Source organism: Streptomyces sp. NPDC013317 (genome assembly GCF_055563155.1).
In genome coordinates this window covers 275,774-332,243 of sequence record NZ_JBVHDX010000008.1, presented here as the reverse complement: position 1 = coordinate 332,243, position 56,470 = coordinate 275,774, and the positions used below count along the sequence as shown (strand labels likewise).

Genomic DNA, 56,470 nt, shown 5'->3' with positions numbered 1-56,470 from the left:
CACCACCCCCTGATCCGATCCTGGCCTAGGGGCCTAGGGGCCTAGGGGCCTAGGGGCCTAGGGGCCTAGGGGCCTAGAGGCCCCGAGGCCGACCCGGAGAGCGGCTGACGCCGGAAGCCGGGCCCGTCAGCCCGCGAAGGCGTCGCGTACCGCCTCGTACTCACGTGTCCACCACACCGCCAGGGCCGACGCCGCGGGAAACTGCGGGTCGGCCCTTCGGTCGTGGAGCTGGTAGCGCCAGCGCAGTATCCAGAAGTCGTTGAGCCGCTCCCACCACACCCGGTGCACCGCCGACGCCAGCTCGGCCCCGTCCGCGCCGGCCGCGCGCCGGTAGGCGCGCGCGTACGCACGCACCTTCTCGAGGGCCAGCTCGCCCGCCGGCTGTACGAAGAAGATGGCGGCGGCCCTGACGGCCTCCTCCGCACGGGGCTGGACCCCGAGGCGGTCCCAGTCGACGATCGCGGCGGGCTCGGCCCCCTGGTAGAGCAGGTTCAGCGGATGGAAGTCGCCGTGCACCCAGCCCGCCGCGGTGGCGGGCGGCGGTCGGCGATGGGCGTGCTCGGCGAGCAGCCCGCGGCGTTCGAGCAGCCGGTGCTCGGCGAGCGCGTCGAAGCCGGTGCGTGGTCGGTGGGCGCGGGCCAGACGGAGCAGCTCGTCGATGACCCGGAGGGTGTCCTCGGTGCGGGCGCTCTCGTGGCCCTCACCCGGGGGCGGGGACTCCATGACCTGCTCGAGACAGGTGTGGACGTGCCCGAGGAGCGCGCCGAGGCGCCTGGAGCCGCCGGCGGAGAGCTGGGCGCCGTCGCGGTGGCGGCCGTCGACCCAGGGGTGCAGGGCGTAGCAGCGGCCGCCGATGACGGCGACCGTACGGCCGTCGGAGTCGGCGAGCGGCGGGGCGACGGGCAGGCCGAGGGCGTGCAGGCGCTGTGTGGCGCGGTGCTGACGGCTGATGGTGTCCCGGTCGGCGGTCGGGGCGTCGAGGTGCTGCTTGAGGAAGTAGGCGCCGCGGGTGGTGCGGAGGCGGTAGCCGCGGTTGAGGAGCCCCTGGGTGACGGGTTCGCAGGAGAGCGGCTCGCCGGCCTCGCGGTAGCGGCGCAGCAGGACGCCGACGGGCGGAGCAAGCGTTTCAGATGAGCGCGGCACTCCCCAGATGTTAGATCACGCTACGTGCTGGAGATGTCGCGCGGTGGTGTAGTCGAGCTGGTGCACGGTCACGAACTGGGGCTCGATCCGCATGAAGACCGGATCGAAGGGCTCCCCGTCCACGACCTGCGGGGTGGGGCCGAAGGCGGCCAGCTGCTCCTCGGTGGGTTCGACGACCTCCGCGGTGCCGGTGAACTGCACGGACCAGAGGTTCTCGGCGCCGGAGTTGAAGTTGTCCGCGCCGTAGGCGACGACGCTGCCCGCGCACGCGCGGTGGTAGCCGAGGCCGCGGTGCATCCGGAGCAGGACACAGCCCTCGTCCACGACGTGCCGGGCCGGGGCGACGAACGGCATGGCGCGCATGCTGGTCGCGACCCGTCCGTACGAGACGCTGCCCAGCAGTTCGATGGCGCGGATCTCCTCGGTGGACATGGCCTCCACTCTCCCGCCACCCGGCACTGTGCCGGAAGGGACGCCTGCCCCGGTGCGCCGGGACGTAGGTCCCGAATCGGGGCCTCGGCGTCGTTTCGAAGCCTCAGCGCCGTTCGGCCTGCAACCGCGCGACGTACGCCGCGGCCTGGGACCGGCGCTCCATGCCCAGTTTCGACAGCAGGCTGGAGACGTAGTTCTTGATCGTCTTCTCCGCGAGGTGGAGCCGTTCGCCGATGGCCCGGTTGGTCAGGCCCTCGCCGATCAGGTCGAGGATCTTGCGCTCCTGTTCCGTCAGATTGGCGAGCCTCTCGTCACCCTTCGGATTGTTTCCGTCGCGTAGCCGTTCCAGAACGCGGGCGGTCGCGACCGGATCGAGCAGCGACTTTCCGGCAGCAACGTCACGAACGGCGGAAAGGAGCTCGTTTCCCCGGATGGCCTTGAGGACATAACCCGAGGCCCCGGCCATGATCGCGTCGAAGAGCGCCTCGTCGTCGGCGTACGAGGTGAGCATCAGGCACTTGACGTCCTCGTTCTGCGAACGCACCTCGCGGCAGACCTCGACACCGCTGCCGTCCGGCAGCCGCACGTCGAGCACCGCCACGTCGGGGCGCGTCGCGGGGATCCTGACCAGGGCGTCCGCCGCCGTGCCGGCCTCCCCGACCACCTCGATGTCGTCCTCCACGGAGAGCAACTCGTGGACGCCGCGCCGCACGACCTCGTGGTCGTCCAGCAGAAATACCCGGATTTTTCCATCTTCGCGCACCCGCCCAGTCTCACATATTGGCTCTTCCCGTGCCCGGGGTGCGCGGGATAACGTGCCCCGTGTTCCGGCGGCCTGCCAGGCCGTTGCCAGTGCGCTGACCAGCTACTGTTCCCACTTTTCTCGATTTACTTGGAAATCCAAGCAAAATCGCAGGTCAAATGGGGTTTCGCAGGAATGCGCGGCAGTGGGTAACGTGCCTATGACAGGGCGCTCGCCGGGGCACCTGTCACGCCTGGCCCGGCCGAGTCGCACCCACCCCGTGCGCGAGTACGGATTCAGGCGAGCCGCACTGGCCTTTCCCGGCAACCCCGGGGGCCGGACCGACGGAGGAGCACGCACGTGACCGTGGAGAGCACTGCCGCGCGCAAGACGACGCGACGCAGCAGCGGCACCAAGCGCACTGCCAGCGCGAGCGCCAAGAAGTCCCAGACTTCCGAGCCCGAGCTCGTTCAGCTGCTGACGCCCGAAGGGGAGCGCGTCCAGCACCCCGAGTACGACATCGACCTGAGCGCCGACGAGCTGCGCGGCCTCTACCGGGACATGGTCCTCACCCGCCGCTTCGACTCCGAGGCCACCGCCCTGCAGCGCCAGGGCGAGCTGGGCCTGTGGGCGTCGTTGCTCGGCCAGGAGGCCGCCCAGATCGGCTCCGGCCGCGCGCTGCGCGACGACGACTACGTCTTCCCGACCTACCGGGAGCACGGCGTCGCCTGGTGCCGCGGGGTCGACCCGACCAACCTCCTCGGCATGTTCCGCGGTGTGAACAACGGCGGGTGGGACCCCAGCACCAACAACTTCCACCTGTACACGATCGTCCTCGGCTCGCAGACCCTGCACGCCACCGGCTACGCCATGGGCATCGCCAAGGACGGCGCGGACTCCGCCGTGCTCGCGTACTTCGGCGACGGCGCCTCCAGCCAGGGCGACGTCAACGAGTCGTTCGTCTTCTCCGCGGTCTACAACGCCCCGGTCGTGTTCTTCTGCCAGAACAACCAGTGGGCGATCTCCGAGCCCATCGAGAAGCAGACCCGCGTCCCGCTCTACCAGCGCGCACAGGGCTTCGGCTTCCCCGGCGTCCGCGTCGACGGCAACGACGTCCTCGCGTGTCTCGCCGTGACCCGTTCCGCCCTGGAGCGTGCCCGCCGCGGCGAGGGTCCGACGCTCATCGAGGCGTTCACCTACCGCATGGCCGCCCACACCACCTCCGACGACCCGACGCGCTACCGTCGCGACGCCGAGCGCGAGGCGTGGGAGGCCAAGGACCCGATCCTGCGCCTCAAGGCGTACATGGAGAACGCGGGCCACGCCGACGCGGCCTTCTTCGAGGAGCTCGAGGCGGAGAGCGAGGCTCTCGGCAAGAGCGTGCGTGAGGTCGTCCGCGCCATGCCCGTCCCGGAGCACATGGCGATGTTCGACAACGTGTACGCGGACGGGCACGCGCTCGTCGACGAGGAGCGCGCGCAGTTCGCCGCCTACCAGGCGTCCTTCACGGGCGGAGAGGCCGAGTAACCATGGCTGTTCAGAAGCTTCCCCTGGCGAAGGCGCTCAACGAGTCGCTGCGCAAGGCCCTGGAGACCGACCCCAAGGTCGTCATCATGGGCCTGGACGTCGGCAAGCTCGGCGGTGTCTTCCGGATCACCGACGGTCTGCAGAAGGACTTCGGCGAGGACCGTGTCGTCGACACCCCGCTCGCCGAGTCCGGCATCGTCGGCACCGCGATCGGCCTCGCGCTGCGCGGCTACCGGCCGGTCGTGGAGATCCAGTTCGACGGCTTCGTCTTCCCGGCGTACGACCAGATCGTCACGCAGCTGGCGAAGATGCGGGCCCGTTCGCTCGGCACGGTCAAGATGCCGGTCGTCATCCGCATCCCGTACGGCGGTGGCATCGGCGCCGTCGAGCACCACTCCGAGTCCCCCGAGTCGCTCTTCGCGCACGTCGCGGGCCTCAAGGTCGTCACCCCGGCGAACTCCTCCGACGCCTACTGGATGCTCCAGCAGGCGATCCAGAGCGACGACCCGGTGATCTTCTTCGAGCCCAAGCGCCGCTACTGGGACAAGGGCGAGGTCGACACCGAGGCCATCCCCGGCGAGCTGCACAAGGCCCGGGTCGCCCGCGAGGGCACCGACCTCACGCTCGTCGCGTACGGCCCGATGGTGAAGACCTGCCTGGAGGCCGCCGCGGCCGCCGCCGAGGAGGGCAAGTCGGTCGAGGTCGTGGACCTGCGCTCGATCTCCCCGCTCGACTTCGACACCGTCCAGGCCTCGGTCGAGAAGACCCGCCGTCTGGTGGTGGTCCACGAGGCCCCGGTCTTCTTCGGCTCCGGAGCGGAGATCGCCGCCCGAATCACCGAGCGCTGCTTCTACCACCTGGAGGCCCCCGTCCTGCGGGTCGGCGGCTACCACGCGCCGTATCCGCCGGCGCGCCTGGAGGAGGAGTACCTGCCGGGCCTGGACCGCGTGCTCGACGCCGTCGACCGCTCGCTGGCGTACTGAGGAGAGCACCGTGACGATCCGCGAATTCAAGATGCCCGACGTGGGCGAGGGCCTCACCGAGGCCGAGATCCTCAAGTGGTACGTCCAGCCCGGTGACACGGTCACCGACGGTCAGGTCGTGTGCGAGGTCGAGACGGCGAAGGCGGCCGTCGAGCTGCCGATCCCGTTCGACGGCACGGTCCACGACCTGCTCTTCCCCGAGGGCACGACGGTCGACGTCGGCCAGGTGATCATCTCGGTGAACGTGGGCGGAGGGGCTCCGGCGGCCGAGACACCGGTCGCCCAGGCGCCCGTGGAGGCTCCTGCCCCCGCTCCCGCCGCCGGGACGCCGGCCGAGGAGGGCGAGCCGCAGGGCCGTCAGCCCGTCCTGGTCGGCTACGGCGTGGCCGCGAGCCCGACCAAGCGCCGCGCCCGCAAGGGTGCGGGCGTCCCCGCCCAGGGCGCCTCCGCGCAGGCCGCGCCCGCCCAGGCCGCCGCCGCGATCCAGGGCGAGCTCAACGGCCACGGCGGCGCCACCGCGACCGCCACCCGTCCGCTGGCGAAGCCTCCGGTACGGAAGCTGGCCAAGGACCTCGGCGTCGACCTGGCGACGGTCGTCCCGACCGGTCCGGACGGGATCATCACCCGCGAGGACGTCCACGCGGCCGCCGCCCCGGCGCCGGCCGTCGAGGCTCCCGCGCCCGTGGCCATGGCTCCGGCCCAGGCTCCGGCTGCGGCGCCCGCCGCGGCGCCCGCGGTGTCCACGGACGCCCGTGAGACGCGTGTCCCGATCAAGGGTGTACGGAAGGCCACGGCGGCCGCGATGGTCGGCTCGGCCTTCACCGCGCCGCACGTCACCGAGTTCGTCACCTTCGACATCACGCGCACGATGAAGCTGGTCGACGAGCTCAAGGCCGACAAGGACATGGCGGGCCTGCGGGTCAACCCGCTGCTCCTCATCGCCAAGGCCGTCCTGGTCGCCGTCCGGCGCAACCCGGAGATCAACGCGGCCTGGGACGAGGCGAACCAGGAGATCGTGCTCAAGCACTACGTCAACCTGGGCATCGCCGCGGCCACCCCGCGCGGTCTGATCGTGCCGAACATCAAGGACGCGCACGCCCAGACCCTGCCGGAGCTGTCGACGTCCCTGAGCGAGCTGGTCGCCACCGCCCGCGAGGGCAAGACGACCCCGGCCGCGATGCAGGGCGGCACGTTCACCATCACCAACGTGGGCGTCTTCGGCGTCGACACCGGTACGCCCATCCTGAACCCCGGCGAGTCCGCGATCCTCGCGGTCGGTGCGATCAAGCTCCAGCCGTGGGTCCACAAGGGCAAGGTGAAGCCGCGTCAGGTCACCACCCTGGCCCTGTCGTTCGACCACCGCCTGGTGGACGGCGAGCTGGGCTCGAAGTTCCTGGCGGACGTGGCGGCGATCCTGGAGCAGCCCAAGCGCCTGATGACCTGGTCCTGAACCAGCGGGCCCGGTCCCGGCCCGGTCCCGGCCCGGTCCCGGCCCGGTTCCGGGCCGGGACCGGGCCGGGAACCAGGCCCGGCGCTGACTCGGTGCCCGAGTTGCGCTGTTTCACGTGAAACAGACCCGGCCGGGGGCAAACGCCCCCGGCCGGGTCTGTTCTCCGGGTCCGTCCCCGAGCTCCCCTCCGAGGTCGTCCGCATCGCGGACAGGGGCACCTGATGCACCCCTGTTGTATCTAAGCTGTGCGCATGGCATCCGCACCCCCAGCAGCCGACCGCGTCTACATGCACGTGAAGCAGGCTGTCCTCGACCGCCGTTACGAGGGCGGCACGCTGCTCACCGAGGGCGAACTCGCCCTGGCCGTCGGGGTGTCCCGGACCCCCGTGCGCGAGGCCCTGCTGAAGCTGGAGATGGAAGGGCTGCTCAAGCTCTACCCGAAGAAGGGCGCCCTCGTCCTCGCCGTCTCCGCGCAGGAGATCGCCGATGTCGTCGAGACCCGGCTGCTCGTCGAGGAGTTCGCCGTCCGCCGCGCCGTCCCCGCCTCTCCCGCGCTCGTCGAGCGGCTCGAAGAGCTCCTGGAGGAGCAGAAGCGGCACGCCGAGGTCGGGGACCTCGCGGAGGTCGCCGTCACCGACCGCTGCTTCCACGCCGAGATCGTCAAGTACGCCGGCAACCAGATCCTCGCCCGCCTCTACGACCAGCTGCGCGACCGTCAGCTGCGGATGGGCGTCGCCGTCATGCAGTCCCAGCCCGACCGGATCGCCAAGAACATCACCGAGCACGCCGAGATCCTGGAGCGCATCAGGGCGGGTGACGTCGAGGGCGCGGCGAGCTGCGTCCGTCAGCACCTGAGCTGGGTCAAGGTCCTGGTCCGGGGTGAGGACAGGTGAGCCGCGACGGGTTCGGATCAGCCGTCACCCTCCCCGGTGACCCGCCCGGAGGCCGGCGCGCCGCCCTCGTCTGGGGCGTCGGCGTCGCCGTCTACTTCGTCGCCGTCATCTTCCGTACGTCCCTGGGCGTCGCCGGACTCGACGCCGCCGACCGCTTCGACGTCAACGCCTCGGCCCTCTCCACCTTCTCCATACTCCAGCTGCTGGTCTACGCCGGGATGCAGATACCGGTCGGGCTCATGGTCGACCGGCTCGGCACCAAGAAGGTGCTGACCATCGGCGTCGTGCTCTTCACGATCGGCCAGCTCGGCTTCGCCCTCGCCCCCTCGTACGGCATGGCGCTCGCCGCCCGCGCGCTGCTCGGCTGTGGCGACGCGATGACCTTCATCAGCGTGCTGCGCCTGGGCACCCGGTGGTTCCCCGCCCGGCGCGGGCCCCTCATCGGCCAGGTCGCCGCGCTCTTCGGCATGGCGGGCAACCTGGTCTCCACCATCGTCATCGCCCGAGCCCTGCACGGCATGGGCTGGACGACCACCTTCGTCGGCAGCTCACTCGCCGGCGTCCTCGTGCTCGTCCTGCTGCTGGTCTTCCTCAAGGACCACCCGAAGGGCCACGAGCCGCCGCCCGCCGCGCACGCGGGCGCCGTGTTCGTCCGCCGGCAGATCGCCGAGTCCTGGCGGGAGCCCGGCACCCGGCTCGGCATGTGGGTGCACTTCACGACCCAGTTCCCCGCGATGGTGTTCCTGCTGCTGTGGGGGCTGCCGTTCCTCGTCGAGGCCCAGGGGCTCTCCCGGGGCGTCGCGGGCGAGCTGCTGACCCTGGTCGTGCTCTCCAACATGGTGGTGGGCCTCGCGTACGGGCAGATCATCGCCCGGCACCACGCGGCCAGAGCTCCGCTCGCCCTCGGCACGGTCGGGGCGACGGCGCTCCTGTGGGCCGCCACCCTCGCGTACCCCGGCGACCGCGCCCCGATGTGGCTGCTGATCACCCTCTGCGCGGTCCTCGGGACCTGCGGCCCCGCCTCGATGATCGGCTTCGACTTCGCCCGCCCCGCCAACCCGCCGGAGCGTCAGGGAACCGCCTCGGGGATCGTCAACATGGGTGGTTTCACGGCCTCGATGACGACCCTGCTCGCCGTCGGCATCCTCCTCGACGCCACCGGCGACGACTACCGGATCGCCTTCTCGTCCGTGTTCGTCCTGGAGGCGCTGGGCGTCGTGCAGATCCTGCGCCTGAAGTCCCGTACGGCCCGCCGGGAGAAGGAACGCCTCGTCGCCAGCCGCGTCGAGACGGTCCACGTACCGGCGTGACCCGGACGCCGTCAGGGAGTGACGGCGAAGTTGTCCAGGATGGCCTGGGCCAGGTCCGTGTCGCCCTCGATCTTGATCCGGTCGGCGACCGCCGCCGGACGGACCCGGCCGCAGGCCAGCCGTACGTACGTCTCCCAGTCCAGCGCCAGCGTCACCGCCGGACCCAGCGACGGGGCCCCGTCGACCGACCCGCGGCCCTCCGCGTCGACCCGTACCGTCCGCAGGAACTCCACCGGGCCGTGCACGTCCACCACGACCGCCGAGTTCGGCGGCGCGCCCGCGTCCTTCGCGACGACCTTCGGCAGCGCGGCGAGCAGGTTGTCCCGGGTCACCAGCGCACCGGGGGAGTCCAGGTTGCCCGGCTTCCCGAGGGCGATCCGCAGGTCCTGCTCGTGCACCCAGACGTCGAAGGCCCGCATCCGGTACGCCACTTCGAGGGTCTGCTCGGCGCCCAGCGGGGCGCGGATCAGATGGTCCGGCTGCCGGTTCTCGTTGCGCAGCTGACGGGCGCGGCGGATCAGGATGTACTCCAGCTCCGAGGTCATCTCGGGGCCCGTGTGGTGCCGCCGCACGTCGACCTGCATCTCCATGTAGCGCGCGAACTCACTGCGTACGTGGTAGAGATCGCGGGGCAGGGAGTGGATGGGGCGCGGATCGCCGAGCATCTCGCACTCCAGGCCGATCACATGGGACACGATGTCGCGCACCGACCAGCCCGGGCACGGTGTCGCGCGGTTCCACTCGCCTTCCACGAGCGGCTGCACCAGCTCGGATATCGCTTCGATGGAGTGGGTCCAGGCGTCGGCGTAGGTCTGAAGGCTGGGATGGACGGTCACGGGACCCCTCGGCGGTTCTGCGGTGCACGGGCTGACGATCGAGCGGACAGGCGGGCTGGAGACAAGACTGCGTGGGAGGCTCGGACGCTAAGTTACGCTGCCCGAAGGCACCCCGGCAGTGCTTTCGTGTGACGATCGTAGGCCCGTGTTGACGGCTCGAATGCCAGGACGGTGGTAGTGTGCGCGCCTCGCTGATCCAGATCGCAGTAGACCCGGACGAACCGGTCGTTTCCCGCCGTGCGCGGGTGGCGGAGCTGGTGCGCGCGGAGCGCGGCGCCGCGGATCTCGTCGTCCTGCCGGAGCTGTGGCCGATGGGAGCGTTCGCGTACGAGTCCTTCGCGGCGGAGTCCGAACCGCTGCGCGGCCCCACGTACGAGGCGATGGCGGCGGCCGCCCGGGACGCGGGCGTCTGGCTGCACGCCGGATCGATCGTCGAGGCGGCCGAGGGGGCGCTCTTCAACACCTCGCTCGTCCTCTCCCCCTCGGGGGACCTCGTCGCCGGCTACCGGAAGATCCACCGCTTCGGCTTCGACAAGGGCGAGGCCGTGATGATGGCGGCCGGGGACGAACTGGTGACGGTCGACCTGCCGGAGCTGACGATCGGCGTCGGCACCTGCTACGACCTGCGCTTCCCCGAACTGTTCCGGGGCCTGGTCGACGCGGGCGCCCAGGCCTTCGTCGTACCGGCCGGCTGGCCGGCCCGCCGCCGCGCCCACTGGACGCTGCTCGCACGGGCGCGGGCGGTGGAGAACCAGGCGTACGTGCTGGCCTGCGGCACCGCCGGCACCCACGCGGGCGTGGAGCAGGCCGGTCACTCGATCGTCGTGGACCCGTGGGGCGAGGTCCTCGCCGAGGCGGGCCCGGGCGAGGAGATCCTGCGGGTGGAGCTGGACGCGGAACGGGTGACCACGACGAGGGAGCAGTTCCCGGCGCTGAAGGACCGGGTGCTGTAGGACAGGGTGCTGTGGGACCGGGCTCTGTTGGGACCGAGCTCTGGGGGACCGGGTCCTGTGGGACCGGGTTGTGCGGGACCGGGGCCTACGGGAGGCCCGGGGCCTACGGGAGGAGGCGTACGGGCGTGGTGCACCCCACCAGGAGCGCGCCCTAGTCCTCCCGTTCCGCCATCCGGATCACGCACACGGCGACCGCGATGAGCAGCGGGGCGTCGGCGTCCTCGCGGACGACGTTCACGGCGTAGGTGTCCCGGACGTGGAACCACTGCCGGGAGATGTGGGCGAGGAGTTCACCGTCGTACTCGACCGTGAACTCCCGGTCCAGGATCCGCCCGCTGACGTCCAGTTCGGTGCCCTCGACGAGCGTGACCCGGTAGTGGTTGCGGAGCAGGGAGAGCCGCTTCCTGCGGATGGTGGCGAGCGGCCGGTCGTCCCGCTCGATCGTCATCGCGTCCCGCAGGCTGAACATCTTCTGTCGCAGCGTGACCAGGACATGCCCGGTGGGATCCTTCAGCTCCAGCGTGTCGCGCAGCCGCAGGGCCTTGCCGTCGACCAGGAAGGCGTGGCGGCCGTGCTCGTCCTCGATCCAGTAGTCGTCACCGATGGCGAAGATTTTGTCCCGTACGAGATATTTCATACCGAGACGCGTTCCCCGCCGGATCCCGGTTCACTCCGCGATCCGGCGGTGTCAGCCCTTCGTCCCGACGCCGCAGCACCGTCAGCCGGCCCATCCCGCTCTCGGCGAGCAGCGAGCGGTCGGAGCCGTCGGGCAGGCGGCGGTGGTCGAAGGCCCGGAACTCGGCGGTGCGCACGGTGGCGCGGGCGACGCCCCGGCCCAGGCCGACGATGCTGACGCTGCCCTCGGGGTCGGCCTCGCCGGGCTGGTAGCCGACGGGCTCGCCCTCGTTCGCCACCAGGAGGCTGCGCCCGTCGGCGGTGAAGGTCACCATGTCGGGGCTGTGCCCCACGGTGACGGCCTTGAGCACGGTGCCGTCCGGGCGCATCAGGACGACGGTGCCGCGCTCGGCGGCGTCCGCGGACTCCACGGCGGCGGCGATCAGCCCGTGCCGGGCGTCCACGCTGGTGACCGCGCCGGTGCCGTAGGCCGACAGACGGACGGACGTGATCTTCACGGGCTTCGCCGGGTCACGGAACAGGATGGTCGGTAGAGGGCGTGAACGGGGCGTGGCCGGCGGATTGCGGCTGTGTGGTGGAGCGCAGCCCGGTGGGGGTGCGCCCGCCCGGGCGCCGCTCCCAGGGCTCACCGAGCCGACCCGGCTCCCCGGCAGGCCATGACGTACGGGTGATCCGCCGTTCACAGCCGGATGGCAAGCTTGAAGGATGAACGATGCTGCCCCGGCGCCCACCCCCGCGCCCGCGCCCCGCAAGCGTGCCCGTGTCCGTGCCCCCGAGCTGATCGGCAAGGGTGGTTGGATCAACACCGGCGGGAAGGAGCTGACGCTCGCCGACTTCCGGGGACAGATCCTGATCCTGGACTTCTGGACCTTCTGCTGCATCAACTGCCTGCACGTCCTCGACGAGCTCCGTGACCTGGAGGAGAAGCACCGCGACACGCTCGTGATCGTCGGTGTGCACTCGCCGAAGTTCGTTCACGAGGCCGAGCACCAGGCCGTCGTCGACGCCGTCGAGCGGTACGAGGTGCACCACCCCGTCCTCGACGACCCCGAGCTCGCGACCTGGAAGCAGTACGCCGTACGGGCCTGGCCGACGCTCGTCGTCATCGACCCCGAGGGGTACGTCGTCGCCCAGCACGCCGGTGAGGGGCACGCGAACGCGATCCGGACGCTCGTCGAGGAGCTGGAGGCCGAGCACGAGGCCAAGGGCACGCTGCGGCGCGGGGACGGACCGTACGTCCCGCCGGAGCCGGTCGCGACCGACCTGCGCTTCCCCGGCAAGGCCGTCCTCCTCCCCACCGGGAACTTCCTCGTCTCCGACACCACCCGTCACCAGCTCGTCGAGCTGGAGCCGGACGGCGAGACCGTGGTGCGGCGGATCGGGGACGGGGAGTTCCGTGAGCCGCAGGGGCTCACCGTGCTCCCCGACGGCAGGGTCGTCGTCGCCGACACCGTGCACCACGCGCTGCGCACGTACGACCCCGCCACCGGCGTGATCGAGCGGATCGCCGGCACCGGCACGCAGTGGTGGCAGGGATCGCCGACCTCCGGCCCGGCCCTCGACGTGGACCTCTCCTCGCCGTGGGACGTGGCCTGGTGGCAGGGCAAGGTCTGGATCGCGATGGCCGGTGTCCACCAGCTGTGGACGTACGACCCGGAGACGCGGACCGTCGCGGTCGCGGCCGGCACGACGAACGAGGGGCTCGTCGACGGGCCGGCCGCCGAGGCCTGGTTCGCGCAGCCCTCCGGGCTCGCCGCCACCGAGGACCGGCTGTGGATCGCCGACTCCGAGACGAGCGCCCTGCGCTGGATCGACACCGAGGGCGTCGTCCACACGGCCGTCGGCACAGGGCTCTTCGACTTCGGCCACCGCGACGGAGACGCCGGCCAGGCGCTGCTCCAGCACCCGCTCGGTGTGACCGCCCTGCCCGACGGCTCGGTCGCGGTCTGCGACACGTACAACCACGCCCTGCGCCGCTTCGACCCGGCGTCCGGCGAGGTGACGACCCTGGCGACCGACCTGCGCGAGCCGAGCGACGCCGTGCTCGTCGGCGACGAGATCGTGGTCGTCGAGTCGGCCCGGCACCGGCTGACCCGGCTGCGGCTGCCCGAGGAGGCGGTCCAGGTCGAGGCGGTCGCCCACCGCACGCAGCGCGAGGCCACCGAGGTCGCGCCGGGCCGGCTCCGGCTCGACGTGGTCTTCCAGGCGCCGACGGGCCAGAAGCTCGACGAGCGCTACGGCCCCTCCACCCGGCTCCTGGTCTCCTCGACTCCGCCGGAGCTGCTGCTCGGCGGCTCGGGCACCGGGACGGACCTGTTCCGGGAGCTCGACCTCGCCCCGGAGGTGACCGAGGGCGTCCTGCACGTCTCGGCGATGGCCGCGTCCTGCGACGACGATCCGGCCAACGAGTACCCGGCCTGCCATGTGCACCAGCAGGACTGGGGAGTCCCGGTGAAGGTGACGCCCGAGGGCGCCGCCCGCCTCCCGCTCATCCTGGCGGGCATGGACGCCAGCGACTAGTGCACCAGCCCCTGGTTCTGCGACGGCCGGCCGGCCGCGCCGTCCAGGCAGCCGGTGACCCAGGCGGCCGGGTCGTGCACGGCCCGGCCGCCGCCCATGCCCATGCGCTCCATCTGCGCGCACTCGCCCGACAGCAGGGCCCGGCCGCGCTCCCCGGTCGGGTCCGCCTTCCGGATCCGGACGGCCTGCAGATAGCCGCCCTCGTAGGCGATGTCGGTGCCCCAGGGCGGGCGTTCGTCGTACCGTGCGATGCCGTAGCCCGCCACGGCCGTGCCGATGAGCACGGCCGTGGTGAGGCAGGCGACGAACTTCCCCCGGGGCGGGCCCTCATGACGATCCATGAGATCCGACGGTGCCAGGGGTCGCCTTTCCCGGATGTTTCGCCGCTCCGGGCGCCCGCTCAGCGGCCGTGGTCCGCCGGGCCCTCACGACCGCCGCTCAGTAGCCCTGGTCGCGCCGTTCCTCCACGACCGTGGGGGCGGCCGGGGGGACGACGACCCGCCGGCGGCGCGCGATGCTGGTGAAGGTCGCGACGCCGATGAGACCGACCGCCATCATGATCAGTCCCACCAGGTCGAGGTTGACGCCGTCGAGCTCCCAGTCCGTGGCGAACGTGAGGATCGCGCCCACGGCTATGAGGATGATGCAGCCTCCCAGGCCCATGAATCCCGCCTCCCTAGTGGGGTAGTTCGGATCGGGTACCCGGGTATCCGCGCGCTACCCCTCCAGGAACGCGACGAGTGCGTTCGCCAGGAGGTAGGGGTCCTCCGAGCCGCACAGCTCGCGGGCGCTGTGCATCGACAGGCAGGCCACGCCGATGTCGACGGTGCTGATGCCGTGACGGGCCGCCGTGATGGGTCCGATGGTCGTGCCGCAGGGCATGTCGTTGTTGGAGACGAAGGTCTGCCACGGCACGCCCGCCTTCTCGCAGGCCGCGGCGAACACCGCGCGCCCGCTGCCGTCGGTGGCGTACCGCTGGTTGACGTTCACCTTCAGGATCGGGCCGCCGTTGGGGCGCGGGTGGTGCGTCGGGTCGTGGCGCTCCGCGTAGTTGGGGTGGACCGCGTGGCCGACGTCGGAGGAGAGGCAGATCGATCCCGCGAAGGCGCGGGCGCGGTCCTCGTAGGCGCCGCCCCGGGCGTAGACGGAGCGCTCCAGGACGTTGCCGAGGAGCGGGCCCTGGGCGCCGGTGTCGGCCTCGGAGCCGTTCTCCTCGTGGTCGAAGGCGGCGAGGACGGGGATGTACGGGAGGTCGGCGCGGCCCGCGACGGCGGCGAGCGCGGCCACGCCGGCGTGGACGGAGATCAGGTTGTCCATGCGCGGCCCGGCGAGGAGTTCGCGGTCGCGGCCGAGGTAGGAGGGGGCCTCGATCGCGTGGACCATCAGGTCCCAGCCGGCGACGTCCTCCGCGTCGACGCCCGCCTCCTGGGCCACGAAGCGGATCAGGTCGCCCTCGTGCACCTCGCCGAGGCCCCAGATCGGCTGCATGTGGCGCTGCCGTTCGAGCTTGAGGCCCTCGTTGGCCTGCCGGTCGAGGTGGATCGCGAGCTGCGGGACGCGCAGCACCGCGCGGTCCACGTCGACCAGGTGGTGGCTGCCGTCCCGCAGGGTCAGACGGCCCGCGAGGCCGAGGTCGCGGTCGAGCCAGGTGTTGAGCAGCGTCCCGCCGTAGATCTCGACGGCGACCTGGCGCCACCCCCGCGCGCCCATGTCGGGCTGCGGCTTGACGCGCAGGTTGGGGGAGTCGGTGTGCGCGCCGACGATCCGGTACGGGGTGTGGGCGGTGGCGCCCTCCGGTACGAACCAGGCGATGAGCGCGCCGCCGCGGATCACGTACTTCCCGCCGGTCGTCCCGTCCCAGGCGGCGGTCTCCTCGACCTGCCGGAAGCCTGCCTTCTCAAGCCGCTCGGCGGCGTTCGCCACGGCGTGGTACGGCGACGGGGAGGCCGCCAGGAAGGTCATGAGGTCGTCGGTGTGGCCGCGGTCGAAGCGGGCGGTGCTCGTCATGGGTTCACCTTACGCACGCCCCGGAATGCGGCGCCGGGACCCCGAAAGACGGAACGGCCCGCTCCCCTCCCCGGGAGCGAGCCGTTCCTCGATGAACGAGATGCGCTGCTAGAACGCTGCCTCGTCCAGGTCCATCAGCGAGCCGTCGACGGCCTCGGCCAGCGCGCGCTCGGCGCCGACGCCCGGCAGGACGTTGGCGGCGAAGAACTTCGCGGCCGCGATCTTGCCGGCGTAGAAGGACTGGTCCTTGGCGGAGGCGCCGGCGGCCAGCTTCTCGGCGGCGACGGCCGCACCCTTCAGCAGCAGGTAGCCGACGACGACGTCGCCGGAGGCCATGAGCAGGCGGGTGGTGTTGAGGCCGACCTTGTAGATGTTCTTGACGTCCTCGCCGGTCGCGGTGAGGTCGGTGAGCATCGTGCCGACGATGCCCTCCAGGTCCACGGCCGCCTTGGCGAGCGCGTCGCGGGCGCCGGCCAGCTCCTCGCCGCCGGTGCCGACCGCGAGGAACTTCTTGATCTCCTCGGCCAGCGCGTTCAGGGACGCGCCCTGGTCGCGGACGATCTTGCGGAAGAAGAAGTCCTGGCCCTGGATGGCCGTGGTGCCCTCGTAGAGGGTGTCGATCTTGGCGTCCCGGATGTACTGCTCGATCGGGTACTCCTGCAGGAAGCCGGAGCCGCCGAAGGTCTGGAGCGACTGCGCGAGCTGCTCGTAGCCCTTCTCGGAGCCGTAGCCCTTCACGATCGGCAGCAGCAGGTCGTTCAGGCCGATGAGCGCCTTCGCGTCCTCGCCCGCGGCCTCCTTGAGCTGGATCTCGTCCTGCACGGTGGCCGTGTAGAGGACGAGGGAGCGCATGCCCTCCGCGTACGCCTTCTGCGTCATCAGCGAGCGGCGGACGTCGGGGTGGTGCGTGATGGTGACCTTGGGCGCGGCCTTGTCCATGAAGTTCGCCAGGTCGGTGCCCTGGACGCGCTCCTTGGCGTACTCCAGCGCGTTGAGGTAGCCGGTGGAGAGGGTGGAGATCGCCTTCGTGCCGACCATCATGCGGGCGAACTCGATGATGAGGAACATCTGGCGGATGCCGTCGTGCTTGTCGCCGATCAGCCAGCCCTTGGCGGGGTGCTGGTCGCCGAAGGTCATCTCGCACGTGTTGGAGGCCTTGAGGCCCATCTTGTGCTCGACGTTCGTGGCGTAGACGCCGTTGCGCTCGCCCAGCTCGCCGGTCTCCCAGTCGAAGTGGTACTTCGGCACGAGGAAGAGGGAGAGGCCCTTGGTGCCGGGGCCGGCGCCCTCGGGGCGGGCGAGGACGTAGTGGAGGATGTTCTCCTCCATGTCGTGCTCACCGGAGGTGATGAAGCGCTTCACGCCCTCGATGTGCCAGGAGCCGTCCTCCTGCTGGACCGCCTTGGTGCGGCCGGCGCCGACGTCCGAACCGGCGTCGGGCTCGGTCAGGACCATCGTGGAGCCCCACTGGCGCTCCACGGCGATCTGCGCGACCTTCTTCTGCGCCTCGTTGCCCTCGTTGAAGAGGATGCCGGCGAAGGCCGGGCCGGAGGAGTACATCCACACGGCCGGGTTGGCGCCGAGGATCAGCTCCGCGTAGGCCCAGATCAGGGAGCGCGGGGAGGTGGTGCCGCCGATCTCCTCGGGCAGGCCCAGGCGCCAGTACTCGGAGTCCATGAAGGCCTTGTAGGACTTCTTGAAGCTGGCCGGGACCGGGGCGGTGTTCGTCTCGGGGTCGAAGACCGGCGGGTTGCGGTCGGCGTCGGCGAAGGACTCCGCGAGCTCGTTCTCGGAGAGGCGGGTCAGCTCCTCCAGGACGCTCTTGGCGGTCTCGACGTCCATCTCCTCGAACGGACCGGTGCCGTACACCTTGTCGCGACCGAGCACCTCGAAGAGGTTGAACTCGATGTCGCGGAGATTCGACTTGTAGTGCCCCATGGCGACGGCTCCGTAAGGATCGGGGAGGCAGGTTCCTCGTACACGTACCAGCGAGTAGCGCAATGCTCTCTCCGATGATGCTACCCACCGGTAATAAGAAGCAACCCCTATCCGGTCATCTGTGACGACAATCGCTCGGGGCGGACCGTGTACTCACCGGGAACCACTAGGCTCGGGACCATGTACGGCTACGAGCAGAACCCGGGTGCCCAGCAGCAGTACGCCCCGCCGCCGCAGCAGCCGATGGCGGGCGGAATGGCGGGCGGGATGCCGGGCATGCAGGGCGCCCCGTACGGTCAGCAGCCGCCGCTGTACCCCGAGCCCTCGCCGCCCTCTCTCGCCGACGCCGTGCGGGCCTTCACGACCGGGTCGCTCGCGGCCGAGGACTTCCAGCAGATCTTCGCGACCTCGAAGGTCTACTGCCCCCGGGGCGACAACCCCGGCTTCCTGGCCCTGCACAACACCCAGCAGCCGGTCATCCCGATGTTCACGTCGCTCAAGGAGCTGCGGCGGTACGCGGGCAAGGAGTCGAAGTACTTCGTGATCACCGGCGCCGAGGTGATCGACCTCCTCCCGACCGGGTACGGCTTCGTCCTCGACATGGAGGGCGACCACCGGATGGTCTTCGACGCGAAGGCCGTCGAGCAGATGGTCGACTTCGCGATGCGGCGGATGTACGGCTGACGCAGGCTGGACGCGTGGGAGAACGCCCGGGAGGAATTCCTCCCGGGCGTTCCGCGTTCCGGGTGGCAGGAAGTTCATTGTTCAACTAAACTGGTCGCACAAGGAGGTCCCGCCATGCCCGCTGTGACTGTCGAGAACCCGCTCACCCTGCCGCGCGTCGCCGCCCCGGCCGACGCCGTCTCCCGCCCCGTGCTCGCCGTGACCACGGCTCCGTCCGGATTCGAGGGCGAGGGCTTCCCGGTGCGCCGCGCGTTCGCCGGGATCAACTACCAGTACCTCGACCCGTTCATCATGATGGACCAGATGGGGGAGGTGGAGTACGCCCCCGGAGAACCCAAGGGCACCCCGTGGCACCCCCACCGCGGCTTCGAGACCGTCACGTACATCATCGACGGCACCTTCGACCACCAGGACTCCAACGGCGGTGGCGGCACCATCACCAACGGCGACACCCAGTGGATGACCGCCGGTTCCGGGCTGCTCCACATCGAGGCCCCGCCGGAGTCCCTCGTCGTCAGCGGCGGGCTCTTCCACGGCCTCCAGCTCTGGGTGAACCTGCCCGCGTCCGACAAGATGATGGCCCCGCGCTACCAGGACATCCGCGGCGGCCAGGTGCAGCTGCTCACCTCCCCCGACGGCGGCGCGCTGATCCGCGTCATCGCGGGCGAGCTCGACGGCCACGCCGGACCGGGCATCACCCACACCCCGATCTCGATGATCCACGCGACGATCCGGCCGGGCGCCGAGGCGACCCTGCCGTGGCGCGAGGACTTCAACGGGCTCGTCTACGTCCTCGCGGGCCGCGGCTCCGTCGGTACGGAGCGCAGGCCGGTCCACATGGGCCAGACGGCGGTCTTCGGCAAGGGCGACGCACTCACCGTCCGGGCCGACGAGAAGCAGGACGGGCACACGCCCGACCTGGAGGTCGTCGTCCTCGGCGGCCGGCCTATCCGTGAACCGATGGCGCACTACGGCCCGTTCGTCATGAACACCCAGGCCGAACTCCGCCAGGCCTTCGAGGACTTCCAGGCGGGCCGGCTCGGCACGATCCCGGCGGTGCACGGGATGGGCGAGTAACGGCGGTACGGGCAGGAAGCCTCGCGGGTACGGGGTCGGGCGCGACGCGCTCGGCCCCGTACGCGTGTCCGGGTGCGGGCGCGCCGCCGCTCCCGTACCCGCGGGGGAGCTCCCGTACTCGGGCCGCCGCTCCCGTACCCGCGGCGCGGCCGCGGACTCGCTCTGACGGTGCGTCACTCGTCCGGACCGCAGCGCAGGACGCCATGCCGGGCGCCGTGGTCCGGTGGACGGGTGCAGACGCCGAGCCCCCGCCCCCTCCTCCCCGACGCCGCGCGCCGGGTCGCCGCCTGGTGCGTCGTCCTGCTGCTCGTCGCGGGGGTCGCCGCCGTGGGGATCTGGCTCTGCGTCGTCTTCCAGACCGCCGTCACGCCCGTCCTGCTCGCCATCCTCGGCACCGCGCTCCTCGGCCCGCTGTACCGGCGCCTGGTGAAGATGAGGGTGCAGAAGTCCCTGGCCGCCGGTCTCACCGTCCTCGCCGTCCTCGCCTTCGTCGGCGGCGCCACCTACATCGTGGTCGTCGCGCTCATCGAGACCGGCGACCAGATCGTCGCCTCGCTGCGGCAGGCCGCCGTCGACATCGCCGACCACCTGGGTGCGGCCGGGACCTCGATCGACGATCTCGCCAGGAACGCGAAGGCGCTCCTGGAGAAGTTCGGCGGGACCGCCGCGTCCGGAGTGATCTCGGGGCTGAGCGTCGTCGGACAGGTGGCCGCGATGGCCGTCCTCGCCCTGCTGCTGATCTTCTTCTTCCTCCGGGACTCCGACAAGGCCGCCGGCGTCCTGCGCTCCCTCGCACCCCGCTCGACCGGCGACACGATGGAGGCCATGGGCCGCCGCGCCTTCGAGGCCGTCGAGGGCTTCATGCGCGGGACGACCGTCGTCGCCCTCGTCGACGCCGTCCTGATCACCATCGGACTGCTGATCCTCCGGGTGCCCGGTGCCGTCGGACTCGGCGCGCTGGTCTTCGTCACCGCCTACATCCCGTACCTCGGCGCCTTCCTCTCGGGAGCCGTCGCCGTCCTCGTCGCCCTCGCCGACCGGGGCTTCGTCATCGCGCTCTGGGTCCTGGGCGTCGTCCTGGCCGTGCAGGTCATCGAGGGCAACGTCCTCCAGCCCATGATCCAGAGCAGGACCGTGCAGATGCACCCGGCCCTCGTCATGCTCGCCATCACGGCCGGCGCGTCCGTCGCCGGAATCCTGGGCATGCTGCTCGCCGTACCGCTGACGGCGGCGGCGTTCGGCGTGATCGGCGAGCTGCGCGGGCGGTACGGGCCCGGGGACGATGCCGTCCCCGGCGCCTGAGGGAGGCAGGGCGAGGCGCCTGAGGGAGCCAGGGCGAGGCGCCTGAGGGAGCCAGGGCGAGGAGACGCCTGACGGACTCGGGCGAGGTGCCCGAGGGAGTCAGGCACCAGTACCCCGGGGGGGCTCAGGTCGCGGCCGGCATGCCGCCCGGCTCGAAGGTCGCCAGCATCTGCTCCAGAGCGGCCTGGTCCGGGCCCACGAACGGCTCCACGTCCGTGGCCATCGTGATCGTCTCCAGCATCCGGCCCGTCATCCGTACGGCGGGCGGCAGATGGGTGGACAGCACGATCTCCGGGTTCATCTCCCGCAGCGGCCGGATCGTCACCCCGTACTTCGCCGGATCCACCATGTGCACCCACGGGCTGTCCACCGAGGCCCACAGCAGCTGTGCCTGCCGGAGCTCCTCGGGCTTGAGGTCGTTGGCGTGCCCGCTCTCGGCGAGCTCGGCGGTGGGCATCGGCCCGCCGAAGCAGTCGGAGCTGAAGCAGATCCGGGTCTTCTCGTCGTAGAAGCCGACCGTGGCGGGGTTGTCCCAGAGTGGTGGCTTGAACGCGCGCAGCATGCGGTCGCCGACGTCGAGCGACTGGCCGGGGTTCAGGAAGTACACGCGGTCCATCGGCAGCGGCCGTTCGGTCGACATGATCCCCGCGCCGAGGAACGTGGTCACGACCTTCGCCCGGGGCGCGGCCACGAGCAGGTCGAAGATGCCGCCCGTGTGGTCGCGGTCGGGGTGCGTGAGCCAGATCCAGCGGACGTCGGCCGGGTCCACGACCGAGCCGAGCGCGTTGACGAAGTCCCGGTCGGATATCGAGACACCGGTGTCGACGACGACCGGTTCCGATGCGGTGACGACGTAGGCGCTGACGGGGAGGTGGCCGAGGCCCGGCACTTCGAGGCTGTCGGCGAGAACGGTGGTGTCGCTTCCGACCTTGTGGGTGTCCATGGGGTGCTCCGTGGTCCCCCCGGCGACGGCGGGCGTACGACACCAGTCTCCTCCGCGACGCTGCGGAGCGCGCGGCGCGGGTACGGCCGGGGCCTTGCCGGGGCCTTGCCGCGGGGCTGGCTACCCGGAGCCGTCGCCCCCCTTCGACGGGGGCTCGTTCAGTTCGAACCAGATGGACTTGCCCTCGCCCCGCGGGTCCACGCCCCACGCGTCCGCCAGCATCTCCATCAGGACCAGGCCGCGGCCCGACGACGCCATCTCCCCCGGATGCCGCTTGTGCGGCAGCTCGTCGCTGCCGTCGGAGACCTCCACGCGCAGTCGGCGGGCCTCCCCCGTGCAGGTCACCTCGGCGACGAGGAGCGCGTCGCCGTCCGTGTGGATGAGGACGTTGGTGACCATCTCGGAGACCATGAGGACCGCCGAGTCGAGCTGCTCCTCGTCCGTCCAGTCGTGGAGCAGCTGCCGCACGTGCCGGCGGGCGGCGGCGATCCGCTCCGGCTCCGCCTGCGCGATGGTCATCATGGTGCGGCGCGGCGCCTCGCGGACGGCCGCGCCCTGGCGGGAGACGAGCAGGACGGCGATGTCGTCCTCGCGCCGGTCGGCGAGCGGTCCCGTGGTGTGGTGCGAGCCTGGCCCGTGGACGGCCTCGACCAGTCTGTCGGCGAGGTCCTCCAGGGAGTCCTCGACGTGCCCTTCGAGGAGTGCGCGGATCCGCTCCCAGCCGCTGTCGAGGTCGTGGCCGCCGGTCTCCAGGAGCCCGTCGGTGCACATCATCAGGGTCTCGCCGGGCTCCAGGGTGAACCGGGTCGTCGGGTAGTCGGTGTCCGGGACGATGCCGAGGGGCAGGCCGCCGGCCGTGGGACGCAGCAGCACCGTTCCGTCGGTCATCCGGACCGCCGGGTCGGGGTGCCCGGCGCGGGCGATGTCCACGACACCGGTGACCGGGTCGATCTCCAGGTAGAGGCAGGTCGCGAAGCGCGGACCCACGTCCTGCGCTCGCCCGTGGGGAGAGGCCCCGTTCGGTGACCGCCCGTCCGGCCACCGCCCGTCCCCGTCCGGAGAGACCCCGTTCGGGGCGACACCCCCGTCCCGCGCGGTGCCCCGGTGCGGCGCGTCACCTCCGCCCGGCGCTGTCCCGTCGTGCGGCGCGACGCGTCCGCCCGGCGCTTTCCCGCCGTGCGGAGCGACACCCCCGTCCCGCGCGGTGCCCCGGTGCGGCGCGACACCTCCGCCCGGCGCTTTCCCGTCGTGCGGCGCGACGCGTCCGCCCGGCGCCGGCCCTCGGCCCGGCGCGCCGCCCGGTGGGCCACCGTTCGGGTGCCCTCCGAGGCTGCCCCCGCGGACGGCCGCGTCCGCCGTCGCCTCGGCGGCATCCGCATCCCCCTCGTCGGCCCCGTCGGTGATCCCGTACAGGAAGCGCGAGGCGCGGGAGAGGACGGCGTCGGGCCGGTGGCCCTCGGAGGCGTACGCGCGCAGGGCGATCCGGAGCTGGCCCATCAGCCCGGCCGCGCGCACGTCGTGGCCCTGGACGTCGCCGATGACGAGGGCGATGCGGCCGCCCGGCAGCTGGATCATGTCGTACCAGTCGCCGCCGACCTGGAGTCCGCCGCCGGTCGGTACGTACCGCGCGGCGACGTGCAGCCCCGGGATGCCGGGGCCGAGGACGGGCATCATCGTGCGCTGCAGGCCGAGCGACAGCTCGCGCTCGGACTCGGCGACCCCGGCGCGGGCGAGCGCCTGCGCGAGCATCCGGGCGACCGTGGTGAGGACGGAGCGCTCGTCGGGCGTGAAGGCCACGGGATGCTTGAAGGCGGCCATCCAGGCGCCCATCGTGCGCCCCGCGACGATCAGCGGGAGGTACGCCCAGGACTGCCGGCCGAACCGCTGCGCCAGCGGCCAGGTCACCGGGAAGCGGCGCAGGTACTCCTCCGGTGTCGGCAGGTAGATCGCCCGCCCGTTCCGTACGACCTCGGCCGCCGGGTAGTCGGTGTCCACCGACATCGAGGTGAAGGGGCCCTCGTCGCCCGCGTTGTGCCCGTGGTGGCCGATGATCGTCAGCCGTTCGCCGGCGACCCCGAAGACGGCGAGTCCGTCCGGCGAGAAGCCCGGCATGGACAGGGAGGCGGCGACCCGCAGCACCTCGGCGGTCGACCGGGCTTCGGCGAGCGCGCGCCCCGCGTCGAGCAGGAACGCCTCGCGCGAGCGGCGCCAGTCGCCGGTGACGGGTGTACGGGCGGCGGTGCCCGGCTGCGGTTCGGCGACCTCCTGAAGGGTGCCGACGAGTTCGTAGTCGTCACCGTCGACGAGCGGCTTGGACCGGCTCCGTACCGTACGGATCACCCGCCCGTCGCCGTCCATGATCCGCAGCCGGGCCTCGGCGAGCGTCCCTTCCGCGACGGCGAGGTTCACGACCCCGTCGATCTCGTTCCAGTCGATGGGATGAAACCGGGAGCGTACGGCCGCTTCCGTGAGTTCGACCGGTTCGGCGGGCAGGCCGAGGAGCCGGGCGGCCTCGGCGTCGAGGGTGACGGTCCCGGAAGCGTTGTCCCAGCGCCACAGGCCGGTCGCGATCGCGGCCAGGACGTCCTCGGTGCGCATTGCCCTACTTTATGAATATCGGGCAGCAGGTCGCCACTGAGCGTATTCGAAATGCGATCTTGGGTCGCCCGGTAGGCTGGGACGGGTCTGCCGTCACGACCCGTCACGACGGCGCACACCCCTGATTCCCGTAGATCCCGAAGACTGGATGAACGACGATGCATCGGTACAGGTCCCACACCTGCGGCGAGCTCCGCGCCTCTGACGTCGGCACCGACGTCCGGCTGAGCGGCTGGCTGCACAATCGGCGCGACCTGGGCGGCATCCTCTTCATCGATCTGCGCGACCACTACGGCATCACGCAGCTCGTCGCCCGGCCCGGCACCGCCGCCGCCGAGGTGCTCGACAAGCTGACGAAGGAGACGGTCGTCCGCGTGGACGGCAAGGTCGTCTCGCGTGGCGCGGAGAACGTCAACCCGGAGCTCGCCACCGGCGAGATCGAGATCGAGGCCGCCACGGTCGAGGTCCTGGGCGCCGCCAAGCAGATCCCGTTCACCATCAACGCCGACGACGGCGTCAACGAGGAGCGGCGCCTGGAGTACCGCTTCCTCGACCTGCGCCGCGAGCGCATGCACCGCAACATCATGCTGCGCTCCGCCGTCATCGCCTCCATCCGCTCCAAGATGGTGGCCCTCGGCTTCAACGAGATGGCGACCCCGATCCTCGCCGCGACCTCCCCCGAGGGCGCCCGTGACTTCGTGGTCCCGTCCCGGCTGAACCCCGGCAAGTTCTACGCGCTGCCGCAGGCGCCGCAGCAGTTCAAGCAGCTGCTGATGATCTCCGGCTTCGACCGCTACTTCCAGATCGCGCCGTGCTTCCGTGACGAGGACGCGCGCGCGGACCGTTCGCCGGGCGAGTTCTACCAGCTCGACGTCGAGATGAGCTTCGTCGAGCAGGAGGACGTCTTCCAGCCGATCGAGAAGCTCATGACCGAGCTCTTCGAGGAGTTCGGCGGCGGACGCCACGTCACGTCCCCGTTCCCGCGGATCCCGTTCCGCGAGTCGATGCTGAAGTACGGCAACGACAAGCCGGACCTGCGGACCGCCCTCGAACTCGTCGACATCTCGGACGTCTTCGAGGCGTCGGAGTTCAAGGCCTTCGCGGGCAAGCACGTGCGTGCCCTGGCCGTCCCGAACACCGGTGACCAGCCCCGTAAGTTCTTCGACTCCCTCGGCGACTTCGCGGTCTCCCTGGGTGCGAAGGGCCTCGCGTGGGTCCGCGTCGGCGAGGGTGGTGCCCTGACCGGCCCGATCGCCAAGTTCCTCACCGAGGAGAACGTCAAGGTCCTCACCGAGCGCCTCGGCCTGGAGCCGGGTCACGCGATCTTCTTCGGCGCGGGCGAGTTCGACGAGGTCTCCAAGATCATGGGACCGGTCCGGGTCGAGGCCGCCAAGCGCGCCGGCCAGTTCGAGGAGAACGTCTTCCGCTTCGCGTGGATCGTCGACTTCCCGATGTACGAGCGGGACGAGGAGACCGGCAAGATCGACTTCTCGCACAACCCGTTCTCCATGCCGCAGGGCGGCCTCGAGGCGCTGGAGACGCAGGACCCGCTGGACGTCCTCGGCTGGCAGTACGACATCGTCTGCAACGGCATCGAGCTGTCCTCGGGCGCGATCCGGAACCACGAGCCCGAGATCATGTTCAAGGCCTTCGAGATCGCGGGTTACTCGAAGGAGACCGTGGAGCACGAGTTCGCGGGCATGCTCCGCGCGTTCGAGTACGGCGCCCCGCCGCACGGCGGCATCGCCCCGGGCGTGGACCGCATCGTGATGCTCCTCGCCGACGAGCCGAACATCCGCGAGACGATCGCCTTCCCGCTGAACGGCAACGCCCAGGACCTCCTGATGGGCGCCCCGACGGAACTCGACGAGGCCCGCCTGAAGGAGCTGAACATCCAGCTCCGCAAGCCGGTCGAGACGAAGACGGTGACGGACCGCCCGGTCACGGACGCGGTCCACCCGGACGCGGCGCGGTAACCACCGGTACGTGGTGAAGGGCCCGGGATCTTCGGATCCCGGGCCCTTCACCGTATCCGGAGGAGATCTCCCGATCGTCTGGGCAGGAGGAAAATGCCGGTGGTAGAACCGATACACGGTGTTCGCTCGGATCTGTCGGGGGAAGCGTGGGCAACGGGAACAAACTGGGGAACGCGGCGCAGCAGGCTGCGGCTGACGAGGCGTTACGACTCTGGCTGCCCAAGGCGACATTCCATTTCATAGAGGTGCCCCAGGGCCGGTCGGGGGCCGGAGTCGTCGGGGTGGACGTCAGCGGAGACGTGGGCGACTTCGAGGCCGGCGTCTACCTCCTGCGGGTCGGACCTGACGACGACCGCCAGATCGAGCCCAACGACCGGGCGGCCCACGACTTGCTGCGAGCCGCCGACAGGGACTTCGCCCGGGACCACATCCCGCGGCTGCTGCACATCCACTCGACGGGTACGGGGACAGACCGGCTCGTGGTCACGCTGCACGAGATCGCGGGGGGCGGACTGCGGCAGTACGTCTCCCCACGCACCCGCACGACCGGGCTGCGGCGTTCGGCGCGGCGCTTGTCCCGGGACCTGCTCTCCGCGTGGTCGGACCCCAGCGACATCCTGATGACGACCCCTCACGGGCTGCTCGCCGACCTCGTGGGGAAGGACCGGGCCGCGGCCTGCCTCGACTCCGCCGAGGTGTTCTTTCCCGGCGGTGGAACGGAGGAACGGGGTGGCTACGCCTTCCTCGACCCGCGCGAGATCCTCGGCGAGGGCCGCACCGGGCTCGTGCCGGTGATGCGTGGCCACTGCCACGGAGACCTGAACACCGGCAACATCCTCGTCCCCGTCGACGAGCGGGCCGACACCGACTCCGGCTACTGGATCATCGACCTCGCCCGGGCGAGGAAGGGGGCGACCGGGTTCGACCTGGCGTACCTGGAGGTCAGCGTTCTCGTCAATCTGATGCCCAAGCTCCGGGGGCCGGTACTCGCGCGGTGTCTGGAGAGCGTCGAGGACGCGGTCGTGCGTTCGGTGCCGGACGACACCGACTGGCTCATGGCCTTTCTCGAGGAGTCCCGCCAGGGCATCCAGGAGTGGATCGAAGCCCAGCAGGGCCGGGTGGATCAGCTCAACTCCCAGTTCCTGCTGATGAGGATGATCGCCGGACTGCTCTGGGCGCGCCGCTTTCCCGCGCAGGACGAGCGGGCACACCTCTGCCTCGCCTACGCGGGCTGGTACGCGCTCCGCTACCGCAGGTCCCTCGGCGACGATCTCGGGCCGGACCGCGAGCCGTCCGAGGGCCCTGCCCTGCCCACACGTGAGGACGCCGAGCAGGAGCTGTGGCAGTCGCTGTGGGAGGCGGCGTCGGGATTCGCCCCTCACGCGGCCCGCTACATCCTGGTCGCCGGACGGATGCCCGACACCGCGTCCGTGGCGGCCCTGGGACGCGTCCCCTGGTCCGTGATCGTCGACCTGGACCCGAGATCGGACGGGGAGGGCCTGTACCACCGAGCCGGACCGGTGCTCGAATCCCAGCGCGCGGTCCATCTGTACACGCGTGATCAGCCTTTGGTGGACTACGCGCGCGGGACGGCCTGGATGCTCGCCGTCGGCTCCGTGCTGCGCAACGAACCGCCCGACGACCTCCGTGCGTGGGGGTACAAACGCCTGGGTGCGATCCGGCAGTTGGCCGCGGGCTTCCGCCAGGCGGTCGGGGACACCCCGGTGTTCGTCGTGGTCGTGGAGGGCGACGGCCGGCAGGGGGCGGGCCTGGAGCGCGACCGGCTTCTGCGGGCGGTCGAGGCCCTGGACGAGATGCTCCAGGGGCACGGGACGTTTCTGCATGTCGGCCAGTCCGCTCTCGCCACGCGGGTGGAGACGACTCTGCTTCCGCTGCCGCTCCCGGCGCTTCTTGACCGGCTGACCGAGACCCTCGGAGCCACCCCGGAGCAGGCGGATTTCACGGTCCCGGCCCTGGGCAAGGGGACGGCGGCGATCTCGCCCGAGACCATGCAGAAGTTGCGGGAACACCTCGTCGTGCTCCATGACGGGATCGAGCTGACGGTCTCTCCCGCCGGTGTCCGTCACAACGACGAGTTCTGGCGCGGTGGACTGATCAGCTGGGCCGATCTGGACCTCGGCCGGGACGTCCCCCGTACGGTCACCGAGTCCTTGGTGACCGCGTTGCGAGAGAGGCTCGATCAGCATCGCACGCGCACCGTGCTGCTGCACCACAAGCCGGGTACGGGAGGCACCACCGTCGCCCTGCGGGCGGCCTGGGACCTGCACCACGAGTACCCGGTCGCCGTGCTGCCGCACGGTGTGACCGTGGACCGTGCCAGGATCCCGGTGATCGCGGACCGGCTCAACCTGTTGCACAGCAGAACACAGGCGCCGGTGCTGCTGGTCGCCGAGTCGAGCGACCTCAGTGAGGCCGACCGCGAGGTGCTGTACCAGGAGCTGGCGAAGCGGAGCGCACGGGTCACCGTGCTCTACGTGCGGCGCGGGGTGGGCGATGCCGCGGCGGGAGCTCTCGCCGTCGACGAACGTCTCAACGCCGCGGAGAGCCGCGACTTCGAGCAGCGTTACAGCGAACTCGTCCTGGAGCCCTCCCGGATCGGCGAGCTGCGGCAGTTGTCGCGCAGGCAGCAGCACGAGCAGTACCGCACGCCCTTCTTCTACGGCCTGGTCACCTTCGAGCGGAAGTTCACCAAACTCTCCGACTACGTGAGCACCCATCTGGAGCGGGTCAAGGGCAGGGCGGCCGAGGTGCTGAAGTACCTGGCACTGGTGACGATCTTCTCCAACACGGGCCTCCAGAGGGAGCTCGTCCATCATCTGATGCGCCATTCCTCGGCCTCGCCGGAGCTCGAACTCGCCGACCTACTGGGTCCCGAGGCGGCGCGTCTGGTGACCGTCCGCTCGGGCAGGGTCCGTCTCCAGCACCAGCTGATCGCCGAGCAGGTCCTGGCGGAACTCCTCAACGACGAGCACTGGCAGTACTACCTCAAGGATCTCTCGATCAGCTTCGTCGAGGCACTCGCCCATTCCACCGACGTCTCGTCCGAGCCGGTGCGGGTGCTGCTGCGTCAGATGTTCGTGGACCGTCAGGGCGGAACGGTCGAGGGGGTGGAGGACCGGGGCTACTTCGCACCGCTCATCGAGCGGCTGGACGTGAACTCGGCGCACGAGGTGCTGCGGTCCCTGACCAAGCACATTCCGAACGAGCCGCACTTCTGGAACCACCTGGGCCGTCACCAGATGTACCGGCTGGACCGGGAGTACGACAAGGCGGAGGAGTACGTCTCCCGCGCGGTCGCCCTCGCCGAGAACGACTTCATCCACCATCACACGCTCGGCCTCACCCGCCGCGGCATCCTCAAGCAGGAGCTCAAGCGCGCCAAACCGCACGGTGTGGCGGCCGTCCTGAAGGTCGTCGAGGAACACTTCGAACAGACGGTGGAGTGTTTCGACACCTCACGCCGCCTCAACCGCGAGAACCTGCACGGCTACATCACGCATGTGCAGACGATCGTGACGGTGGCCCAGACGGTGAAGGCGGCCGCTCGCGTCAGGTCGATCGCGGAGCTCGACGCCGCCGCGGGTGACTGGGTGGCCGACAAGATCGGCGAGGCCAACGCCCTGCTCCACGAGGCGACCCAGGCGTACGGCACCCTCGACGACCAGGACAGCTACATGGTGCGCTGCCGCGCCGACATCCGGCAGCTGTACGGCGATCTGGACGCGGTGATCGAGATGTGGGAGGTCGCGGTCACCGGCCGGCGTTCCAACCCCATGGTGCAGCGCGCGCTGGCCCAGGCGTATTACACCCGCGGCGAGCGTCGCTGGCGCAATCTCAGCCACGCCGAGCTGCGACGGATCGCGGAACTGGCCCGGCACAACCTCTCCCGCTACGACTGCCGGGAGGAGGACTACCGGCTCTGGTTCGAGGCGTACAAGCAGCTGCCCGAGTTCGACATCAACGAGGCGCTCTCGCAGCTCCAGCTGTGGTCCGAGCGCTTCCCGTCGTGGCGCGCCCACTACTACCGCTACTGTCTCCACTTCCACCTGTGGTTCAGCCGCCGCACCAACAAGGTCGAGCCGTTCCGGCACGCCCAGCAGCTCAGCCGGGAGCTGGTGTTCGGCCGTTCCCAGCGGTCGTACCTCTGGCTCGCCAAGGGACCGCAGTGGTACCCGGTGATCGCGGACGGCGACCTCGGCGAGTGGGACCGCAAGAAGGTGTTCTGGAAGAACACAGAGCCCCTGCAGCGGGTCAACGGTCTCATCGACGTCATCCACAGCCCCTGGGTGGGCACCATCAAGCTCGACGGGCCGGTGACGGCGTTCTTCGTGCCCAGCCGTGACGACTTCTCGTCGAACAGCGACGAGAACACCCCGGTCAACTTCTTCCTCGGCATGAGCGCGGACGGCCTGCGGGCGTGGGAGGTACGCGAAGGCCACCTTCCCGACGCGGTGAGCGCCCGGGACGTGATCGGGCCGCTGGAAGACCCGGACGAGACTTCCGACGAGGCGACCGTCCAGGTCTCCACCGAGGTGCTGTCGGCGCGCGCCGCGCAGATCCGGGACGACCAGAAGCTGGCCTTCTGCCTTTCCCTCCTGCGGGCCTGGCAGGAGGTGGACCAGACACCCAGGCTTTCGGGGCTCACTCAGCGGGTCAAGGCGCGGTACCGGTACGACGGCGCCGACATCGAATCCCTCCTGGAGCGCTCGGACCAGGTGCACTACATCGGTGGTGGCGACGACCCGGAGATCCGCCTGGTCGATACGAACGGCAGACGGACCGCCGTGTCACGTGCCGAGCCCTCCGCGGTGAAACGCACGACCGTCGATCAGGGGCGCAAGGTCCTGGGGCGCGCGATCCAGGTGTACGAGTCCAAGCGCAGCGTCCTGGTGACGTACGCCGGCGGTCAGTTGGCGAACCTCCAGTTCGAGGACGTCGTAGAACCGCCGGAGGAGGTCCCCCGGCGCGGGCAGCTGCTCTGGATCGCGAGGGAGCTCGACCAGCGGGGCGGCTGCATCGCCCGGGAGGCGGAGCTCCTGCCGCTGACGGCCACCGTCGTCGGCGACGAACTGGTCCCGGAGAGCGGGCTGCGCGCACGGGTCGAGAGCGACCTTCGGGACGAGATGGAGAGGCTGCACGTGGGGGGCGCGCCCCGGGTCGACGAGCAGACGATCACCGAATGGCTCGAGGACCGCTTCAAAGGGTGCCTGCCACTGGCCGAGCGGCTCGGTCTGGCGGACCTGTCAGGGCTGTGGAGTGGGCTGGACTGGCTCCGTCGAGACGGGGCGGGGAAGGCGCCCACGCTGTCGCTGTCGACGACAGCGGTGTTCGGCCGGGTGAGCCTGCCTGGCCAGGCGACGGGGGCCCCGGCCAGACGGTCGGGAACGCCGCTCCCCCGGTTCGACCAGGCCCTGGCGGCGGCGGTCGACGGCCTGCGGGATCAGGACGGCACGGATCCGACGTTCGGCGCGGTCATGAAGGCCCTGCGGTCCGCGCTCGGCCAGGACTTCAGCACGGTCGTCGGGCGGTCCGGCGGGAAGTCACTGCGCATGCGGATCCTCAAAGAGCCGGGCTGGGAGCTGACGGGCAAGCCGCCGCAGCCCGACCGGGTGCGGCGCAAGGGCGGTCTCATCGGAGAGGTCGTGAGTGGGATCGAGGCCGGGGGCAAGGAACCGACGCTCGCCGTACTCGGTCTCACCCTGCGCGAGAGGCTGGGATCCGACTACGGCAGCGTCGTGGGGGCCTCGCTCAAGCGCTGGGTCCAGGCTCAGCCCGGCTGGGAGGTGGCGGCGGAGCGCCCCGGCCACGAGGTCGTGGGGCGGGTGGGGGCGGCCTCCCGCGCCTCCGCGCCTGCACCGGCTCCCCTCGCGTCCCCGCTCGCTTCCTCTCCGGACGAACCTGGGAGCGTCGGTGGTGAACCTGACATCGCCGCGGACATCGAGGAGACCGTCGAGGCGCTCGTGGCGCAGGGCAGGGAAGCGGCCCTGACCACCATCGGCAACCGGCTGAGGACGCGCTGGGGCTCCGAGGCCTACCAGCGGATCACTGCCGGACGACGGCTGCCCCAGCTCGCCGCTCAGCACGGCTGGGAGGTCGTCGAGGTCCGCCGGGACGTGCTGTGCCTGCGCCGACCGGTGCAGCCCCAGGGCGGTGATCCGGTGCCGTCCCAGGGCAGTGCCCCGGTGCCGTCCCCGGCTGATGAACCCGTGCCGCAACCGAGCGACGAAGGAGACAAGCGGTGACCGAGGTGTCGCGCACGACCACCGCCGCGCTGTTGGACTGCCTCGCCGCTCAGCAGGGCTTCGGCCCCGTGACGGGCCCGGAGCTCGGCCGGCGTGCCGGACTGGCCACCGAGGACGCCGCGGCCGTGGTGCCCGCCGTCGTCGCGCTGCTGGGTGTGTTCGGCGTGCTGCGGCACGACGCGGAGCCCGACGGCACACCCACCGTGGCGGTGATCAGCCCACAGGCGGCCTACTTCCTGAGAAGCACGGCCGCCTATCTGCGGGCCGGGCACGCGATCCTGGACAACTGGGAGCGCACGGGGGCCGAAGCGGGTCCGTACACCGAGGGTCAGGTTCTCGCCGGCCCTCAGTTCCTCTATCTCGCCGAGAGCCGTCGTCTCGCCCTGGACGCCGATGCCGTGCCGTTGAGGCAGGTGGAGGTGGTCCAGGTCGTGGTCAAGGCCCGGCACCGGGGGCGGGGAGGACGGGCGCAGTACCTCCTCCAGTACGACGAGAGGGCCCGTCAGTACCAGCTGCCCGGCGGCCACGTCCGCTCCTCGGACACCGATCGGCGTGCTGCGGCGATCCGGGAACTCGAGGAAGAACTGGCCGGCTACCAGCATCGGCCCGACCGCGACGTGCTCACCGAGCTGGGCACTGTCGAGGCGGTCCAGCCCTCCCGCACGGTCGGCGCCGTGAGCGGGTACCGTGTCACGTTCTTCCAGCTGAGGACGGACGCGGATCGGCTCCAGGTGGGCCCCGGAGCCCACTGGGCAGCCGAGGACCGGTTGCTCGACCCCGAGTTCCGTGTCGGGCGGGCGACCCTCAACGTCACTGCGCTGTCCGACCTCGACACCGCTCTCCCCGGCGGATTGACGGGCCTGCCCCTCAGCCTTCCGGAACCTCTCCGCCGCGGCTTCAGGGAGGTGGTCCGGGACCGTCCCTGGGAGGCTGCCGGCTTGGCGGTGGGAGTGATCGGCCTGGCCGTGTCCCTCATCCCGTTGTTCCTCTGAACCACGCCGAGGCGAGGAGAACGCCGAGGACGGAAGCACGAAGGACACGCGGAGGACGGAAGCACGAAGGAGGGGCCCGCGCGGGCGGGCCCCTCCTTCGTCGTCATCGGGCCTCAGTCCTTCTTCGGCTCCTCCAGGCGCGGGAAGAGCACCGCGCCCTTCGTCACCGTCGTGCCCGCCGGGAGTCGGCCCCAGTCGCCGGCCGACTGGACCGGCTGGGCGGCCAGGGCGCCCAGGGACGCCTCCGCGCCCAGGGAGTCCCAGAGCTTCTGGGAGGTCTCCGGCATGATCGCGTTCAGCAGGACCGCCACACCGCGCAGCGACTCGGCCGCCGTGTACAGGATCGTCGCCAGGCGGGCGCGGCCCGCCTCCGACTCGTCCTTGGCGACCTTCCACGGCTCCTGCTCCGTGATGTAGCCGTTGACCTGCTTCACGAAGTCGAAGATCGCCAGGATGCCGCCCTGGAAGTCCAGCTCCTCGCCGATCTTCTGGTCGGCCGTCGCGACCGCCTTCGACAGGCCCTCGTGGATCGCCTTCTCCGCGTCGCCGTCGGCCGTGGCGGCCGGCAGGGCGCCGTCGAAGTACTTGCCGACCATGGCCGCCACGCGCGAGGCGAGGTTGCCGTAGTCGTTCGCCAGCTCGCTCGTGTAGCGGGCGGTGAAGTCCTCCCAGGAGAACGAGCCGTCCTGGCCGAACGCGATCGCCCGCAGGAAGTACCAGCGGTACGCGTCCACGCCGAAGTGCGAGGTCAGGTCCTGCGGCTTGATGCCGGTCAGGTTCGACTTCGACATCTTCTCGCCGCCGACCATCAGCCAGCCGTTCGCCGCCACCCGGCCCGGGACCGGCAGGCCCTGCGCCATCAGCATCGCCGGCCAGATGATCGCGTGGAAGCGGAGGATGTCCTTGCCGATGAGGTGGACGTTCGCCGGGAAGGTCTCGTCGAACTTCTCCGGGTTCTCGTTGTAGCCGACCGCCGTCGCGTAGTTCAGGAGCGCGTCGATCCACACGTAGATCACGTGCTTGTCGTCCCACGGGACCGGGACGCCCCAGTCGAACGTCGAGCGCGAGATCGACAGGTCCTCAAGCCCCTGCTTGACGAAGTTCACGACCTCGTTGCGCGCGGACTCCGGCTGGACGAAGCCCGGGTTCGACTCGTAGAACTCGATCAGCTTCGGGCCGTACTCGCTCAGCTTGAAGAAGTAGTTCTCCTCCTTGAGGATCTCCACCGGCTTCTTGTGGACGGCGCACAGCTTCGTGCCGTCCTCCGCCTCGATGAGATCGCCGGGGAGCTTGTACTCCTCACAGCCCACGCAGTACGGGCCTTCGTACCCGCCCTTGTAGATCTCGCCCTTGTCGTACAGGTCCTGCACGAACTCCTGGACGCGGTCCGTGTGACGCTTCTCCGTCGTCCGGATGAAGTCGTCGTTCGCGATGTTCAGGTGCTCCCAGAGGGGCTTCCAGGCCTCCTCGACGAGCTTGTCGCACCAGGCCTGGGGCGTGACGTTGTTCGCCTCGGCCGTGCGCATGATCTTCTGACCGTGCTCGTCCGTGCCGGTGAGGTACCACACCTTCTCGCCGCGCTGACGGTGCCAGCGCGTGAGCACGTCGCCTGCGACGGTCGTGTAGGCGTGGCCCAGGTGAGGAGCGTCGTTGACGTAGTAGATGGGGGTCGAGACGTAGTACGCCTTCGCCCCCTGCTTCTCGGATCCAGTGGCCGCCATGGTCGAAATCCTAACGGGCAGTTCAAGATCCACTCACATCGATAACCGAGGGGTGGGACGGGGCGGGAGCGTGGAGACGTCCGCGAAACGTTGGGCGGCTTAGAAAGAGCCGTGACCGGCAGCGAGGAAGAGATCATGCGCGTACTAGTCGCCGAGGACGAGGAGGTCCTCGCGGAGCTTCTCGCCACCGGCCTGCGGCGGGCGGGCTTCGCCGTCGACACCGTCTACAGCGGTGATGCCGCCCTCGCCTACCTGGGCCTGCACGACTACGACGTCGTCGTCCTCGACCGCGACCTGCCCCGCGTCCACGGCGACGACGTGGCCCGCGCGCTCGTCGCCCGGACCGCCCGGACCCGGATCCTCATGCTGACCGCCTCGGCCACGACCGAGGACCGGGTGGAAGGGCTCGATCTGGGCGCCGACGACTACCTGGGCAAGCCCTTCGAGTTCCCCGAGCTGGTGTCACGGGTGCGTGCGCTGCGGCGCCGCAGCGCACGGCCCGTACCGCCGCTCCTCGACCGTGCGGGGGTGGTCATGGACACCGTACGGCGGACGGTGACGCGGGACGGCCGGGCGCTCGACCTGTCGCCGAAGGAGTTCGCCGTGCTGCAGATCCTGCTGGAGGTGGACGGCGCGACCGTCTCCGCCGAGGAGCTCCTGGAGCGGGCCTGGGACGTGCACACCGACCCCTTCACGGGCGCGGTACGGGTCTGCATGAGCAAGCTGCGCGCGAAGCTCGGTGAGCCGGGGCTGATCCGCACGGTTTAGGGCGTGGGGTACGCGCTGTGAGCGCCGGTCTGCTGGGCGCCGGCTCGACGATCCGGACCCGGATCGCGCTCGTGTACGGAGGCGTCTTCGTCGTCCTCGGCGGATGCCTGCTGACGATCGTCAACCTGCTCTCCCGGGCCGGTACGGAGGGCGAGGCGGACGCCATCGCGGCGCGGGTACGGGTGGTGGCGCCGTTCGAGACGGTCACCGCGTACCGGCTGAGCGACGACGTCAGCCGGGCAGCCGGCGAGCAGATGCTCATGTGGTCCTGCCTGGCCCTCGCCGTCATGGCCTTCTGCGCGGTCGCGGTGGGCTGGTGGACGGCGGGACGGGTCCTGCGGCCGGTCCACGAGATGATCGCGCGGGCGCGGGCGCTCTCGGAGCGGAACCTGCGCGTGGGGGTCGCCCCGGCCGGGGTCTGGGGGCGGATCGCCGCGAGCGGGCCCGACGACGAGCTGAAGGAGCTCGGCGACACGATCGACGCGCTGCTGGGACGGCTCGAGGCCGCGTTCGACAGCCAGCGGCGGTTCATCGCGAACGCCTCGCACGAGCTGCGGACCCCGCTGGCCACGCAGCGTGCCGCGATCCAGATCGGGCTCGACGACGGCAACGAGGTCAAACAGGTCCTGCTGGACAGCAACCGGCGCAGTGAGCGGCTCATCGAGGGGCTGCTGGTGCTCGCGAGGAGCGAGCGCGGTCTCGAGGAGCGGGAGGACGTGCCGCTGGGGGAGGTGGTCGCGGAGGAGTGCGAGGCGTTCGGGGTGGAGTGCCGTGGCGACGGGGACGGGGGTGGCCGTCCCGGCGGGGGTGGCCGTCCCGTCGGGGGTGGCCGTCCCGGCGTGGACGGGGGTCGCCGTGCCGGCGGGGACGGGGCTCGCCGTGCCGGTGAGGGGGCCGTCGTGCTGGGGAGCCGGGTGCTGCTCGGGCAGCTCGTACGGAACCTCGTCGCGAACGCCGTCGCCTACAACGTGCCCGGGGGGTCCGTGGACGTGCGTGTGGACGGTGGCGTGGTGACCGTCGAGAACACGGGGCCGGTCGTGGCGCCCGACGAGGTCGCCGGGCTCTTCGAGCCGTTCCGGCGGGGGGCGGGGCGTGACCGGATGGGGCCGGGGGCCGGGCTCGGTCTGTCGATCGTCCGGTCGATCGCGGCGGCCCACGGCGGGACCGTGGGCGCGGTGGCCCGGGGGGAGCGGGAGGGGGGCGGCCTGGTGGTGACGGTGACGTTGCCGGTCACCGTCACCACCGGCGGACGCGCCGGGAGTCCCGGGCGCGCCGGGAGTCCCGGGCGCGCCGGGAGTCCAGGTCAGGCCTCCCAGGTGGAGAGCAGCCCGCGGTAGAAGTCGGCGTGGGCGGTCTCGGCCGGGGTCGGGCCGGCGAGGTAGTGGCCGGTACGGGGCGCGGTGAGCTTCCGGACGAAGTCGAACGCCTTGTTGTCCTCCTCGCCCCACGCGACGAACTGCCAGTGGATCGGGCGCCCGGCGGCCTCGGCGAGCGCCTGGGTGGCGGCCGTCTTGGACTCGGGAGCGCCGTCCGTCTGGAAGACGACGAAGGCGGGGCGGGTGGGGTCGGTCTTCTCGTGGTGCGCGAGGACCTCTTCGACGGCGCGGTGGTAGTTGGTGCGGCCGAGACGGCCGAGACCCGCGTTGATCTCGTCGATGCGGCCCTCGATGCCGGCGGGGCGGAGTTCGGCGGTGCCGTCGATGTCCGTGGAGAAGAACACGGCGGTGACGGCGGCGTCCTCGGTGAGGTGCGCGGCGAGGGCGACGGTCTGCTCGGCGATGCGCTGGACGGAGCCGTCCTTGAAGTACCCGCGCATCGAGCCGGAGCGGTCGACGACGAGGTACACGGCGACCGGCCCCGCCCCGACGAGCCCACGCTCCGCGAGGGCGCCCGCGGCGGCGTCGTACGCCTCGACGAGCTGCGGCGCGTCGGAGGTGAGGACGGTGCGTCCGGGGGTGGCGGGCGCCTCGGCCGCGACCGGCTCGGCGGCCGGGGCGGCCTCCGGCTCGGCGACGGCTTCGGCCTCCGCCTCGGCGGCGACCGGCTCGTCCACGACGGCTTCGTCGGCCGGGGTGGCCTCGGGCTCGTCCACGAGGGCTTCGTCGGCCGGGGTGGCCTCGGGCTCGTCGGTGGTGGCGTCGGCGGCCACCGGCTCGGCGTCGGCCGGGGTGGCCGCGGGCTCGGCCTCGACCGCCTCGGCGGCGGGAGCTTCGGCCTCGGCGGCTTCCGGCCCGGACTCGGGCTCCGTGGCGGCGGGCTCCTGCGCAGCCTCGGCCTGCGGCTCCGCCGCGACCTCGGCGACGACCGGCTCCTCCGCGACGGTGTCCGGCTCCGCGGTGACGGGCGCCTGGGCGGCCTCGGCCTCCGCCGGAGCCTCCACCGTCTCGGCGGCAGTCTCGGCCCGCCGCTCCGCCGCGACCTGCTCGGGCGTCTCGGCGACATCCGTGGCAGGCGTTTCGGTGACGGGCTCGTCCTGCGCCGCCTCAGCCTTCGCCTCGGCGGCGACCGGCTCGGCGGCGACCGGTTCGTCCGCGACGGGCTCGTCCGCGACGGGCTCGTTCGCGACCGCCTCGTCCGCGACCGGTTCCTCCGCGACGGGCTCGTCCCGCGAGGTCTCGGCCTCCGCCACGACCTCCTCCGCCGGAGCGTCCACCGTCCGGGCGGCCTCGGCCTGCGGCTCGTCCGCCGTCTCGGCGGCGCCGGCCTCCGGCTCCGACACGTCCGTCGCCCCGGTCTGCGGCTCCGCCGCGACCTTCTCGGCAGCCTCCGCCGTGGCGGGCTCCTCGGGAACGGCCACGGCTTCCGAGGGCTCCTCGGCCGTCGGGACGGCCTCCGTGGTCGCCTCGGCGGCGGCCTCCGCCTCCGCGGGCTCCTCGGTGACCTCGGCGGCCTGGACCGCCTCCGCAGGCTTCTCCGCCGTCTCGACCGCCTCCGGCGTGGCCTGCTTGGGCACGTCCGCCACCGGCGGCTCTTCCTCGGCGGCCGGCTTCTCGGCCGTCCGCGCCGCCGGCACCTTCGGGTTGTCGAAGGCCGCCGCCACCAGGTCGGCCGCCGCGTGCTGGGCCTCGTCCCGGGTCGGGGACGGCGTCGGCGCGGCGTCCTCCTGGCGGGACGGCGACGCCTGGGGCGGGACGGAGGTCGCCGGGGTATCGGCCTGCCCTTCCGCACGATCGCGTCCGAACACCTTGCGCAGCAAGCTCCGAATGCCCATGGGCGAGGCCTTTCGCATGAGTTGGGTGCGGTGTATGTCCGTACTGGGAGGAATCATCCCTGGCCAGGGCGGACACGTAAGGTTAGCGGCCCCTGGTGTGTCGCCCCCGGCGCCCCAACCGGACCCGGAATCACTGCACCCGTACGCCCCGCGGAGCACGGGTTTCGCGCCCCCCGACCGTCCCAAGCGGACCGGCGACCGGGGTCCTCGGGCGGCCCCGAACGGCCCTGCGGATCCCTGCCGCCGGCCCCGCCCCGAGCGGCCCCTCCTCCCTCCCAACCGCCCCCGAACCAGCCCCCGTTTCCGCTCATTCATTCGGTGTTCACTTGCGCGCCGCCCCCGTGCAGATGTGTGCACATAACGTCACCGCCGGACGGAATCCCGACACCATGTCGGGACCAAGGGGCGGCGCAGAAACGCGCCGGAGGAGGACCAAGTGCGCAAACTGCTGCCGCTGCTGAGCACCAACCCGCACGGAGGCGGCCGTTCCGCCCTCACCTGCCGGTTCCGTTGTGGTGACGCCTGCTTCCACGAGGTGCCCAACACCAGCGACAACGAGTACGTCGGCGACGTCATAGCCGGCGCCCTCTCCCGTCGTTCCATGGTGCGCGCCGCCGCCGTCGTGACCGTCGCCGCCGCGGCCGGCAGCGCCGTGGTGGGCCCGGGTGGCTCCACCCCCGCCGTCGCCGCCGCCAACTCCGACGCCGCCACGGCCGCCGCCAAGGGCCGCCCCGTCGCCGACGGCACGCGTGGTCTCCGCTTCACGCCCGTCGCGCCCAACACCGCCGACAAGGTCACCGTGCCCGTCGGGTACGAGCAGAACGTCGTCATCCGCTGGGGTGAGCCGATCCTCCGCGGCGCCCCGGCCTTCGACGCCGACAAGCAGACCGCCGCCGCGCAGGCCGGCCAGTTCGGCTACAACAACGACTTCCTGAGCCTCCTCCCCCTCCCCGGGGAGCGGGACCGGCAGGTGCTCGTCGCGAACCACGAGTACACCGACGAGATCCTGATGTTCAAGGGCTACGACGCCGCCAACCCGACCCGCGAGCAGGTCGAGGTCGCCTGGGCCGCCCACGGCTTCTCCGTCGTCGTCGTCCAGGAGGAGAAGCGTTCCGGCAAGCTCACGCCGGTCACGCGCCACCCGCTCAACCGTCGTCTCCACACCACCAGCGAGTTCGAGCTGACCGGCCCCGCCGCCGGCTCCGCGCTCCTGAAGACCTCCGCCGACCCGACCGGCCGCAAGGTCCTCGGGACGCTGAACAACTGCGCCGGCGGCACCACTCCCTGGGGCACCACGCTGCACGGCGAGGAGAACTTCAACCAGTACTTCGCCAACGGCTCCAGCGCCACCGACAAGCGGTACGGCATCGGCTCCGCCGCCTCCGAGCGCAAGTGGGAGCGGTTCGACAAGCGCTTCGACCTCGCGCAGGAGCCCAACGAGGTCCACCGCCAGGGCTGGGTCGTCGAGCTCGACCCGTACGACCCCGAGTCCACCCCGAAGAAGCGCACCGCGCTCGGCCGCTTCAAGCACGAGGCCGCGCAGCCCCGCCTCACCGCGGACGGCCGCCCGGTCGTCTACATGGGCGACGACGAGCGCTTCGACTACTTCTACAAGTTCGTCTCGTCGAAGCGGATGATGAAGGGCGGCTCCCGCGCCGCGCACGCGCACAACCTCACGCTCCTCGACGAGGGCACGCTCTACGTCGCCAAGCTGACCGGCGACAGCCCGGCCGCCCAGATCGACGGCACCGGCAAGCTCCCGAACGACGGTGAGTTCGACGGCTCCGGCGTCTGGATCCCGCTGGCCACCGGCAACGTCTCGCACGTCGAGGGCATGACCGCCGAGGAGGTGTACGTCTTCACCCGCCTCGCCGGTGACAAGGTGGGCGCCACCAAGATGGACCGCCCCGAGGACGTCGAGCCGTCCCCGCGCTCCGGCCGCGTCTACGTCGCGCTCACCAACAACACCGACCGCGGCAAGGCCGGCAAGGCCCCCGCGGACGAGGCCAACCCGCGCAACCTCAACAAGCACGGTCAGATCCTGGAACTCGCCGAGCACTGGGACGACCCGGCCTCCGACGGCTTCGCCTGGCGCCTCTTCCTCGTCGCGGGCGACCCGAACGACCCGGCCACGTACTTCGCGGGCTTCCCCAAGGACAAGGTCTCCCCGATCTCCTGCCCGGACAACGTCGCCTTCGACCCGCACGGCAACCTGTGGATCTCCACCGACGGTGCCCAGCTCGGCTCGCACGACGGCCTGTTCGGAGTCGCCACGCAGGGCGAGCGGCGCGGTGAGATCAAGCAGTTCCTGACCGTCCCCAAGGGCGCCGAGACCTGCGGTCCGATCATCCAGGACCGTCGCGTCATCGTCGCGGTCCAGCACCCGGGCGAGCTCGACGGCGCCTCCGTCGAGAACCCGAAGTCGGAGTGGCCCGACGGACCCGGCAAGATCGTCCGCCCCTCGGTCGTCTCCGTCTGGCGCAAGGACGGCCGCGACATCGGCGTCTGAGCCCCCTGAAACGTGGTGTGAGGGGCGTGGCACCGCCCCTCACGCCACTCCCAGACCCTCCCTGAACCGCACGAACTGCTCCTCCGGTTCGCCCGTGTACGCCCACGGCACCCAGGCCGCCCGCGCTCCCAGCATTCCGAGTACCTCGCGCGCCACTTCCACCTGGCCCGCGTAGCAGGCCGCGTGGGCCAGGTAGTTGAGGTCCGGCACCTCCTCGGGCGCAACCGGGCCGCCCGGCTCGCGGCCGCCGATCCAGCGCTCGTACGTACGGCGCAGCTCGTCCACCGCGAGCTCGTGCTTCCAGTGCTGGTCGAAGCCGCGCACCGGCCCCCGGCCGAGCGCCCCGTCCGCGATGTAGCGGTACTCCTCCACCCGCGCCACCTGCACCAGGACCGGCAGCGGCGACCCGGGCCGCGCCACGCCCGCCGCGTCCCGCGCGAAGTCGTACATCGCTCCGTGCGTGCCGTGCCAGCGAGCCGACAGGTAGCGCATCACCTGGGCGTGGCCCTCGGTGTTGTACGGGTCGCGGCGCCGCAGCTCGTCGAACCACTGCCGCAGCTCGCGGCGCGGCACCCCGCCCTCGTACAGCCGGGCCACCGAGAGCAGCGAGACCCACGGCATCGGGTCCGCGGGCGCCGCCTCCGTCGCCCGCAGACAGGCGTCGACGGTGGCGTCGACCCGCCCGCGGTCCACGACCGTGCCCCGGCCGGCCGCGATCGCCGTGTCGAAGACCCGTACGACCTCGGTGGCCGCCCGCAGCACCGCCCCGTCCGGGTTGTCCGGCTCGGCCGCCCGCCACGCCTCGACCGACGAACTGCCCGCGGCGGCGTGCGCGAGGAGCCGTACCCGGTGCGTCCGGCGCGCCCAGTCCTCACCGGTGTCCCGCAGCAGGTCCCGTACGCCCTGCCAGCGGCCGATGACGATGTCGTGCCGCGCCTCGGTGAGCGCGCGGTCGCCGAAGTCCGGGTCGAAGACCGGGGTGAAGCGCGCCGCACGGGCCGAGCGCGCCGATCGGCGGAGAGCGGCCATCCAGATCCTCCCTCGGAAGCCAGTAGCCCTGGAACCAGAAGCTGTCGAGCCAGTTGCCGTCGAGCGGCCTGTCGCGGCCCGGCGTCAGAAGTCCGTCGCCAGCGACTCGTCCGTCCTGCGCGCCCGCGCCGTGCTCGGCGCGAACGGGCCCGCGGCCGCCAGCGCGCGCGCCGCGTCGAGCCGTGCCGGGCGGTAGTAGGCGCTGCCCGCGCGCCAGTACACGAGCATAGGGACCACGCCCACGAGCAGCCCGCCCAGGCCGATCACCCGTGATGTCGTGGACAGTTCGCCGAGCGACTCGACGAACGCCCACAGCATGAACGCCGACCCGAACAGCGGCCAGACGCCCCCGACGAGGAAGTTCCGTACGGAGCTCAGCAGCATCCCCCGGTAGGCCACCACGGCGGCGATCCCGGCGAGGCCGTAGTAGAACGCGATCAGCAGACCGATCGCGGACACCGCGTCGCTGAGGATCCGCCCCATCGAACCGGCGGCCGCCGCCGCGGCGAACATCAGCAGCGCGGCGCCGCCGACGGTGGCGATCGCCACCCACGGGGTGTTCCAGCGCCGGTGCACGGTTCCGAGGGCGGCCGGCATCGTGCGGTCGCGGCCCATCGCGAAGAGCGAGCGGGTCACCTGGATGAGCGTGGTCTCCAGGGTGGCGACCGTGGACAGCAGCACCGCCACGACCAGCAGCTTTCCGCCGACGCCCGGCCAGATCTCCTGGCCGAGGACAGCCAGGACGTTCGCGCCCGCCGACTCGATCTGCCCCGACGTCAGCAGCACGTTGACCGCGACGGTGAACGCCTCGAAGACCAGGAAGACGACGCCCACGCCGACCAGCGCGGCGAGCCCGGCCGTGCGGCGGCTGTCGCGGGTCTCCTCGCTGAGGTTGCTGGTGACGTCCCAGCCCCAGTAGTAGAACGCGGCGATCAGCGCGCCCGAGGCGAAGCCGGCCGGGCCGTCGAAGTGCCCGAAGCCGAACCAGGACCAGTCGAACGCGGTCGCGTGTCCGCGGTGCAGCAGCGCGGCCAGGACGAAGGCGACGAGAACGAGCATCTCGACGCCCGACATGATCAGTTGGGCCCGGACGGTGAGCCTGGCGCCGCCCAGGACCACGAGCAGCATCATCAGGAACCAGCCGGCGCCGACGGCCGCCGCGAGCGGGGTGTTGTCGGCGAGGCCGGGGTCGACGAGGGAGAGCGTGAGCGCGCCGGCGGGGAGTGATCCGGCGACCATGAAGACCGTCGCGGAGACGACGAGGGCCCAGCCGGAGAGGAAGCCGAGGAAGGGGTGGAGGGTGCGGCCCACCCAGGAGTAGCCGGCGCCCGCGTTGACGTCGATCCGGCCGAGGCGCGCATAGGCGAGGACGATGCCGAGCATGGGTATCGCGCAGTAGAGCAGCGCCGCGGGACCCGCCAGGCCGACCGCGCCGAAGAGCACGGCCGTGGTCGCGGCCAGCGAGTAGGCGGGCGCGCTGCCCGCGACGGCCATGACGATGGTGTCGAACGTCCCGAGAACGTTGGGCTGCAGCCCTCTGCCGGTGGTCGTGCGCATGGCGGATGTCCTTGGGGGGCACGGGAGCGGTGCAGGACGAAGTGACCGTGCCGCCGAGTCAGTTGTTCGCCGGACCGCGCACGGATCAAGGTGAATCGAGCGCATCGTAGTCGCCCTGACGGATTCCGGTAACGGCGGATGGAACGTTCCGTTCTGTGACCGCCGGTAAGGGCATCCGTACGCCCCCGGTGGGGTGTTTAGCCCGATGCCGCGCGGGGAGTGGCGATCGCACGGGCCGCCGTCACCTCGGCGCGGAGCGCGGCGAGGACGCCCTCCTCGTCGCCGTCCAGCTCCGCCCGGACCTCCACGAGCACGTCGGTTCCGCGCAGTCCGTCGGCGAGTTCCCGCAACTGCTGTTCCAGTTGCGCGGCTTCTTCCGGATCGGGGGGCGGGGCGCCGTGGTCCACGCGGACCCGGGCGGCCGTCGTCGCGTCGACGATCCGCTCCACGGCGACGACCAGCGGCCACCAGGCGGAGGCGACGGCGCCGGTCGGCGGCGGTTCGGTGAGGGCGCGCTGGAACTCGGAGCGTACGGCGGAGAGATCGCGGTACAGCTTCCGCCGGGCCCGCAGCCGGGCCCCCGGGTCCTCGTCCTCCGGCGGGCAGAACGCCTGCGCCACATAGGCCGCCGAGTCGGCGACGGAGTCCGCGAGCCGGTCGCCGACCCGGCTGTGCCACGACTCCGGCCAGAGCAGGTAGCCGGCGACCAGCGCGATCCCGCAGCCGATGAGGGAGTCGTAGAACCGGGGCAGTACGAGGTCGAAGCCCTGCTGGTTGAGGAGGTCGGAGAGCAGCAGAATGACGGGGGTGATCGCCGCGGTCTGGAACGCGTACCCCTTCGCGGAGAAGGCGGGGATCAGCCCGGCGAGGACGACCATCACCGGTACGTACCACCAGCCGCGCGGCACCTCGGCGAGCACGAGCGCGGCGGTGACCAGCCCGAAGGCCGTACCGAGGGCGCGCAGTACGGCCCGGGAGAAGACCGAGCCGAAGTCCGGCTTCATGACGAAGGTGACGGTGAGGGCGACCCAGTACGAGCGGGGTACGTCGATCACCGAGACCACCGTCTGGGCGAGGCCGATGCAGAGCGCGAGCCGCAGCCCGTACCGCCAGGAGGCTTCGGAGAGCAGCACGCCGCGGACCGTCCGGCGGGTCCTGACCCGCAGCGCCGCGGGGCGCCCGAGGCGGTCGTCCACGTTGTACGGGTTCGGCTCCGCCGCGCGGACGACGTTCGCCGCGTGGCGCAGGGCCTGGTCGACGGCCCTCTCGGAGGGCCGCGTGGCGGCGGGCAGGTCGAGTTCGGGGACGTCGGTACGGCCCTCCGCGACCGCGTCGGCGAGTTCGCGCACGGCGGCCGGGACCGCCGGGGACAGGGGGCGGCCGAACCGGCGGGCGGCGACATGGGCTGCCGGGGCGGCCTCCACGAGCGCGATGACCGCGTTGAGCTGGGCGAGCAGCCGGACGAGGATCGGCGCGCGGCCGTGCTCGCGGGCGCGGCGGGCGAGGACGAGGTCGTACGACTGGTTGAGGGAGGCGGTGACGTCCTGCCGCCGCTCGTCGTACGCGTCCGTGCCGGCGGCTTCGAGGACGTCGGCGACGGCCCGGTAGGTCCCCGCGACGGCGGTCCGCTCGGGGACCCCGCCGCGCAGCGGCCAGCCGAGCAGGGTCAGGGCGAGGACGACGGCCCCGCCGAGCCCGAGCAGCAGGGGCGGTCTCCACCACGGGTCGGGCATCGGCAGTCCGGCGCCGACCACCGCGTTGAGGAGCAGCAGCAGGCCGGAGACGGAGGCGACGGCGCCGATCGAGGAGATCATCCCGGAGACGAGCGCGATCAGCGTGAGCACGCCGACGGCGAGCCAGCCCTCGCCGTACACGAGGCTGCCGAGAGTGACGCCGAGGGCGCCGAAGAGCTGGGGGACGGCGATGTTGTAGAACCGCATGCGGTACGCGTCCGCGGTGTCGCCGATGACCCCGGAGAGGGCGCCCATGGAGACCAGGGCCCCGTAGACGGGCTGGTCGACGGCGAGTCCGACGGCGAGCGGGGCGGACAGTGCGACGGAGGCGCGGGCGACGGCCGCCCAGGGGACGGGCGCGGGGGCGGGACGGAGCCCGGCGGTCAGCCAGGGCGGTGGGGTGAGCCGCGCGGGACGTGCCATGGGCTCACGGTACGTGGGCGGGGGCGAGTCGTCCGGCAGGCGGGTGCGGGCGATTGCGGGCAGGTGCAGGCGGGTACGGGCAGGCGCAGGCGCGTGCGGGCAGGCGCAGGCGGTCAGCTGCGGTAGCCCTCCACCTCCGCCGCCGGGCGGACGGCCGCCGTGTCCGGGTCCTCGCCGAACTCGACCTTGGCGCGGCGCTGGCGCAACAGGTCCCAGCACTGGTCCAGTTGCACCTCCAGCTCGGCGAGCCGCGTCCGCTCCTCCGGGAGGAGGCCGCCCATACGCTGCCGCAGGGCCCGCTCCTCTTCGACGAGGGCGCCGATGTTCGTGAGGATCTGCTCGTCGTCGTACATCCGGTCCATGGTTCCAGCGTCGCCGATCAGCGCCCGGCGTGCAGGTCGAGCCCGGTCAGGACGGCCCGGTGGTCCGACCCCGCCAGGTCGAGGAACCGCACGTCGCGCACCCGGAAGTCGTCGCTGACCAGCACGTGGTCGATCTGGACGTACGGCGGCAGGGGCAGCTCCCGCGGCCACGTCGGCGTCCGCGCGGCGCCCGCGAGCCGTGCCGCGTCGTGCAGTCGGCCGGCGTCGAGGACGGCGCGGAACGCGGCGTGGTCCTGGGAGGCGTTGAAGTCCCCGGCCAGGAGCACGGGGCCGCCGTCGCGGTGCGCGGCGGCGAACGCCTCCACCCGCCCCAGCTCGCGCTTCCACAGGCCGACCTGTCCGGGGAGCGGCGGCAGCGGGTGGGCGAGCCGCAGCTCCACGTTCCGGCCGCCGATCCGGGCGGAGGCGCCCGGCATGCCCATCGCGGCGGGGACAGGGGGACGTGCGGTGAGGGGGTACGCGCTCAGGACGACCGAGCCGGTCGAGCCCTCGCCGTCCACGACCGCCCGGTGCGGATGGCTGACGGCCAGGGCGGCGGTCAGGGCGCGGGCGCAGGCGGGGTCGCACTCGGAGACGTACACGAGCTGCGGCCGCTCCCGTCGGACGGCCTCGACGAGGGCCCCGGTCGCCTGGCCGAACTCGACGTTGGCGGTGAGCACCCGGAGCCGTTCGACGACGGGGCCGCGGGCGGTGGTGGTGTCCGGCCCGTAGGGCAGCGTGAACCAGGCCGTGACGGCGAGGGCGAGGACCGCGAAGCCGGCGAGCGCCCGCCGCCGGGCGGCGAGCGCGAGCAGCGCGGCGAGGCCGGCCGGGACGGTGAGCCAGGGCAGGAACGACAGCGCCTGCGGAACGGGGGTGACCGCGTCGGTGCCGAGGAGGCGGCAGCCGGCGACCACGGCCGGTACGGCCACGAGCAGGGCCGCGGCCCAGGTGGCGAGCCGCCGCCCGGGCCGGGGGGAGTTCGGAGGGGACGCGGGGCCGGAGGGCCGGTGCTCTGCCAGGACGTGCTCCACCCCGTCAGTGTCGCAGCGCCTGCTGGATCTCCGCCTTCGGCTCCCCCGAGAGGGAGCGGTTGCTGCGCGCCGTACCGGTCTTGGAGCCGCCCGGCTCCACGCCGTCGATGTTGAGGACGACGGCGTCCAGCAGATTGCCGTCGGCGTCACGGAAGTTGACCCAGACCGTGTAGTCGGCGTTCTTGTCCGTGGGGTTGGTGGCGGTGATCTCGGCGGTGACCCGGTCGCCGTCCGTCTGCGTCGCTCCGGCCTTCACGTTGTCGGTCGCGTTCACCCCGTCCTTGACCTGGTTCATCTTCTCCTGGGCCGCCGAGGCGGCCGCCGCCGTGGCGGAGGAGACGATGTCCCCGGCCTTCTGCTGGCTCTCCTCGGTGCAGCCGGTGACGGTCACGGCCAGTGCGAGGAGGGCGGTGGCGCAGACGGAGCGGGTCCGGGTGCGGGCGGCGCCGGGACGGGTGGCGGCGCCGGTCATGCCGGGGCCGCCCTGTCCTTGCCGAAGGAGGTGTCGTCCGTGGCCAGCGCCCAGATCACGAAGATCGAGATCGCCATGGAGAACAGCGCCCACCAGGGGTGGTACGGCAGGAAGAGGAACTGGGCGACGACGTTCAGGGAGGCCAGCGTGATGCCGCCCATGCGCCCCCACTCGGAGCCCTTGAGGATCCCGGCGCCGGCGACGGCGACGAGGATGCCGAGGACGATGTGGACCCAGCCCCAGCTCGTCAGGTCGAACTTGAAGACGTAGTCCCCGACGCGGGTGTAGACGTCGTCCTCGGCCACGGCGGCGATGCCCTGGAGGACGTCGAGGATGCCGATGACGAGCATCAGGACGCCGGCGAACAGGGTGCCGCTGGAGGCCCAGGCCGAGCTCGACGAGGGCTGGGGCGGACGCGGCGGCGGGGGTGAGGGCGGGGGCGGGGGTGCGGTGTGCTGGCTCATGGGCCCATCGTGCGGCGGCCGGTCCGTGAGCGAACGTCCAGCTGGGCCGTACGGGTGAGGCCCGGGCTCAGAGCGTGTCGAGGAACGCGGCGAGCGCGGCGTCGAACTCCTCCGGCCGCTCCAGGTTCGGCAGGTGCGCCGCGCGCTCGACGACCACGAGCGTGGAGTGCGGCAACGCCGCGTGCATCGCCTCCGCGTCCGTGACGGGGGTGTACGTGTCGTCCCGGCCGACGACCACCAGCGCGGGTACGGAGACGGTGGTGAGCAGCTCGCGGTAGTCGGGCCGGTCGGCCCGGCCGCGCAGCGCCGCCGCCGCGCCCTCGGGGTCGGTGGCGCACATCATCCGGTGGACGTGGGGCGCGGCGTGTGTGTTGTACGGGGCGACCATCCGATCCAGGACCTCGTCGGCGTACCCCTTCATGCCCTCGCGGACCAGCCGGTCGGCGAGGGCGCGGCGGCCCGCCCTCCCCTCCTCGGTCTCGGCGGCGGGGAACGTGTCGGCGAGGACCAGGCCGCGGATCCGGCCGGGGAAGAGGCGGTAGCACTCCATGACGATCTGGCCGCCCATGGAGAGGCCGCCGAGGACGAACTCCTTGATGCCGAGGTGGCCGAGGAGCGCGGCGAGGTCTCCGGCGAAGGCGGAGAGCGGGGTGGTGCCGGGCACGACGGTGGTGGCACCGTAGCCCCGCAGATCGGGGGCGACGACCCGGTGCGTGGCGGAGAAGCGGTCGATCTGGGGCCGCCACATCGTGCGGTCGAAGGGATGGCCGTGGACCAGGACGAGCGCGGGGCCCGCTCCCTCGTCCTCGTAGCGGATCGTCAGTCCGTCGAGCTCTGCGGAAGGCATGGTCAGAGGCTAGGCAGTCCTCGTTTCTCGGTGCAATGACATCCTTTGCTCTCGGTGCAATGAGAGGGAGCCCGATGGAGGAGTACCGCCGGATCGCCGACCGTGTCGCGGAGCGGATCGCGGACGGGCGGCTGCGCCCCGGCGACCGGCTGCCGCCGCAGAGGGTCTTCGCCCGGCGGCAGCGGATCGCCAACTCGACCGCGATCCGGGTGTACGGAGAGCTGGCGCGCCGGGGTCTGGTCGTGGGGGAGGTGGGGTGCGGCACCTTCGTACGGGCGGCTCCGCCGTCGGCCGGGGCCGCGGTCGCGCTCGCCGAGGCCACCGGGCACGCGCCGGTCGACCTCCAGCTCAACTACCCGGTGATTCCGGGGCAGTCGGAGCTGATGGCGCGGGCGCTCGTCTCCCTGGCCCGCCCCGATGTGCTGGCCGGCGCGACGAACGGCCCGGCGGCGGCAGCCGGGACGCCCCAGGCGCGCGCCGCCGCCGTCCGGGTGCTCGCGCGGCGGGGCTGGGAGCCCGAGCCTGAGCGGGTGCTCTTCGCGGGCAACGGCCGCCAGGCCATCGCGGCGGCGCTCGCCGCGCTGGTGCCGCCCGGGGGTGTGCTGGGCGTGGAGGAGCTGACGTATCCGCTGGTCAGGACGGTGGCGGAGCGGCTGGGGGTGCGGCTGGTGCCGATCGCGCTCGACGAGGAGGGGATACGGCCGGACGCGCTCGCGGCGGCGGTCCGCGCGCGATCGCTCTCCGCCGTGTATGTCCAGCCCACCCTGCACAACCCGCTCTCCGTGACGGCGGGTCCGGAACGTCGGGCCGAACTGGCGGGCGTGCTGCGGGAGTCGGGGCTGACCGCGATCGAGGACACCACGTGGGCGTTCCTGGTGCCGGACGCCCCGGCGCCGCTGGCCGCGCACGCCCCGGAGCGGGTGGTGCTCGTCGACAGCCTCTCCAAGCGCCTCGCACCCGGGCTGACCGTAGGCCATCTCGTGGCTCCGGCGGGCCTGGTGGAGGAGCTGGCGGGGGCGCTGCGCTCCGGCGCGTGGACGGCGGGCGGGCTGGCGCTCGCGGCGGCGACCCGGTGGGCGGCGGACGGCACGGTGGCGGAGGTGGCGGCGGGGAAGCGCGCGGACGCGGCGGCCCGGCACGCGCTGGTGCGGCGGCATCTGGGCGGGTACGAGATCCGCACCTCGCCGCAGGCGTACTACTGCTGGTGGGAGCTGCCCGCGCCCTGGCGGGCCGAGACCTTCGTGGCCGCGGCGGCGGAGCACGGGATCGCGCTGACCCCGGGCGCGGACTTCGCGGCGGGGGGTCGCGGCGCGGCGGGCGCGGTGCGGGTGGGGCTCGCCTCGCCCCCGCTGCCGGTCCTGGACGACGCGCTGCGGCGGCTTTCCGGGCTTGCCTCCGGCATCCTGGATATTTAATATCCAGAATATGAGGATGAACGAGGGCGTCGAGTGGGCGTTGCACAGCTGCCTCAACCTGGCCTGGATCGGGCCGGAGCGGGCGGTGACGGCGGCGCGGCTCGCGGCCTACCACGAGCTGCCCTCGGCCTACCTCAACAAGCAGCTCCAGGCCCTCTCCCGGGCCGGGATCGTCAGCTCCGTCTCCGGCCCCAAGGGCGGCTTCCGGCTGGCCCGGCCGCTCGACCGGATCACGCTCATGGACGTCGTCACGGCGATCGAGGGCCCGGAGGAGGCGTTCCGCTGCTCCGAGATCCGGCAGCAGGGGCCGGGCGCCGGACCGGCCGGGAGCTACGCGGCCGAGTGCGCGATCGCGGGCGCGATGGGGGCGGCCGAGCTGGCCTGGCGGCGGGAGTTGGCGGCCCGCACCCTGGACGACGTCCGGCAGCGGGCGGAGCTCCAGGCGCCCGCGGCCCCGGAGCGCATCCGCCACTGGTTCGCCAACGCCTGACGTGCCCACCGGGCCGTTCTCGACGCGCCCTCCCTTCGACGGGAGGGCTTTTCAAGGGGGTGATTCTGGATGTTTGATATCCAGATTGAGAAGGGGGCGGCGCGGCAAGAGGGCCGTGCCCGGGTCGCGGCCGTCACTCGGCGCCCTCCTCGTCGGGCTGCTCGTCGACGCGACCGCGCTCACCGCGCCGCTCTCCGCGGGTGCCGCGCTCACCGGCCGCCTGCCTGGCGGCCGTAACCTCCGGAAGGAAGCACAGCTCATGACCACCATCCCGGCTGTCACGGCCACCGACGCGCGCACGATCACCAACCCGGCGACCCTCCACGACCCGTCCCCCTTCGGTTACAGCCACGCCGTCTCCGCCCCCGGCGAGCTGGTCTTCATCGGCGGCCAGTACGCCTCGGACGAGACCGGCGCCCCCGTCCCCGGGGACTTCGCCGCCCAGGTCGAGCTGGCCTTCACCAACCTCCGGCGCGCGCTGGAGGGCGTGGGGCTCGGCTTCGAGCACGTCGTACGCCTCGGCTCGTACATCGTCGACCACGACCTCGCGAAGCTGGAGGTCCTCGGCGGGGCGCTGCACGGCGCCTTCGGCGACCGGCTGCCCGCGCAGACGCTCAGCGGCGTCGCCGCGCTCGCGCTGCCGGGGATGCTCTTCGAGATCGACGCGGTCGCGGTCCGCCCGGCGGTGTGACCGCCTCCGGCCCCGCCTCAGCCCGAACCGACCGGCCCCGAGGCGCCGGCCGACGCCGGCACGGGACGGGGGCGAGCGCCGGCCGGCGCCTGCCCCCGTCCCGCCCGGTTGCGGCGGCGGGGGCTGCGGGTGTGACCTAGAGGGTGCAGGGGGGCGAGAGTGAAGGAGCTCCTGCCATGGCCGCACACGCAGCGATGCCCGCCCGGAGGCATCTGAGTACCCAAGGCTTGGTCCTGCCCCTCACGCTGGGCTTCGCCTACGGCTTCTGGGCGGCCGCGATCGTCCGTGACGGAGGGATCATCGACTGGGGCGAGGTCGTCCTCGGCATCGTCTCCGGAGCCGTGCTCGCGGGCGCCGTGTACGCACTGCGCCAGTGGGGCCACGTCCTGCCGCGCGAGGTGCACGCGGCGGCCTGGGGCGTGCTCACCGGCTGCGCCGTCGGCTTCCTCTTCAGCCTCTCGGGCCCGAGCGTGTACTCGGCCACCGTCCTCGGCCTGGTCGTCGCCGGGGGGACCATCATCGCCGCGTTCTACTGGCTCTACACCCACGAGGACGTCGGGGCCGTGGAGCGCGCCGTGGTCCGGCACCAGCACCAGCACCCGACCGTGATGCCGGCGAACGGCGGGGCCCAGGCCCCGAGACGCCGGTAGAGGCGAGGAACAGGCCTCCCGGCTCCGCCTGTCGTGGTGGGGCCCGGCTCTCTGCGCCGGACGGGGGAGATCGGGTCGCTCTCTGGCATACGGGCCGCGTCCGTCGGAGACTGGGTGGAGCGGACCGCATCCGGCAGCCTGGAGGCACACGCATGACCGACCTCGCCATCGAGACGGAGGGCCTGGTCAAGGTCTTCGGTACGAACCGTGCCGTCGACGGTGTCGACCTGCGGGTTCCGGCCGGTACCGTGTACGGCGTCCTCGGCCCCAACGGCGCGGGCAAGACCACCGCCGTCAAGATGCTCGCGACCCTGTTGCGTCCCGACGGCGGGCGGGCCCGGGTCTTCGGCAAGGACGTCGTCGAGGACGCCGACACCGTGCGCGGCCGGGTCAGCCTCACCGGTCAGTACGCCTCCGTCGACGAGGACCTCACCGGCACCGAGAACCTCGTCCTGCTCGGCAGGCTCCTCGGCCACAGCCGCTCCGCCGCACGGGACCGCTCGGAGCAGCTGCTCGCCGCGTTCGGACTGGCGGAGGCCGCCGACAAGCAGATCAAGAACTACTCGGGCGGGATGCGGCGCCGTATCGACATCGCCGCGTCCATCCTCAACACCCCCGACCTGCTCTTCCTCGACGAACCGACCACCGGCCTCGATCCGCGCAGCCGCAACCAGGTCTGGGACATCGTCCGCGCGGTCGTCGCCCAGGGCACCACGGTCCTCCTCACCACCCAGTACCTGGACGAGGCGGACCAGCTCGCCTCCCGTATCGCCGTCATCGACCACGGGAAGGTGATCGCGGAGGGTACGAAGGGCGAGCTCAAGGCCTCCGTCGGCTCGGGATCGGTGCACGTACGGCTCCGGGACGCCGAGCAGCGCCCGGAGGCGGAGCGGGTCCTGCGGGACGCCCTGAAGGCCACGGTCCAGCTCGACCCGGACCCGGTCGCCCTCACCGCCACCGTCGACGGCCACGGCACGGACCTCGGCGCCGCCGAGCAGGCGGCCCGGGCGCTGGCGGAGCTGTCGCGGGCCGGCATCACGGTCGACAACTTCGCGCTCGGCCAGCCCAGCCTCGACGAGGTGTTCCTGGCGCTGACGGACAGGAAAGGAACGACGGCATGACCACCGTCACCACCGGCAAGGAAGCGGCCGACACGCTCGACTTCGTCGCCCCGAAGGCGGACGAACTCGCGGCGCTCCTCGTGGGCGGGACCCGTCCGCCGCGCCCAAGCGCGCTCTCCGCGTCGATGACCTTCGGCTGGCGGGCCATGCTGAAGATCAAACACGTGCCGGAGCAGCTGTTCGACGTGACGGCGTTCCCGATCATGATGGTGCTGATGTACACGTACCTCTTCGGAGGCGCGCTGGCCGGCTCGGTCTCGGCGTACATCCAGTTCCTGCTGCCGGGCATCCTCGTGATGAGCGTCGTGATGATCACGATGTACACGGGTGTCTCGGTCAACACGGACATCGAGAAGGGCGTCTTCGACCGCTTCCGCACGCTGCCGATCTGGCGGCCCGCCCCGATGGTCGGCTATCTGCTCGGTGACGTCGTGCGCTATCTGATCGCGTCGGCGGTCATGCTCACGGTCGGCATGATCATCGGCTACCGCGCGGACGGCGGTGTGGTCGGCGTACTGCTGGGGGTCGCGCTGCTCCTGGTGTTCTCGTTCGCGTTCTCGTGGATCTGGACGATGTTCGGACTGATGCTGCGCAGCGAGAAGTCGGTCATGGGCGTCAGCATGATGGTGATCTTCCCGCTGACGTTCCTGTCCAACGTGTTCGTCGACCCGAGCACGATGCCGGGCTGGCTGCAGGCGTTCGTGAACAACAGCCCGGTGACGCACGTGGCGACGGCGGTACGGGAGTTGATGGCCGGGAACTGGCCGGCGGCGGACATCGCCTGGTCGCTCGGGTGGTCCGCGCTCTTCGTGATCGTCTTCGGTGCGATCACGATGCGGCTCTACAACCGCAAGTAGTCACCGCCGCGCGTGGTGACCGCCGTACGTGCCGCCCGCCGTACCTGCTGACCTCGGCACGGCGTCACCGCCGTGCGGGGTCACTGCCCTCGCGGGGTGGTCTGCTGGACCGCCCAGCGGTTGCCGTCCGGGTCGGCGAAGTACACGAAGGAGCCCCACGGCTGGTCGTCGATCTCGCTGGTCTCGATCCCGCGCCGCTTGAGGTCGGCGTGCGCCTCCTCGATGTCCGTCACGACGACCTGCATGTTGTCGAGGGAGCCCGGCTTCATCTCCGTGATGCCCTTGCCGAAGGCGATGGAACAGGCCGAACCGGGCGGGGTCATCTGGACGAAGCGGATGTCGTCGCTGACGGGGAAGTCGTGGTCGAGATGGAAACCCACCTGCTCGTAGAAGGCCTTGGCCCGCTCGATGTCGGTGACGGGCACGCCGATCAGTTCCAGCTTGATGTCCATGAGGGCATCATGCGCCCGCCGACGGCCGGTTGCACGGCAACCGGCTCATTCGCCCCGGACCACGACCACCGGGCACGGGGCGTGCTGGGTCACCCGGGTGGAGACCGAGCCGAGCAGTGCGGCCTTGAAGCCGGCGCGGCCGCGGTCGCCGACGACCAGCAGGGTGGCCCCCTCGGCCTGGTCGATCAGGGCCTGGGCCGCGTTGCCGCCGACGACCGTGCGGGTGACGCCGGCGGCGACGGACGGGTCCAGCGCCTTGGCCAGTGACTCGTCCAGGAACTGTTCTGCGAGCATCTCGGGGTTGAAGTCCGGCGGCACCCCGGGCGCGGCCGTCCAGGACGCCGGGTACTCCCACCCGATCACCGCCTGGAGGGAGTCCCCGGTGAGGGCGGCCTGGGCGGCCGCCCACTTCAGCGCCTTCAGGGACGGCTCCGACCCGTCCACGCCCACCACGATCCTGCCGGCCATGTCGATCTCCGCTCGTCGTACGGCACATCTGCCCCCGACGCCAACGTAAGAGCGGATCAGTCCAGGCGCAGGTCGGCGAGTTGCCGCTCGAACGGCACGACCTCGTCCTCGTCCGCGTCGCCCGCCGGGCCCCTGGCCGCGACCAGGTCGGCGAGTTCGTGGCCCGCCCGGGCGATCCGGGACGGGAGGCCGTCGGTGTATTCGTCGCCGCCCGAGCCCCAGTCCTCCGAGGCCGCGTAGACGGCCGTCGGGACGACCAGGGCCCGCAGATAGGCGAAGAGCGGGCGCAACGCGTGGTCGAGGACGAGGGAGTGCCGGGCCGTTCCGCCGGTCGCGGCGATCAGCACGGGCGTGCCGGTCAGCGCGACCGGGCCGATCAGGTCGAAGAAGGACTTGAACAGACCGCTGTACGAGGCGGTGAAGACGGGGGTCACCGCGATCACCCCGTCGGCACCGGTCACCGTGTCGATCGCCTCCTGGAGCTGCCCCGAGGGGAAGCCGGTGACGAAGTTGTTCGCGATGTCGACGGCGATGTCCCGCAGCTCGACGACCCGGACCTCGACGATGTACTCCTGTTCGGTCAGCCGCGCCTTCGCCGCCCCGGCGAGGCGGTCGGCGAGCAGCCGGGTGGAGGAGGGGCTGCTCAGACCGGCCGACACGGCCACCAGCTTCAGGGTCTGCATGACTTACGCCTCCTGGTTGTCGGTGCCGGTGCGGGTGACGGCGGGGTGGAGCGGGGCGGTCTCGGGGACACCGGCCGGCCGCAGGTTGGCGAACTCCTTGCGCAGCACGGGGACGACCTCCTCGCCGAGGATGTCGAGCTGCTCCAGGACGGTCTTCAGCGGCAGACCGGCGTGGTCCACCAGGAAGAGCTGGCGCTGGTAGTCGCCTACGTACTCCCGGAAGGACAGGGTGCGTTCGATGACCTCCTGCGGCGAGCCGACCGTCAGCGGGGTCTCGCGGGTGAACTCCTCCAGGGACGGGCCGTGGC

At 71.8% G+C, this 56,470-nt stretch carries 49 protein-coding genes (2 of these 49 cut by a window edge); 23 read left to right on the top strand and 26 right to left on the bottom strand.

The features are described 5' to 3' along the window. On the top strand, positions 1-13 hold the final stretch of the coding sequence (locus ACZ3IJ_RS22575) for a protein kinase domain-containing protein (protein WP_467470787.1). The gene continues 1,565 nt to the left of window position 1, outside the view; only the last 13 of its 1,578 coding nucleotides appear in the window; its start codon lies off the left edge, out of view; the stop codon is at positions 11-13. 113 nt (positions 14-126) lie between these two features. Here the strand turns inward: ACZ3IJ_RS22575 and ACZ3IJ_RS22570 are convergent, their stop codons facing one another. From ACZ3IJ_RS22570 to ACZ3IJ_RS22560, 3 genes are all read right to left on the bottom strand, one after another. Beyond that, positions 127-1,143, bottom strand: a complete 1,017-nt coding sequence (locus ACZ3IJ_RS22570) for a phosphotransferase (RefSeq protein ID WP_467470785.1) — start codon at positions 1,141-1,143, stop codon at positions 127-129. Positions 1,144-1,158: 15 nt separating this feature from the next. Further along, positions 1,159-1,575, bottom strand: a complete 417-nt coding sequence (locus ACZ3IJ_RS22565; protein WP_467470783.1) for a pyridoxamine 5'-phosphate oxidase family protein — start codon at positions 1,573-1,575, stop codon at positions 1,159-1,161. A gap of 103 nt (positions 1,576-1,678) precedes the next feature. Next, complete coding sequence (locus ACZ3IJ_RS22560; protein WP_391800106.1) at positions 1,679-2,338, bottom strand: response regulator; 660 nt, start codon at positions 2,336-2,338, stop codon at positions 1,679-1,681. 339 nt (positions 2,339-2,677) lie between these two features. Here ACZ3IJ_RS22560 and pdhA point away from each other — a divergent pair, with 339 nt between their 5' ends. The 5 genes from pdhA to ACZ3IJ_RS22535 all read left to right on the top strand — a co-directional run bounded on the left by pdhA (position 2,678) and on the right by ACZ3IJ_RS22535 (position 8,480). Beyond that, entirely contained in the window at positions 2,678-3,844 is a 1,167-nt protein-coding gene (gene pdhA / locus ACZ3IJ_RS22555) for a pyruvate dehydrogenase (acetyl-transferring) E1 component subunit alpha (protein WP_467470780.1), read from the top strand. A 2-nt stretch (positions 3,845-3,846) separates the two neighbouring features. After that, on the top strand, positions 3,847-4,827 hold the full coding sequence (locus tag ACZ3IJ_RS22550) for an alpha-ketoacid dehydrogenase subunit beta (protein ID WP_467470778.1): 981 nt from the start codon (positions 3,847-3,849) through the stop codon (positions 4,825-4,827). Between the two features lie 31 nt (positions 4,828-4,858). Then, complete coding sequence (locus tag ACZ3IJ_RS22545) at positions 4,859-6,277, top strand: dihydrolipoamide acetyltransferase family protein (protein WP_467470837.1); 1,419 nt, start codon at positions 4,859-4,861, stop codon at positions 6,275-6,277. 251 nt (positions 6,278-6,528) lie between these two features. Then, positions 6,529-7,170, top strand: a complete 642-nt coding sequence (locus tag ACZ3IJ_RS22540) for a GntR family transcriptional regulator (RefSeq protein ID WP_391800108.1) — start codon at positions 6,529-6,531, stop codon at positions 7,168-7,170. After that, complete coding sequence (locus tag ACZ3IJ_RS22535; protein ID WP_467470776.1) at positions 7,167-8,480, top strand: MFS transporter; 1,314 nt, start codon at positions 7,167-7,169, stop codon at positions 8,478-8,480. The genes ACZ3IJ_RS22540 and ACZ3IJ_RS22535 overlap by 4 nt, the downstream gene beginning before the upstream one ends. 11 nt (positions 8,481-8,491) lie before the next feature. On the opposite strand, the gene ACZ3IJ_RS22530 is transcribed toward ACZ3IJ_RS22535, so the two are convergent. Next, entirely contained in the window at positions 8,492-9,316 is an 825-nt protein-coding gene (locus ACZ3IJ_RS22530) for a maleylpyruvate isomerase family mycothiol-dependent enzyme (protein WP_383224201.1), read from the bottom strand. A 179-nt stretch (positions 9,317-9,495) separates the two neighbouring features. On the opposite strand from ACZ3IJ_RS22530, the gene ACZ3IJ_RS22525 reads away from it, so the two are divergent. After that, on the top strand, positions 9,496-10,269 hold the full coding sequence (locus ACZ3IJ_RS22525) for a carbon-nitrogen family hydrolase (RefSeq protein WP_467470774.1): 774 nt from the start codon (positions 9,496-9,498) through the stop codon (positions 10,267-10,269). 151 nt (positions 10,270-10,420) lie between these two features. Here ACZ3IJ_RS22525 and ACZ3IJ_RS22520 read toward each other — a convergent pair whose 3' ends face one another. Both ACZ3IJ_RS22520 and ACZ3IJ_RS22515 read right to left on the bottom strand, forming a co-directional pair. Then, positions 10,421-10,906 (bottom strand): LURP-one-related/scramblase family protein, encoded by a 486-nt coding sequence (locus ACZ3IJ_RS22520; protein WP_467470772.1) that lies wholly within the window; start codon positions 10,904-10,906, stop codon positions 10,421-10,423. Beyond that, on the bottom strand, positions 10,866-11,534 hold the full coding sequence (locus tag ACZ3IJ_RS22515; RefSeq protein ID WP_467470770.1) for a choice-of-anchor I domain-containing protein: 669 nt from the start codon (positions 11,532-11,534) through the stop codon (positions 10,866-10,868). The genes ACZ3IJ_RS22520 and ACZ3IJ_RS22515 overlap by 41 nt, the downstream gene beginning before the upstream one ends. A gap of 76 nt (positions 11,535-11,610) precedes the next feature. Here ACZ3IJ_RS22515 and ACZ3IJ_RS22510 point away from each other — a divergent pair, with 76 nt between their 5' ends. Beyond that, complete coding sequence (locus tag ACZ3IJ_RS22510; RefSeq protein ID WP_467470769.1) at positions 11,611-13,425, top strand: NHL domain-containing thioredoxin family protein; 1,815 nt, start codon at positions 11,611-11,613, stop codon at positions 13,423-13,425. On the opposite strand, the gene ACZ3IJ_RS22505 is transcribed toward ACZ3IJ_RS22510, so the two are convergent. The 4 genes from ACZ3IJ_RS22505 to ACZ3IJ_RS22490 all read right to left on the bottom strand — a co-directional run bounded on the left by ACZ3IJ_RS22505 (position 13,422) and on the right by ACZ3IJ_RS22490 (position 17,370). After that, on the bottom strand, positions 13,422-13,766 hold the full coding sequence (locus ACZ3IJ_RS22505; RefSeq protein ID WP_467470767.1) for a hypothetical protein: 345 nt from the start codon (positions 13,764-13,766) through the stop codon (positions 13,422-13,424). The two genes, ACZ3IJ_RS22510 and ACZ3IJ_RS22505, sit on opposite strands and share 4 nt — an antisense overlap. Before the next feature lie 97 nt (positions 13,767-13,863). Then, positions 13,864-14,088 carry a DUF6458 family protein gene (locus ACZ3IJ_RS22500; RefSeq protein ID WP_467470766.1) on the bottom strand — a complete coding sequence of 75 codons (225 nt, stop codon included), beginning with the start codon at positions 14,086-14,088 and terminating at the stop codon, positions 13,864-13,866. Positions 14,089-14,142: 54 nt separating this feature from the next. Next, on the bottom strand, positions 14,143-15,432 hold the full coding sequence (locus ACZ3IJ_RS22495; protein ID WP_467470764.1) for a M18 family aminopeptidase: 1,290 nt from the start codon (positions 15,430-15,432) through the stop codon (positions 14,143-14,145). A 108-nt stretch (positions 15,433-15,540) separates the two neighbouring features. Beyond that, positions 15,541-17,370 carry an acyl-CoA dehydrogenase gene (locus tag ACZ3IJ_RS22490; protein WP_467470762.1) on the bottom strand — a complete coding sequence of 610 codons (1,830 nt, stop codon included), beginning with the start codon at positions 17,368-17,370 and terminating at the stop codon, positions 15,541-15,543. Between the two features lie 180 nt (positions 17,371-17,550). Here ACZ3IJ_RS22490 and ACZ3IJ_RS22485 point away from each other — a divergent pair, with 180 nt between their 5' ends. From ACZ3IJ_RS22485 to ACZ3IJ_RS22475, 3 genes are all read left to right on the top strand, one after another. After that, a complete protein-coding gene (locus ACZ3IJ_RS22485) occupies positions 17,551-18,054 on the top strand; it encodes an SseB family protein (RefSeq protein WP_391800117.1) in 504 nt (167 codons plus the stop codon). 114 nt (positions 18,055-18,168) lie between these two features. Beyond that, positions 18,169-19,131 carry a pirin family protein gene (locus ACZ3IJ_RS22480; RefSeq protein ID WP_467470760.1) on the top strand — a complete coding sequence of 321 codons (963 nt, stop codon included), beginning with the start codon at positions 18,169-18,171 and terminating at the stop codon, positions 19,129-19,131. A 231-nt stretch (positions 19,132-19,362) separates the two neighbouring features. After that, complete coding sequence (locus ACZ3IJ_RS22475; RefSeq protein WP_467470758.1) at positions 19,363-20,433, top strand: AI-2E family transporter; 1,071 nt, start codon at positions 19,363-19,365, stop codon at positions 20,431-20,433. A 124-nt stretch (positions 20,434-20,557) separates the two neighbouring features. On the opposite strand, the gene ACZ3IJ_RS22470 is transcribed toward ACZ3IJ_RS22475, so the two are convergent. Beyond that, a complete protein-coding gene (locus ACZ3IJ_RS22470) occupies positions 20,558-21,376 on the bottom strand; it encodes an oxygen-binding di-iron domain-containing protein (RefSeq protein WP_467470756.1) in 819 nt (272 codons plus the stop codon). A 120-nt stretch (positions 21,377-21,496) separates the two neighbouring features. Beyond that, positions 21,497-23,974, bottom strand: a complete 2,478-nt coding sequence (locus tag ACZ3IJ_RS22465; protein ID WP_467470754.1) for an ATP-binding SpoIIE family protein phosphatase — start codon at positions 23,972-23,974, stop codon at positions 21,497-21,499. 158 nt (positions 23,975-24,132) lie between these two features. Here ACZ3IJ_RS22465 and aspS point away from each other — a divergent pair, with 158 nt between their 5' ends. The 3 genes from aspS to ACZ3IJ_RS22450 all read left to right on the top strand — a co-directional run bounded on the left by aspS (position 24,133) and on the right by ACZ3IJ_RS22450 (position 33,205). Then, positions 24,133-25,950 (top strand): aspartate--tRNA ligase, encoded by a 1,818-nt coding sequence (gene aspS / locus ACZ3IJ_RS22460; protein ID WP_467470752.1) that lies wholly within the window; start codon positions 24,133-24,135, stop codon positions 25,948-25,950. A 281-nt stretch (positions 25,951-26,231) separates the two neighbouring features. Then, positions 26,232-32,213 carry a P-loop NTPase gene (locus ACZ3IJ_RS22455; RefSeq protein WP_467470751.1) on the top strand — a complete coding sequence of 1,994 codons (5,982 nt, stop codon included), beginning with the start codon at positions 26,232-26,234 and terminating at the stop codon, positions 32,211-32,213. Beyond that, the gene (locus tag ACZ3IJ_RS22450; RefSeq protein WP_467470749.1) at positions 32,210-33,205 is read left to right on the top strand and encodes an NUDIX domain-containing protein; all 996 of its coding nucleotides are present in this window, start codon (positions 32,210-32,212) and stop codon (positions 33,203-33,205) included. The genes ACZ3IJ_RS22455 and ACZ3IJ_RS22450 overlap by 4 nt, the downstream gene beginning before the upstream one ends. Positions 33,206-33,318: 113 nt before the next feature. Here the strand turns inward: ACZ3IJ_RS22450 and metG are convergent, their stop codons facing one another. Continuing rightward, positions 33,319-34,926, bottom strand: a complete 1,608-nt coding sequence (gene metG / locus ACZ3IJ_RS22445; protein WP_467470748.1) for a methionine--tRNA ligase — start codon at positions 34,924-34,926, stop codon at positions 33,319-33,321. Between the two features lie 135 nt (positions 34,927-35,061). Between metG and ACZ3IJ_RS22440 the strand changes: the two genes are divergently transcribed. Then, entirely contained in the window at positions 35,062-35,694 is a 633-nt protein-coding gene (locus ACZ3IJ_RS22440; RefSeq protein ID WP_467470746.1) for a response regulator transcription factor, read from the top strand. Positions 35,695-35,711: 17 nt separating this feature from the next. Then, positions 35,712-37,031, top strand: a complete 1,320-nt coding sequence (locus ACZ3IJ_RS22435; protein WP_467470745.1) for a sensor histidine kinase — start codon at positions 35,712-35,714, stop codon at positions 37,029-37,031. On the opposite strand, the gene ACZ3IJ_RS22430 is transcribed toward ACZ3IJ_RS22435, so the two are convergent. Further along, positions 36,998-38,905, bottom strand: coding sequence for a VWA domain-containing protein (locus ACZ3IJ_RS22430; RefSeq protein ID WP_467470743.1), 1,908 nt, complete (start codon positions 38,903-38,905; stop codon positions 36,998-37,000). The two genes, ACZ3IJ_RS22435 and ACZ3IJ_RS22430, sit on opposite strands and share 34 nt — an antisense overlap. A gap of 436 nt (positions 38,906-39,341) precedes the next feature. Between ACZ3IJ_RS22430 and ACZ3IJ_RS22425 the strand changes: the two genes are divergently transcribed. Beyond that, positions 39,342-41,414, top strand: coding sequence for a PhoX family protein (locus ACZ3IJ_RS22425; protein WP_467470741.1), 2,073 nt, complete (start codon positions 39,342-39,344; stop codon positions 41,412-41,414). Between the two features lie 39 nt (positions 41,415-41,453). Here the strand turns inward: ACZ3IJ_RS22425 and ACZ3IJ_RS22420 are convergent, their stop codons facing one another. The 8 genes from ACZ3IJ_RS22420 to ACZ3IJ_RS22385 all read right to left on the bottom strand — a co-directional run bounded on the left by ACZ3IJ_RS22420 (position 41,454) and on the right by ACZ3IJ_RS22385 (position 49,335). Then, positions 41,454-42,443 carry a hypothetical protein gene (locus ACZ3IJ_RS22420; RefSeq protein ID WP_467470739.1) on the bottom strand — a complete coding sequence of 330 codons (990 nt, stop codon included), beginning with the start codon at positions 42,441-42,443 and terminating at the stop codon, positions 41,454-41,456. An 84-nt stretch (positions 42,444-42,527) separates the two neighbouring features. Beyond that, a complete protein-coding gene (locus tag ACZ3IJ_RS22415; RefSeq protein ID WP_467470737.1) occupies positions 42,528-44,000 on the bottom strand; it encodes an APC family permease in 1,473 nt (490 codons plus the stop codon). A gap of 197 nt (positions 44,001-44,197) precedes the next feature. Further along, positions 44,198-46,156 carry an FUSC family protein gene (locus ACZ3IJ_RS22410; protein WP_467470735.1) on the bottom strand — a complete coding sequence of 653 codons (1,959 nt, stop codon included), beginning with the start codon at positions 46,154-46,156 and terminating at the stop codon, positions 44,198-44,200. 113 nt (positions 46,157-46,269) lie between these two features. Continuing rightward, the gene (locus ACZ3IJ_RS22405) at positions 46,270-46,509 is read right to left on the bottom strand and encodes a DUF2630 family protein (RefSeq protein WP_391800228.1); all 240 of its coding nucleotides are present in this window, start codon (positions 46,507-46,509) and stop codon (positions 46,270-46,272) included. A gap of 26 nt (positions 46,510-46,535) precedes the next feature. Continuing rightward, positions 46,536-47,552 carry an endonuclease/exonuclease/phosphatase family protein gene (locus ACZ3IJ_RS22400; protein ID WP_467470733.1) on the bottom strand — a complete coding sequence of 339 codons (1,017 nt, stop codon included), beginning with the start codon at positions 47,550-47,552 and terminating at the stop codon, positions 46,536-46,538. Positions 47,553-47,556: 4 nt separating this feature from the next. Next, entirely contained in the window at positions 47,557-48,024 is a 468-nt protein-coding gene (locus tag ACZ3IJ_RS22395) for an FxLYD domain-containing protein (RefSeq protein WP_467470731.1), read from the bottom strand. Further along, positions 48,021-48,488 carry a DUF7144 family membrane protein gene (locus ACZ3IJ_RS22390; RefSeq protein ID WP_467470729.1) on the bottom strand — a complete coding sequence of 156 codons (468 nt, stop codon included), beginning with the start codon at positions 48,486-48,488 and terminating at the stop codon, positions 48,021-48,023. Before ACZ3IJ_RS22390 ends, ACZ3IJ_RS22395 begins: the two co-directional genes overlap by 4 nt. Positions 48,489-48,555: 67 nt before the next feature. After that, on the bottom strand, positions 48,556-49,335 hold the full coding sequence (locus ACZ3IJ_RS22385; RefSeq protein WP_467470727.1) for an alpha/beta fold hydrolase: 780 nt from the start codon (positions 49,333-49,335) through the stop codon (positions 48,556-48,558). Between the two features lie 74 nt (positions 49,336-49,409). Here ACZ3IJ_RS22385 and ACZ3IJ_RS22380 point away from each other — a divergent pair, with 74 nt between their 5' ends. The 6 genes from ACZ3IJ_RS22380 (at position 49,410) to ACZ3IJ_RS22355 (ending at position 54,559) form a co-directional block, all read left to right on the top strand. Next, entirely contained in the window at positions 49,410-50,750 is a 1,341-nt protein-coding gene (locus tag ACZ3IJ_RS22380) for an aminotransferase-like domain-containing protein (protein WP_467470725.1), read from the top strand. Between the two features lie 16 nt (positions 50,751-50,766). Then, the gene (locus tag ACZ3IJ_RS22375; RefSeq protein WP_352187373.1) at positions 50,767-51,240 is read left to right on the top strand and encodes an RrF2 family transcriptional regulator; all 474 of its coding nucleotides are present in this window, start codon (positions 50,767-50,769) and stop codon (positions 51,238-51,240) included. Between the two features lie 259 nt (positions 51,241-51,499). Then, entirely contained in the window at positions 51,500-51,931 is a 432-nt protein-coding gene (locus ACZ3IJ_RS22370; RefSeq protein ID WP_467470834.1) for a RidA family protein, read from the top strand. A 176-nt stretch (positions 51,932-52,107) separates the two neighbouring features. Next, positions 52,108-52,581, top strand: coding sequence for a hypothetical protein (locus ACZ3IJ_RS22365; RefSeq protein ID WP_467470723.1), 474 nt, complete (start codon positions 52,108-52,110; stop codon positions 52,579-52,581). Between the two features lie 152 nt (positions 52,582-52,733). After that, positions 52,734-53,702 (top strand): ATP-binding cassette domain-containing protein, encoded by a 969-nt coding sequence (locus ACZ3IJ_RS22360; RefSeq protein WP_467470721.1) that lies wholly within the window; start codon positions 52,734-52,736, stop codon positions 53,700-53,702. After that, positions 53,699-54,559 carry an ABC transporter permease gene (locus tag ACZ3IJ_RS22355; protein WP_467470719.1) on the top strand — a complete coding sequence of 287 codons (861 nt, stop codon included), beginning with the start codon at positions 53,699-53,701 and terminating at the stop codon, positions 54,557-54,559. Before ACZ3IJ_RS22360 ends, ACZ3IJ_RS22355 begins: the two co-directional genes overlap by 4 nt. Positions 54,560-54,639: 80 nt before the next feature. Here the strand turns inward: ACZ3IJ_RS22355 and ACZ3IJ_RS22350 are convergent, their stop codons facing one another. The 4 genes in view from ACZ3IJ_RS22350 to ACZ3IJ_RS22335 are tightly spaced (at most 56 nt apart) and all read right to left on the bottom strand, a layout consistent with a single transcriptional unit that may run on beyond the window. Further along, the gene (locus ACZ3IJ_RS22350; protein WP_391800149.1) at positions 54,640-55,011 is read right to left on the bottom strand and encodes a VOC family protein; all 372 of its coding nucleotides are present in this window, start codon (positions 55,009-55,011) and stop codon (positions 54,640-54,642) included. Positions 55,012-55,056: 45 nt separating this feature from the next. Next, on the bottom strand, positions 55,057-55,479 hold the full coding sequence (locus ACZ3IJ_RS22345) for a universal stress protein (protein ID WP_467470718.1): 423 nt from the start codon (positions 55,477-55,479) through the stop codon (positions 55,057-55,059). A 56-nt stretch (positions 55,480-55,535) separates the two neighbouring features. After that, positions 55,536-56,162: an FMN reductase gene (locus ACZ3IJ_RS22340; RefSeq protein ID WP_467470716.1), complete on the bottom strand. Its 627-nt coding sequence runs from the start codon at positions 56,160-56,162 to the stop codon at positions 55,536-55,538. Positions 56,163-56,165: 3 nt separating this feature from the next. Next, positions 56,166-56,470, bottom strand: the final stretch of a protein-coding gene (locus tag ACZ3IJ_RS22335; protein WP_467470713.1) for an LLM class flavin-dependent oxidoreductase. 787 nt of this gene lie beyond the right edge of the window; the window shows 305 of its 1,092 coding nt (coding positions 788-1,092); the start codon falls outside the window, past its right edge; its stop codon occupies positions 56,166-56,168.

Excerpts from the sequence above, each read along its gene's own strand:
- ACZ3IJ_RS22490 (WP_467470762.1), bottom strand. The coding sequence starts at position 17,370 with ATGGGGCACTACAAGTCGAATCTCCGCGACATCGAGTTCAACCTCTTC.
- ACZ3IJ_RS22470 (WP_467470756.1), bottom strand. The coding sequence starts at position 21,376 with ATGGACACCCACAAGGTCGGAAGCGACACCACCGTTCTCGCCGACAGC.
- ACZ3IJ_RS22545 (WP_467470837.1), top strand. The coding sequence starts at position 4,859 with ATGCCCGACGTGGGCGAGGGCCTCACCGAGGCCGAGATCCTCAAGTGG.
- ACZ3IJ_RS22415 (WP_467470737.1), bottom strand. The coding sequence starts at position 44,000 with ATGCGCACGACCACCGGCAGAGGGCTGCAGCCCAACGTTCTCGGGACG.
- metG (WP_467470748.1), bottom strand. The coding sequence starts at position 34,926 with ATGGCGGCCACTGGATCCGAGAAGCAGGGGGCGAAGGCGTACTACGTC.
- ACZ3IJ_RS22420 (WP_467470739.1), bottom strand. The coding sequence starts at position 42,443 with ATGGCCGCTCTCCGCCGATCGGCGCGCTCGGCCCGTGCGGCGCGCTTC.
- ACZ3IJ_RS22410 (WP_467470735.1), bottom strand. The coding sequence starts at position 46,156 with ATGGCACGTCCCGCGCGGCTCACCCCACCGCCCTGGCTGACCGCCGGG.
- ACZ3IJ_RS22385 (WP_467470727.1), bottom strand. The coding sequence starts at position 49,335 with ATGCCTTCCGCAGAGCTCGACGGACTGACGATCCGCTACGAGGACGAG.
- ACZ3IJ_RS22405 (WP_391800228.1), bottom strand. The coding sequence starts at position 46,509 with ATGTACGACGACGAGCAGATCCTCACGAACATCGGCGCCCTCGTCGAA.
- ACZ3IJ_RS22465 (WP_467470754.1), bottom strand. The coding sequence starts at position 23,974 with ATGCGCACCGAGGACGTCCTGGCCGCGATCGCGACCGGCCTGTGGCGC.
- ACZ3IJ_RS22370 (WP_467470834.1), top strand. The coding sequence starts at position 51,500 with ATGACCACCATCCCGGCTGTCACGGCCACCGACGCGCGCACGATCACC.
- ACZ3IJ_RS22500 (WP_467470766.1), bottom strand. The coding sequence starts at position 14,088 with ATGGGCCTGGGAGGCTGCATCATCCTCATAGCCGTGGGCGCGATCCTC.
- ACZ3IJ_RS22505 (WP_467470767.1), bottom strand. The coding sequence starts at position 13,766 with ATGGATCGTCATGAGGGCCCGCCCCGGGGGAAGTTCGTCGCCTGCCTC.
- ACZ3IJ_RS22360 (WP_467470721.1), top strand. The coding sequence starts at position 52,734 with ATGACCGACCTCGCCATCGAGACGGAGGGCCTGGTCAAGGTCTTCGGT.
- ACZ3IJ_RS22520 (WP_467470772.1), bottom strand. The coding sequence starts at position 10,906 with ATGAAATATCTCGTACGGGACAAAATCTTCGCCATCGGTGACGACTAC.
- ACZ3IJ_RS22375 (WP_352187373.1), top strand. The coding sequence starts at position 50,767 with ATGAACGAGGGCGTCGAGTGGGCGTTGCACAGCTGCCTCAACCTGGCC.
- ACZ3IJ_RS22345 (WP_467470718.1), bottom strand. The coding sequence starts at position 55,479 with ATGGCCGGCAGGATCGTGGTGGGCGTGGACGGGTCGGAGCCGTCCCTG.
- aspS (WP_467470752.1), top strand. The coding sequence starts at position 24,133 with ATGCATCGGTACAGGTCCCACACCTGCGGCGAGCTCCGCGCCTCTGAC.
- ACZ3IJ_RS22395 (WP_467470731.1), bottom strand. The coding sequence starts at position 48,024 with ATGACCGGCGCCGCCACCCGTCCCGGCGCCGCCCGCACCCGGACCCGC.
- ACZ3IJ_RS22480 (WP_467470760.1), top strand. The coding sequence starts at position 18,169 with ATGCCCGCTGTGACTGTCGAGAACCCGCTCACCCTGCCGCGCGTCGCC.
- ACZ3IJ_RS22380 (WP_467470725.1), top strand. The coding sequence starts at position 49,410 with ATGGAGGAGTACCGCCGGATCGCCGACCGTGTCGCGGAGCGGATCGCG.
- ACZ3IJ_RS22350 (WP_391800149.1), bottom strand. The coding sequence starts at position 55,011 with ATGGACATCAAGCTGGAACTGATCGGCGTGCCCGTCACCGACATCGAG.
- ACZ3IJ_RS22430 (WP_467470743.1), bottom strand. The coding sequence starts at position 38,905 with ATGGGCATTCGGAGCTTGCTGCGCAAGGTGTTCGGACGCGATCGTGCG.
- ACZ3IJ_RS22440 (WP_467470746.1), top strand. The coding sequence starts at position 35,062 with ATGCGCGTACTAGTCGCCGAGGACGAGGAGGTCCTCGCGGAGCTTCTC.
- ACZ3IJ_RS22495 (WP_467470764.1), bottom strand. The coding sequence starts at position 15,432 with ATGACGAGCACCGCCCGCTTCGACCGCGGCCACACCGACGACCTCATG.
- ACZ3IJ_RS22510 (WP_467470769.1), top strand. The coding sequence starts at position 11,611 with ATGAACGATGCTGCCCCGGCGCCCACCCCCGCGCCCGCGCCCCGCAAG.
- ACZ3IJ_RS22565 (WP_467470783.1), bottom strand. The coding sequence starts at position 1,575 with ATGTCCACCGAGGAGATCCGCGCCATCGAACTGCTGGGCAGCGTCTCG.
- ACZ3IJ_RS22485 (WP_391800117.1), top strand. The coding sequence starts at position 17,551 with ATGTACGGCTACGAGCAGAACCCGGGTGCCCAGCAGCAGTACGCCCCG.
- ACZ3IJ_RS22390 (WP_467470729.1), bottom strand. The coding sequence starts at position 48,488 with ATGAGCCAGCACACCGCACCCCCGCCCCCGCCCTCACCCCCGCCGCCG.
- ACZ3IJ_RS22550 (WP_467470778.1), top strand. The coding sequence starts at position 3,847 with ATGGCTGTTCAGAAGCTTCCCCTGGCGAAGGCGCTCAACGAGTCGCTG.
- ACZ3IJ_RS22340 (WP_467470716.1), bottom strand. The coding sequence starts at position 56,162 with ATGCAGACCCTGAAGCTGGTGGCCGTGTCGGCCGGTCTGAGCAGCCCC.
- ACZ3IJ_RS22540 (WP_391800108.1), top strand. The coding sequence starts at position 6,529 with ATGGCATCCGCACCCCCAGCAGCCGACCGCGTCTACATGCACGTGAAG.
- ACZ3IJ_RS22355 (WP_467470719.1), top strand. The coding sequence starts at position 53,699 with ATGACCACCGTCACCACCGGCAAGGAAGCGGCCGACACGCTCGACTTC.
- ACZ3IJ_RS22365 (WP_467470723.1), top strand. The coding sequence starts at position 52,108 with ATGGCCGCACACGCAGCGATGCCCGCCCGGAGGCATCTGAGTACCCAA.